At 57.3% G+C, this 56,993-nt stretch carries 52 protein-coding genes and 2 pseudogenes (1 of these 54 running past the window's edge); 13 read left to right on the top strand and 41 right to left on the bottom strand.

The window, feature by feature from the left end; all coding sequences use genetic code 11:
* Nucleotides 1-735, top strand: partial view of a chromate efflux transporter gene (gene chrA / locus GBC55_RS17645; protein ID WP_162438786.1) — the 3' portion only. Its footprint begins 627 nt before the window's first position; only the last 735 of its 1,362 coding nucleotides appear in the window; the start codon falls outside the window, past its left edge; its stop codon occupies nt 733-735.
* A 37-nt stretch (nt 736-772) separates the two neighbouring features.
* On the opposite strand, the pseudogene GBC55_RS17640 reads toward chrA, so the two are convergent.
* Nucleotides 773-862, bottom strand: a pseudogene (locus tag GBC55_RS17640) (cysteine hydrolase); the annotation flags it as partial.
* 81 nt (nt 863-943) lie between these two features.
* On the opposite strand from GBC55_RS17640, the gene GBC55_RS17635 reads away from it, so the two are divergent.
* A complete protein-coding gene (locus tag GBC55_RS17635; protein ID WP_162438787.1) occupies nt 944-2,158 on the top strand; it encodes an aldose 1-epimerase family protein in 1,215 nt (404 codons plus the stop codon).
* 15 nt (nt 2,159-2,173) lie between these two features.
* Here GBC55_RS17635 and GBC55_RS17630 read toward each other — a convergent pair.
* Nucleotides 2,174-2,287 (bottom strand): annotated as a pseudogene (locus tag GBC55_RS17630) (hypothetical protein); the annotation flags it as partial.
* A 313-nt stretch (nt 2,288-2,600) separates the two neighbouring features.
* Between GBC55_RS17630 and GBC55_RS17625 the strand changes: the two are divergent.
* Nucleotides 2,601-2,963 (top strand): DUF6463 family protein, encoded by a 363-nt coding sequence (locus GBC55_RS17625; RefSeq protein WP_162438788.1) that lies wholly within the window; start codon nt 2,601-2,603, stop codon nt 2,961-2,963.
* On the opposite strand, the gene GBC55_RS17620 is transcribed toward GBC55_RS17625, so the two are convergent.
* From GBC55_RS17620 to GBC55_RS17575, 10 genes are all read right to left on the bottom strand, one after another.
* Nucleotides 2,932-3,261: a hypothetical protein gene (locus GBC55_RS17620; RefSeq protein ID WP_162438769.1), complete on the bottom strand. Its 330-nt coding sequence runs from the start codon at nt 3,259-3,261 to the stop codon at nt 2,932-2,934. The two genes, GBC55_RS17625 and GBC55_RS17620, sit on opposite strands and share 32 nt — an antisense overlap.
* Nucleotides 3,262-3,494: 233 nt before the next feature.
* A complete protein-coding gene (locus GBC55_RS17615) occupies nt 3,495-4,745 on the bottom strand; it encodes an MFS transporter (RefSeq protein WP_162438789.1) in 1,251 nt (416 codons plus the stop codon).
* Complete coding sequence (locus GBC55_RS17610) at nt 4,738-5,964, bottom strand: ATP-grasp domain-containing protein (RefSeq protein WP_162438790.1); 1,227 nt, start codon at nt 5,962-5,964, stop codon at nt 4,738-4,740. The genes GBC55_RS17615 and GBC55_RS17610 overlap by 8 nt, the downstream gene beginning before the upstream one ends.
* A gap of 68 nt (nt 5,965-6,032) precedes the next feature.
* The gene (locus GBC55_RS17605) at nt 6,033-9,017 is read right to left on the bottom strand and encodes an amino acid adenylation domain-containing protein (RefSeq protein WP_162438791.1); all 2,985 of its coding nucleotides are present in this window, start codon (nt 9,015-9,017) and stop codon (nt 6,033-6,035) included.
* Between the two features lie 140 nt (nt 9,018-9,157).
* Nucleotides 9,158-10,429: an ATP-grasp domain-containing protein gene (locus GBC55_RS17600; RefSeq protein ID WP_162438792.1), complete on the bottom strand. Its 1,272-nt coding sequence runs from the start codon at nt 10,427-10,429 to the stop codon at nt 9,158-9,160.
* A 45-nt stretch (nt 10,430-10,474) separates the two neighbouring features.
* The gene (lysA, locus tag GBC55_RS17595; protein ID WP_162438793.1) at nt 10,475-11,797 is read right to left on the bottom strand and encodes a diaminopimelate decarboxylase; all 1,323 of its coding nucleotides are present in this window, start codon (nt 11,795-11,797) and stop codon (nt 10,475-10,477) included.
* A 23-nt stretch (nt 11,798-11,820) separates the two neighbouring features.
* Entirely contained in the window at nt 11,821-12,483 is a 663-nt protein-coding gene (gene cysC / locus GBC55_RS17590; RefSeq protein ID WP_162438794.1) for an adenylyl-sulfate kinase, read from the bottom strand.
* Between the two features lie 8 nt (nt 12,484-12,491).
* Nucleotides 12,492-13,229: a hypothetical protein gene (locus GBC55_RS17585; protein ID WP_162438795.1), complete on the bottom strand. Its 738-nt coding sequence runs from the start codon at nt 13,227-13,229 to the stop codon at nt 12,492-12,494.
* A gap of 79 nt (nt 13,230-13,308) precedes the next feature.
* Entirely contained in the window at nt 13,309-14,472 is a 1,164-nt protein-coding gene (locus GBC55_RS17580) for an argininosuccinate synthase domain-containing protein (protein WP_162438796.1), read from the bottom strand.
* Nucleotides 14,473-14,523: 51 nt separating this feature from the next.
* Entirely contained in the window at nt 14,524-15,507 is a 984-nt protein-coding gene (locus GBC55_RS17575) for an aldo/keto reductase (protein ID WP_162438797.1), read from the bottom strand.
* Between the two features lie 192 nt (nt 15,508-15,699).
* Between GBC55_RS17575 and GBC55_RS17570 the strand changes: the two genes are divergently transcribed.
* The gene (locus GBC55_RS17570; protein WP_162438798.1) at nt 15,700-16,623 is read left to right on the top strand and encodes a LysR family transcriptional regulator; all 924 of its coding nucleotides are present in this window, start codon (nt 15,700-15,702) and stop codon (nt 16,621-16,623) included.
* 411 nt (nt 16,624-17,034) lie between these two features.
* Here the strand turns inward: GBC55_RS17570 and GBC55_RS17565 are convergent, their stop codons facing one another.
* Nucleotides 17,035-17,370, bottom strand: a complete 336-nt coding sequence (locus GBC55_RS17565; protein ID WP_247266938.1) for a hypothetical protein — start codon at nt 17,368-17,370, stop codon at nt 17,035-17,037.
* A gap of 642 nt (nt 17,371-18,012) precedes the next feature.
* On the opposite strand from GBC55_RS17565, the gene GBC55_RS17560 reads away from it, so the two are divergent.
* The 3 genes from GBC55_RS17560 (at nt 18,013) to GBC55_RS17550 (ending at nt 20,828) form a co-directional block, all read left to right on the top strand.
* Nucleotides 18,013-18,930, top strand: a complete 918-nt coding sequence (locus GBC55_RS17560) for a hypothetical protein (protein WP_162438800.1) — start codon at nt 18,013-18,015, stop codon at nt 18,928-18,930.
* Nucleotides 18,931-19,611: 681 nt separating this feature from the next.
* The gene (locus GBC55_RS17555) at nt 19,612-20,061 is read left to right on the top strand and encodes a GNAT family N-acetyltransferase (RefSeq protein ID WP_162438801.1); all 450 of its coding nucleotides are present in this window, start codon (nt 19,612-19,614) and stop codon (nt 20,059-20,061) included.
* A 410-nt stretch (nt 20,062-20,471) separates the two neighbouring features.
* Nucleotides 20,472-20,828, top strand: coding sequence for a DUF6124 family protein (locus GBC55_RS17550; protein ID WP_162438802.1), 357 nt, complete (start codon nt 20,472-20,474; stop codon nt 20,826-20,828).
* 50 nt (nt 20,829-20,878) lie between these two features.
* Here the strand turns inward: GBC55_RS17550 and GBC55_RS17545 are convergent, their stop codons facing one another.
* From GBC55_RS17545 to GBC55_RS17525, 5 genes are all read right to left on the bottom strand, one after another.
* Nucleotides 20,879-21,988, bottom strand: a complete 1,110-nt coding sequence (locus GBC55_RS17545) for a GlxA family transcriptional regulator (RefSeq protein WP_162438803.1) — start codon at nt 21,986-21,988, stop codon at nt 20,879-20,881.
* Between the two features lie 102 nt (nt 21,989-22,090).
* Complete coding sequence (gene gabP, locus GBC55_RS17540) at nt 22,091-23,491, bottom strand: GABA permease (protein WP_162438804.1); 1,401 nt, start codon at nt 23,489-23,491, stop codon at nt 22,091-22,093.
* 314 nt (nt 23,492-23,805) lie between these two features.
* A complete protein-coding gene (gene arsH / locus GBC55_RS17535; RefSeq protein WP_162438805.1) occupies nt 23,806-24,507 on the bottom strand; it encodes an arsenical resistance protein ArsH in 702 nt (233 codons plus the stop codon).
* A gap of 15 nt (nt 24,508-24,522) precedes the next feature.
* A complete protein-coding gene (locus GBC55_RS17530) occupies nt 24,523-24,993 on the bottom strand; it encodes an arsenate reductase ArsC (RefSeq protein ID WP_162438806.1) in 471 nt (156 codons plus the stop codon).
* 45 nt (nt 24,994-25,038) lie between these two features.
* On the bottom strand, nt 25,039-25,386 hold the full coding sequence (locus tag GBC55_RS17525; protein WP_162438807.1) for a metalloregulator ArsR/SmtB family transcription factor: 348 nt from the start codon (nt 25,384-25,386) through the stop codon (nt 25,039-25,041).
* A gap of 226 nt (nt 25,387-25,612) precedes the next feature.
* Here GBC55_RS17525 and GBC55_RS17520 point away from each other — a divergent pair, with 226 nt between their 5' ends.
* Nucleotides 25,613-26,044, top strand: coding sequence for a GFA family protein (locus GBC55_RS17520; protein ID WP_162438808.1), 432 nt, complete (start codon nt 25,613-25,615; stop codon nt 26,042-26,044).
* Between the two features lie 92 nt (nt 26,045-26,136).
* On the opposite strand, the gene GBC55_RS17515 is transcribed toward GBC55_RS17520, so the two are convergent.
* The 3 genes from GBC55_RS17515 to GBC55_RS17505 form a co-directional block, all read right to left on the bottom strand.
* Nucleotides 26,137-27,402, bottom strand: a complete 1,266-nt coding sequence (locus tag GBC55_RS17515) for an MFS transporter (protein WP_162438809.1) — start codon at nt 27,400-27,402, stop codon at nt 26,137-26,139.
* Between the two features lie 33 nt (nt 27,403-27,435).
* A complete protein-coding gene (locus GBC55_RS17510) occupies nt 27,436-28,506 on the bottom strand; it encodes a TIM barrel protein (RefSeq protein WP_162438810.1) in 1,071 nt (356 codons plus the stop codon).
* A gap of 113 nt (nt 28,507-28,619) precedes the next feature.
* Complete coding sequence (locus GBC55_RS17505; protein ID WP_162438811.1) at nt 28,620-30,125, bottom strand: PLP-dependent aminotransferase family protein; 1,506 nt, start codon at nt 30,123-30,125, stop codon at nt 28,620-28,622.
* Nucleotides 30,126-30,426: 301 nt separating this feature from the next.
* Between GBC55_RS17505 and GBC55_RS17500 the strand changes: the two genes are divergently transcribed.
* Together GBC55_RS17500 and GBC55_RS17495 are read left to right on the top strand one after the other, a co-directional pair.
* On the top strand, nt 30,427-30,759 hold the full coding sequence (locus GBC55_RS17500) for a type II toxin-antitoxin system HigB family toxin (protein ID WP_162438812.1): 333 nt from the start codon (nt 30,427-30,429) through the stop codon (nt 30,757-30,759).
* Nucleotides 30,756-31,394 (top strand): XRE family transcriptional regulator, encoded by a 639-nt coding sequence (locus GBC55_RS17495; protein ID WP_162438813.1) that lies wholly within the window; start codon nt 30,756-30,758, stop codon nt 31,392-31,394. Before GBC55_RS17500 ends, GBC55_RS17495 begins: the two co-directional genes overlap by 4 nt.
* Before the next feature lie 129 nt (nt 31,395-31,523).
* On the opposite strand, the gene GBC55_RS17490 is transcribed toward GBC55_RS17495, so the two are convergent.
* From GBC55_RS17490 to GBC55_RS17475, 4 genes are all read right to left on the bottom strand, one after another.
* A complete protein-coding gene (locus GBC55_RS17490; protein WP_162438814.1) occupies nt 31,524-32,195 on the bottom strand; it encodes a DUF3313 domain-containing protein in 672 nt (223 codons plus the stop codon).
* 200 nt (nt 32,196-32,395) lie between these two features.
* On the bottom strand, nt 32,396-33,199 hold the full coding sequence (locus GBC55_RS17485; protein WP_162438815.1) for a glycosyltransferase: 804 nt from the start codon (nt 33,197-33,199) through the stop codon (nt 32,396-32,398).
* A 210-nt stretch (nt 33,200-33,409) separates the two neighbouring features.
* A complete protein-coding gene (locus GBC55_RS17480; protein WP_162438816.1) occupies nt 33,410-37,261 on the bottom strand; it encodes a bifunctional nitrate reductase/sulfite reductase flavoprotein subunit alpha in 3,852 nt (1,283 codons plus the stop codon).
* Between the two features lie 418 nt (nt 37,262-37,679).
* Nucleotides 37,680-38,240, bottom strand: coding sequence for a lipid-binding SYLF domain-containing protein (locus tag GBC55_RS17475; protein WP_162438817.1), 561 nt, complete (start codon nt 38,238-38,240; stop codon nt 37,680-37,682).
* A gap of 291 nt (nt 38,241-38,531) precedes the next feature.
* On the opposite strand from GBC55_RS17475, the gene GBC55_RS17470 reads away from it, so the two are divergent.
* The gene (locus GBC55_RS17470) at nt 38,532-38,945 is read left to right on the top strand and encodes a MerR family transcriptional regulator (protein WP_162438818.1); all 414 of its coding nucleotides are present in this window, start codon (nt 38,532-38,534) and stop codon (nt 38,943-38,945) included.
* Here the strand turns inward: GBC55_RS17470 and GBC55_RS17465 are convergent.
* From GBC55_RS17465 to GBC55_RS17455, 3 genes are all read right to left on the bottom strand, one after another.
* Complete coding sequence (locus GBC55_RS17465) at nt 38,931-39,911, bottom strand: NAD-dependent epimerase/dehydratase family protein (RefSeq protein ID WP_247266937.1); 981 nt, start codon at nt 39,909-39,911, stop codon at nt 38,931-38,933. The genes GBC55_RS17470 and GBC55_RS17465 overlap by 15 nt on opposite strands.
* Nucleotides 39,912-40,019: 108 nt before the next feature.
* Nucleotides 40,020-40,556, bottom strand: coding sequence for an AAA family ATPase (locus tag GBC55_RS17460; protein WP_162438819.1), 537 nt, complete (start codon nt 40,554-40,556; stop codon nt 40,020-40,022).
* Between the two features lie 273 nt (nt 40,557-40,829).
* Nucleotides 40,830-42,281: an L-lactate permease gene (locus GBC55_RS17455; RefSeq protein WP_162438820.1), complete on the bottom strand. Its 1,452-nt coding sequence runs from the start codon at nt 42,279-42,281 to the stop codon at nt 40,830-40,832.
* A 132-nt stretch (nt 42,282-42,413) separates the two neighbouring features.
* Here GBC55_RS17455 and GBC55_RS17450 point away from each other — a divergent pair, with 132 nt between their 5' ends.
* The gene (locus GBC55_RS17450; protein ID WP_162438821.1) at nt 42,414-42,902 is read left to right on the top strand and encodes an Lrp/AsnC family transcriptional regulator; all 489 of its coding nucleotides are present in this window, start codon (nt 42,414-42,416) and stop codon (nt 42,900-42,902) included.
* Nucleotides 42,903-42,930: 28 nt separating this feature from the next.
* Here the strand turns inward: GBC55_RS17450 and aac(6') are convergent, their stop codons facing one another.
* The 3 genes from aac(6') to GBC55_RS17435 all read right to left on the bottom strand — a co-directional run bounded on the left by aac(6') (nt 42,931) and on the right by GBC55_RS17435 (nt 47,444).
* The gene (gene aac(6'), locus GBC55_RS17445) at nt 42,931-43,383 is read right to left on the bottom strand and encodes an aminoglycoside 6'-N-acetyltransferase (RefSeq protein ID WP_162438822.1); all 453 of its coding nucleotides are present in this window, start codon (nt 43,381-43,383) and stop codon (nt 42,931-42,933) included.
* Nucleotides 43,384-43,510: 127 nt separating this feature from the next.
* Complete coding sequence (locus tag GBC55_RS17440) at nt 43,511-45,766, bottom strand: TonB-dependent siderophore receptor (RefSeq protein ID WP_162438823.1); 2,256 nt, start codon at nt 45,764-45,766, stop codon at nt 43,511-43,513.
* An 88-nt stretch (nt 45,767-45,854) separates the two neighbouring features.
* Nucleotides 45,855-47,444 (bottom strand): sensor domain-containing diguanylate cyclase, encoded by a 1,590-nt coding sequence (locus GBC55_RS17435; protein WP_162438824.1) that lies wholly within the window; start codon nt 47,442-47,444, stop codon nt 45,855-45,857.
* A 276-nt stretch (nt 47,445-47,720) separates the two neighbouring features.
* Between GBC55_RS17435 and GBC55_RS17430 the strand changes: the two genes are divergently transcribed.
* Complete coding sequence (locus GBC55_RS17430) at nt 47,721-48,086, top strand: histone-like nucleoid-structuring protein, MvaT/MvaU family (RefSeq protein ID WP_162438825.1); 366 nt, start codon at nt 47,721-47,723, stop codon at nt 48,084-48,086.
* A 272-nt stretch (nt 48,087-48,358) separates the two neighbouring features.
* Here the strand turns inward: GBC55_RS17430 and GBC55_RS17425 are convergent, their stop codons facing one another.
* From GBC55_RS17425 to GBC55_RS17380, 10 genes are all read right to left on the bottom strand, one after another.
* Nucleotides 48,359-49,588: a hypothetical protein gene (locus GBC55_RS17425; protein ID WP_162438826.1), complete on the bottom strand. Its 1,230-nt coding sequence runs from the start codon at nt 49,586-49,588 to the stop codon at nt 48,359-48,361.
* 369 nt (nt 49,589-49,957) lie between these two features.
* Nucleotides 49,958-50,917 carry a PDR/VanB family oxidoreductase gene (locus GBC55_RS17420; protein ID WP_162438827.1) on the bottom strand — a complete coding sequence of 320 codons (960 nt, stop codon included), beginning with the start codon at nt 50,915-50,917 and terminating at the stop codon, nt 49,958-49,960.
* Nucleotides 50,918-50,920: 3 nt separating this feature from the next.
* Complete coding sequence (locus GBC55_RS17415) at nt 50,921-51,358, bottom strand: Rid family hydrolase (protein WP_162438828.1); 438 nt, start codon at nt 51,356-51,358, stop codon at nt 50,921-50,923.
* The gene (locus GBC55_RS17410; RefSeq protein WP_162438829.1) at nt 51,355-52,389 is read right to left on the bottom strand and encodes an aromatic ring-hydroxylating dioxygenase subunit alpha; all 1,035 of its coding nucleotides are present in this window, start codon (nt 52,387-52,389) and stop codon (nt 51,355-51,357) included. Before GBC55_RS17410 ends, GBC55_RS17415 begins: the two co-directional genes overlap by 4 nt.
* A 21-nt stretch (nt 52,390-52,410) precedes the next feature.
* The gene (locus GBC55_RS17405) at nt 52,411-52,638 is read right to left on the bottom strand and encodes a recombinase-like helix-turn-helix domain-containing protein (RefSeq protein ID WP_162438830.1); all 228 of its coding nucleotides are present in this window, start codon (nt 52,636-52,638) and stop codon (nt 52,411-52,413) included.
* A gap of 1 nt (nt 52,639) precedes the next feature.
* Nucleotides 52,640-52,957: a hypothetical protein gene (locus tag GBC55_RS17400; protein WP_162438831.1), complete on the bottom strand. Its 318-nt coding sequence runs from the start codon at nt 52,955-52,957 to the stop codon at nt 52,640-52,642.
* Nucleotides 52,958-52,959: 2 nt separating this feature from the next.
* Complete coding sequence (locus GBC55_RS17395; protein WP_162438832.1) at nt 52,960-54,102, bottom strand: FAD-dependent monooxygenase; 1,143 nt, start codon at nt 54,100-54,102, stop codon at nt 52,960-52,962.
* Nucleotides 54,103-54,115: 13 nt separating this feature from the next.
* Nucleotides 54,116-55,081, bottom strand: a complete 966-nt coding sequence (locus GBC55_RS17390; RefSeq protein ID WP_162438833.1) for a VOC family protein — start codon at nt 55,079-55,081, stop codon at nt 54,116-54,118.
* Nucleotides 55,078-56,574, bottom strand: coding sequence for an aldehyde dehydrogenase (locus tag GBC55_RS17385; protein WP_162438834.1), 1,497 nt, complete (start codon nt 56,572-56,574; stop codon nt 55,078-55,080). The genes GBC55_RS17390 and GBC55_RS17385 overlap by 4 nt, the downstream gene beginning before the upstream one ends.
* Before the next feature lie 9 nt (nt 56,575-56,583).
* Nucleotides 56,584-56,993: aspartate dehydrogenase (locus GBC55_RS17380; protein ID WP_162438835.1), on the bottom strand; the 410-nt coding region annotated here is incomplete at its 5' end.

Raw genomic sequence — 56,993 nt, 5'->3', positions numbered from 1 at the left:
GGTCCGGCCTTGATCGATGACGACACACCGCCACCGGAGCATGCCCGGTTCAGCGGGTCGAAAACGGCATCACTCGCCTTGATTGGCGCCGCACTCTGGGCATTGCCGATGGGGATTCTGACGGCACTCTTTGGCTGGGACGGGACCTTGACCCAAATGAGCTGGTTCTTTACCAAGGCCGCGCTGCTGACCTTCGGCGGAGCCTACGCGGTGCTCCCGTATGTCTACCAAGGCGCGGTGGGTCACTACGGCTGGTTGACGCCGACACAGATGATCGACGGGCTGGCGCTGGGGGAAACCACGCCAGGGCCGCTGATCATGGTGGTGGCTTTCGTCGGGTTTATCGGGGCCTATGTTTCGCAGGTGTTCGGCGCCGATCAACTGTTTCTGGCGGGGGCGGTCGCCGCCTCCCTGGTGACGTGGTTCACCTTTCTGCCCTCGTTCCTGTTCATCCTCGCGGGAGGCCCGCTGGTGGAGTCGACCCACAACGAACTCAGGTTCACGGCACCGCTGACGGCCATTACAGCGGCAGTGGTGGGCGTGATCCTCAATCTGGCCTGTTTCTTCGGTTATCACGTGCTTTGGCCGAACGGCTTGAGCGGTAGCCTGGACTGGCCCTCTGCACTGATCGCCATCGCGGCAGCTGTTGCCTTGTTTCGCTTCAAGCGGGGCGTTATTCAGGTGTTGATCGCCTGCGCAATCGTCGGCCTGGGCGTGCACCTGTGGCGGGGGTGATCATAACGGTGCTCGAACTTGAACAATGGCGCAGCGCGTCCTCAGCCTGAACGACTCGGCAGAATGGCCACCCAAAGGTTGCATTGTGGTGGGCAACGATGGCCTCTGTTGTGAGCGTTGGTGTATCGGCATGGGGTCGCTTTTTTAGCTTGCTGAAACGTTTCATCGAGTTTATAAAAATGGCACAACTCCAAGAAAGGCTGCCGCCATGACCCCGCTCAAACTCTTTGTAGCCCTCAGCGCACTGTCCGCTGCCTCCCACGCCATGGCCTGGGATTACGTTCTGCTCGACACCGACAAAGCCGCCCAGAACTGGCAGATCACCAGCCAGCAACTCGGAATAACAACCGACAAACCCTTCAGCGTTACCCTGCGCACCTTGCACGGCGGTCGGCAGGAGGGCGTCAGCATCGTCGACATCGATAACGGCACGATGAAACTCTCGGTAGTGCCGACTCGCGGAATGAACGTCTTGCAGGCCTCGGTCGGCAATGTGCGCATGGGCTGGGATTCGCCGGTCAAGGAAGTGGTCAATCCGTCCTTCATCGAACTCAATGGCCGCGGTGGTCTGGGCTGGTTGGAAGGTTTCAATGAGCTGGTCACCCGCTGCGGATACGAATGGGTCGGCCACCCCGGCGTCGACAACGGCGAACTGCTGACCCTGCACGGTCGGGCCGCCAACATTCCTGCGAACAAAGTCACCCTGCATATCGATGAAAAACCACCGTACGCCATCACCCTGCGCGGCGAACTGAAAGAGCAGGCATTCAAGAAGGTCGACTTCTCGGTCGCGACCGAACTGGTCACCGAACCCGGCAGCGTAGAGTTCGCCCTAAACGATACCCTGACCAACAACGGCGACTATCCGAAGGAATACCAGGCGCTGTATCACAGCAACTTCAGCACCCCGTTCCTGGAGCAGGGCGCTCGTTTCGCTGCGCCGGTAAAACAGGTGTCGCCGTTCAACGACAAGGCCAAGGGCGATCTGCCCGACTGGCAAACCTACCGCGCACCGACCAAGGACTACGACGAAACGGTTTACAACGTGGTGCCGTATGCCGATGCCAAGGGCGATACGTTGACCGTGTTGCATAACAAGGCCGGCAGCCTGGGCATTTCGGTCGGCTTCAATACCCAGACACTGCCCGTGTTTTCCCTGTGGAAAAACACCGATACCCAAGGCCAGGGCTATGTCACGGGGCTGGAACCGGGGACAAGTTTTTCCTACAACCGCCGTTATCAGCGGCCACTGAACCTGGTACCGACAATCGGGCCCAAGGAACACAAGCAGTTCCGCATCAGCTACAGCTTGTTGGCGGATAAGGCGGCGGTGGATAAGGCCTTGAAGCAGGTGAGCGAGATTCAGGATGGGCGGGAGACTGAAGTGCGGCAGACGCCGTTGGTTGATCTGACCAAGGGGTGACACCGGCTGGAGCATTGTTGGCCGATAGTGCAGCCCCTCGGCCAAATGCTCGCGTCTGATCCCGTCGGCTTGTTTAAGGTCCGCCAGCGAGGGTGCGACCTTGAGCAGTCGATGGGTTGCTCGCAGCGATTCGGTACTGTCCGTTTTTGGCCGGCTGCGGCCCTTCGCGACAGTCAGAAAACGGCCAAAAGTGGACGGTAGACACGGAGATGGCAAATAGGTAGCTTCAGGGGGCAGCAGTCCTGCCGTCACCCATGTTGCGTTTCTCCTTGAACAATGTCGTATTTACCGTGATCACTTCTAAGCCAGACAACGACTTACGGGATGACAAGGAATGTTATTCGACACGCCATCGCGACAAGAAACCCAAACCGCTCGCTTCGCACTCTGGGACCGCGTGCCGCGCTCTCTTAATCAAATGCCGATACGGAGCATATAAGGCATGTCAAACATCGTCGCATGGACCCTGTTCGCCCTGGGCGTTCTCCATATTCCATTCGGTATTGTCAAGTTCAAAACAGCATTCGCCGCCGCTGTAGATTCTGGCTTCGTTGACCAATTTAAAGCGCACGAAGATCGGCGCACAGCCCTCTGGTTTACCATGCTGGGGCCGCTTTTTATGCTCGCAGGGCAGACTGCGATTCACGCCGTAGCTGTTGGCGATCTCGCGTTACTAAAAATTGTTGGCATCTATGTGCTTATGATTTCGATCATTTGCGTCATTGCTGTTCCAAAGTCGGGATTCTGGGCAACGTTGCTGGTTTCTCCGCTGATCATCGCGGCAGGGTATGGCTTATACGCCTGACAAACTGTTCAAGGTGTTCGCTACGCTCACTCGTCCCTCGTGAGGGCTTCAACGTCTGATCGGGATCGATTTCAGTCGGTTGTGACAGGCAGAAATCGGCCAAAAGCAGACGTTGGTGAGCGACCGTATCCAGATAGATGCGCCTTTCGCAAAAGGCCGCTAAATCGGCCAGAAGCGGTCGTTCAATTTCGAGTTGCTCGCGCTCGACACGGATTTTCGTAGTGGACGCAAGATCGAATACGCGAAAGCGCAGGTGCGGGCGAAGGTTGAGCATCCGTTTCGCGTGATCAAGCGCCAAGTAACGGCCATCCCTACCGCAACCAAAGGAAAGAACCGTGGAATAAGGAAAAAAGAAAGGTCTGATTTTCGCCGATGTATGATTTTTTGAGCCTCAAGTAGTGAGGGCATCAAAAATCGGTGGGTACTTCAGACCGTCCTTAGGCGTTTGCAGCGGAATCAAATTAACGGAGTGCAAGTGTCCGATTTGATAGCGGCCAGTCCAGAAACTAAATGTTTGGTTTTTTAGACGGTTTAATTAGCGCTGTCGATTTTATCTATCAATAACAAATGCCTGTCTTTTAATATGTTTTTCCATATCATTCCCAGCGCGGAGCATAGAATAACTACGCTCAATATGGAATAAATCCAACGAACAGACATTATATCTCCCAGGTAACCCACCCCGGCGTAAGCAATCAGGCTCACATAAGAGATGAACATCGAAATGGCTGCTTTGACTTTTCCAAACTGCGAGGGCTCTACGCCTGTAGCAATAAGGGTGTCTGAATTGACCCGAATCATGACGACACATGCGCCTAACAGGAAATAAGCAGCCGCCGCTTGAGGGACACTGTTTGCCGTCAGGAAAATAAACAGCAAAAAGGAAATCGCACCTAGGCCGACCACGCCAAACCACTCAGCGTGTATTTTTTTCACAATACAGGTCAGTGAAAAGCCGCCACAGATGGCACCCACTCCCCACACGGCATCAATTAACCCAAACCCTTGGGCGCCCGCTGAAAGCTCTCTATCAACGAAAATCGGCAGAAGTGTATTGCACACAGAAAGCGTTACATAAATAAACATCTGCTGGACCGCCAGCCCAATAACAAAGCGTGTGCCAATCGCATAGCGAATCGCGTCATAAAACTCTCTCATGGCGCCGGGCGTGACTAACCTTTCGACTGCATGTTTGATCGCGGGCGTGTGCTTTATCCATAGGGTAAGGACACCAGAGATGGAAAAGGAAATGACATTAATGACTACCACATATTGCGTGCCGAACATCGCAACTAAAAAGCCGCCAATACTTGCGCCAATGAGCAAGCCGATTTGCATGCTCATACTGCTCGAAACATTGGCCTCAAGCAGGCGCTCCTTCGGGACAATATCGCGTATCAACGCCCCCACGGCCGGTTGGAAGAAGTGCTCACACAGCGCGATCAGAAAGGTCGCCAGGTAAATTGCTGTGAGCCCCAATACCCCGTAGTACATCGAAACCGCAACGAACAGCAAAATCAGCGCGCGCGCAAAATCGGTCACTATGCAAATGGATCGAACGTTCCACCGGTCAACCAACACCCCAATCCACGGTGAAAACAACAAACCCGGCAATGAAGAAACGATCAACACCCAACCGACTGCCATTGCGGAGCCAGAGGTTGTGTAGATGTACCAAGAAATGGCAACGAAATACATGCCGCTGCCAATGGCGGTTAATATAGACGCGGCTATGTATTTCCTGAATTCCCGGCCGGCAATGAGCGAGAGCAAGCTAGGCATCAAGGCGCTCCACTTCAACCGTGACCTTGGCTAAGGCTCGCATCACATTGTCAATGGCCTGCGGTCCACTGTCCCCGTTCGCAAGAATGTAGCCAGCCCTTTCATCTGAGTTCTGAGGGCGTTTGCAGATGTCCCCCGCCTTAACCGTGATATCGCACCTGACGACGCCAGGCGATTGGTGAACGGTATCCAGCCCTGCAATGCTCGCCACCCGGCCAGTCGGCAACGACAGATACCGAATAGCGGCCCCGTTGGTTTTAGTCATTTGAATGTCTGGGAATGCCCCAGACAAGCCTTGAAGCGTAGCGGTAAACATGTCGACGCCACACGCTAACTCGGTCATTTCAAAAATGCGGTCGCCGCCCGTGCGTGTATGAGACTCGACGATGACGGGCCCCGTTTCTGAAAAGATGATTTCCGTATGAGAGGGACCATACATGTGACCAATGGAGGTCAGGAAAGAGGTGGTCAGGCGTTTGATGGCATCAATTTTTTCAGGGGCAAGTGCCGAGGGCATACTGTGCCCGGTCTCTACAAAACCAGGATAGCCGGTTGTGATTTTGTCGGTGACGCCTAGTATCGTGTGATGACCGTCCCAGGAAATGGCCTCGACGCTGACTTCTGGCCCTTCGATAAACTTTTCGGCGATGATCCCGATGTCAGGAAAGTCGTATTTAATTAAATCGGTGGTCAAAAAATCCTGTTTGATCGCGTTATAGGCTGGCACGACTTCATCTTCTGAAAACAGTTTGTGCACTTGTAGACTCCCCGCACCGTTCACCGGCTTGATGATGATGGGCCATCCGCACTGCTGTGCAAAAGCGATCACCTCTTCAGGGCTGTTAACGGTTGCGAATGGAATCGATGGTATGCCGTTTGCCTTCATGTGCGCGCGCATATGCCCTTTGTCGCGCGTTAATAAAACCGGGCCAATAGGGTTTCCCAAGATGCCCAGCCGTTCCTGGATCAGCGCTGCGTTCAAGAGGCCAAACTCTTGAAAGGAAACGACCGCGTGATAGGGTTCCCGCCCGTGCAGCGTCTCAACCAGGTCGATCACTACTTTTTCGCCCATGGGAGAAGAAATAATTTGATCCGTGATAAGAAAGTCTTCGAATGTAATATCTTCTTTTTGCTGTACGACGGTCAGATGGAAGCCACACGCCTTAGCCTTTACATAAATCTCTGTCCAGCCACCGATCATAATTAAGCGACGTATCACAGGTCTCTCCTGGAAAATACATATAAATAGTTAAACGCGTGTGAATATTAAAGCCTACGCTTCGCGCGTTAGCTCAGCACACAACGTTGGTTGTTTGAACGCTCGTCCAGTTCGGCTTTGAACAGGTGAATGAAAGCATCAAAACTATTCAGGTCCGCTGTAAGTAGATGGGCTTGAGGGATATCTGCTAGCAGGCAACGGGGCGCTTTGGTGAATGCCACTTTGTCAGCATTCACGGGCGGTAATATTTGGTGTATCAGCGTCGCTTCGCTTTGACCCGCGTGCGTTAGCATCGACAAAAATTCTGTATAGGAGGCGCAGGCTATATCACGACCCGTTCTCTGCGCGGTATAGCGCACAATGTCGTCAAATTCGACATAGTGTTGGCCAACAACATCAATCAGAGAGGCTCCGCTCTGGAACCGTTCCTGGCTACCCACAAACGTGCACAACCACTCGGCCAACGCATCCGCTGACAATAGGCCAAGGCTGCCGCAGCCCGCAGGCGCCACGCCCATCTGAACGCATTGCTTAAGCAATAAATGAAAAAGAGACTGGCCATTTGAGTAGCCGGTACTCATCGACGGCAGCACATCATCGACACGATAAATCCTGGCATGCAGCCCTTGCCGCTGTGCGGCAACGACGAGGTTGTCTGCCAGGTATTTGGTATACCCGTACCCGGTCACACCCAATGCTGCTGCCTCGATGGCCGAGACAATGCCTTCCGGATCTCGGCCAGACACGGCTGGCAGCTTGGCTGCCAACGATGAAATGTGGTGCAACCTCTTTGCCTTACCTTCATTACAGAATCGGATGAGTTCCTGGGTTCCACCCACATTCGCTGAGAACAATTGAGAGGCATGGAACAGGAAATTGACCGCCGCGCCACAATGAATCACCTCATCAATAGAAGCACATTGATGTTGCCATTCATCTGGATCCAAGCCCCAACATGGCAAGGCCAAATCACCTAGCAAGACATTAATACGTTGGCGTTGTAATACGCTTGCAGGGAACGCGTTCAGGAACACTTGCTCCAAGCGGCATAGAGCGCTTTCTCTGTTGCTGCCACGTAGCAGGACGGTCACGTGCAGGTGGGTGGTGGCTAATAAGTGCGCAAGAATATGAATGCCTACAAAACCACTCGAGCCGGTCAATAAGAGCGTCGAGCTCATTGTCGCTGTCGGCTGGTGATTATTGAATGCGACCCTCGCCAAGCTGTCGCTTGGCGTGGCTTCGACCATTTGCTCACAGCCGCTCATAAAGTCGGCCAGTTGCGACGGCGTTGCGAACTGATAAATGGCGGTCATCGGAACAGCGGTTGCAATATGCTTGCCCAATGCCAGTGATAGATTAGCGGCTGCCAACGAATCTCCACCGCATTCGAAAAAGTCGTCTTCACTCCCTATCTGATTGTTCAGCAGTACGGTGCGATAACACGCAATAATTTTTTCCAGCAGGGTACTGTTGTTACAGGGTTGTAGCGTATCGGAATGTTGGTTTTTCAAGTCATTGATTATACGTTTACGGTCTACCTTCCCATTGGGTGAAATAGGCAGGGTCTTCAAGTGATGCACTAACTGTGGCATGTGTGTCGCTGGCAGATGCCGCGCCAGTTCGCGTCGTACGTGCTGTAAATCCAATGCGTGTGGCGCCACGTAGACCAGCGCCAAACTCGCATCGCCCCGCTGAGTGGGCAAGACAAATGCCAGTGCGTCGTTTACGGCGTCGAACCCGGCCTTGATTGCCGACACTATTTCGTTGAGCTCGATACGCACCCCGCGCACCTTGACTTGGTCGTCAGCTCTGCCGCCATATTCAAGGCAACCATCGGGCCGTATACGGCCAATGTCCCCAGTCAAGTAAACCTTGTCGCCAGGCAGGTCTGAAAAGGGATTACGTATAAAGGATCGTGCGCTCAGTTCCGGGGCATTCAGGTAGCCACCTCCGACGCAAATACCGGCAACAACGATTTCCCCAAAGACGCCATCCGTCACGGGCCTCAACTGGTCGTCGACAATTTTGACATACGTATTATCGATAGGCTGGCCGAGTGGAATCTTGTCATTGTCGTGATCGCACACCTCATGAAATACCATCCCGATTGATGCCTCGGTGTGACCATAGGTATTGATGACCGTACAACGTGGGAAAAAGCGCCTAAATGTGTGCACGGATGCAGCGTCAATCTCTTCTCCGCCGATCAAGACATGCCGCAAGCTGTCCAAGCGTTTTGCGGCAAGGGTCCCATTCTCCAGTGCACGAATTAATAATTTGAAGAGGGTGGGTACGAAATCAGTCATCGTGATGTGATGACGTTCAATCTCTTCTACCAGCGACTCGACATTCCAGTGATCGCGCTGTTTAGGCAATACCGCCACGCCGCCATTGGTGAGCGGCCACAGCATTTGCCAAATTGACGAGTCGAACAACGGCGCGCTGTTCTGATAGACAGTGTGCCCGCCACCAAAGCGCTTGGTCATATAGGTAAAGCGATTCACAAGCCCGGCATGATAATTCAAGGCGCATTTCGGGCGGCCGGTTGATCCCGATGTAAAGAAACCATAGAGCAGGTCGTCTGAGAAACACTGGGCGTACGTTTCAGCATTTAAGTCTGTCGTGCCGTCGAGTCTTATTTCAAACAGGTTCAGGCCGGCACTTCTTAAGGCCGGCTGTTCTCCATTCGTGATAACCCATGCTGCCTGGCTGGCCTCCACGACTGCGTGTATTCTATTTTTCGGCCATTTGGCATCCACCGGAATAATAATGGCGTTGGTCATCATCACAGACAACCACGCGATGGGTAACTCGACACCGGTCGGTAACGCACAGAGCACAACATCTTTGTTGCTCACACCGCAGGCGTGCAAACGCTTTGCGTTGGCGCGTGCAGCGGCTATTAGTTCATTATAAGTAAGGGATTGATCACCGCAGGTGACTGCTGTTTTGCTTCCCTGCCTGTGTGCAGCCGTATACACCATCGCCAGTACACTTAGCCTGTCTGGCTGACAGTCACTCAGGGGTGAGTGCTCGCGTTGACCAATAATCATCTAATACTCCTGTAAATAGAAATGTATAAACAATCTAAGCGCTATGTGCGTTCGTCAGAGAATGCTGTAAATGGTCAACCGGCACGCGAGAAAAGGCTGTGGTACTCGCTCAACTCAGGTAGGGCCGAGTGAACCCGGTTTTATACAGGCACGTTCTCATTCACAGAAAACACTTGGTGTGCGCTCTCAAGCCGACGGATCGTTGCGTAATCAGCCTGTAAAACGGCGAGTTCTTCATGGCTCAGGTAAACAACGCCCGGAATCGTAAATAAGTCGATGGTGCGTGTAATCGTGTCGCCCTTTTCGGGCAGGTGAAAATGGCAGGCATAGGAAGAAAGCGAGCGAATGTTCTCGAAGCCGGTTGTATCAACAATGACGCCTTCCTGGTCGGAGATCATCGCTACGCATAGGACATGTTTTGATAAAACGTACTGCTGGTCCAAACGCCGTTTGAACAGGTGAGGGTGGCAATAACGTTCGATCGTCAGCGTGATTTGGCTCTCGCCAAGCGCCTCGATAACCGCTTCTTCGAGCATTGCGCCCTGCAGGCGGGCGCCGGTTTCAATCAACACCGGCCCCTCAGCAGTCATCATGATTTCGGAGTGAGCGGGCCCATTGCGCACACCCAGCGCATCAAGCGCTTTTTTCATATAGCTGACTAAAGCCTCCTGCCCCTCACCCTCATAGGCCAGAAGTTCTTCGCAATCATAAATATTTGAGGCGCCGGCAATCACCTTGCGGCGATCGATCCACATATCAGAAATATAATGCTGCGCGTCGATTGAAACACTATTAATGACGTACTGCGTACCCTTCAAATGGGTCTGTGCCAGCACATGGTTATTGTGCCCACCAAAGCGGTTGGCTTTGTTATAGATGGAGTGAAAAGCACTTTCCAGTTCGGTTCGGTCATTGCAGAAAAACACACTGTCATTACCGGCACTGGCTAAGGGCTTCAGCACAATTGGCCAGCAGTGGCCTGAGGCCCATTCAGTCAACGTGTTTAAATTGTCTGTGCGCAGAAAATAAGGTGTGGCTAACCCCGCCTCTTTGAGCGCGCAGGCCATTGCGTATTTATCTCGCCGAACACGCGACGTCTCCGTGGAGTTTCCCTCCACGCCGAGTTCGGCGGCTAGCAGATCCGCAAGTTCAATACCCGTTTCGGCGCCGGCCAAAACACAAATAGGCTTGATGCCGTTCAACCACCGATTCATTTCGACCAGGCATTCGGCCAAATCGTTAAATACCACGTTGGCGATAAAGTCGCCGGGCCTGAAATCGTTGATATAAAAATCAATGATGGGCGAGGCACTCTGGACGTGCAGGACCGCTACGCCCTCTGAATGAAACTTAGCGGCCAGTTTCGCGCCAGTGGAATACGCATCGACGATTACTGCAATGTTGTGAGTCATGGTCACATTCCAATCTATTTAGAGAGCCGCCGCAGTGCGTCAGCGTCAAGCGTTGTCCAAGCCACATAATTCGTGAGCCACTAAATCTTCGTGAGTCTCACGAGCCCGTATTAACTTGGCATCGATTCCCTCAACCAGAACTTCGGGTGGGCGCCCACGGGAGTTGTATTGGCTGGCCATACTCATGCCATACGCACCACATGAAAAAATCGCCAATACACTGCCGTTGTCGAACGCCGGTAATGCTCGACCTAATGCAAAGTGATCGCCGGTCTCACAAATAGGCCCAACAATATCGGTCTCCTCCAGGTGAGTGACGTCGGACTGCTGAGCGCTCTGGGTTAATGCAGTCCAATGGCCAGAAAAATTGTCAAAATGTGTTGGCCAAATAACATGGTTGGCACCATACAGGGTGGGCCGCAGCAGTACGTTCATGCCCGCATCGACAATAGCGATCTTTCGATCCCAGCCTTGTTTAATGTATTCGACGGTGGTCAGCAAAATACCGGCATTTGCACTGATCGAACGACCCGGTTCAATGATGAAGCGGATACCGCGCTGTTTCAGCCCTTGCAGACGCTGACAAATAAGTGCTCCCGTTTCAGTTAATGAGCCAACGGGATTGCTTTCGGTCCCGTACTGCGCTGGAAAACCTCCGCCAATGTTGACAAATTCGATCGCGCAATCAGCCGCCTTAAGTCGGTTGATCATGTCCTCGATCTTATCGATGGCAGACAAATAGGTCTGAGCCGATGGAATCGGCGATCCAAGATGAATATGGATCCCAACGACATCGACGCTTGAGTAACGCTTCGGCTCGAAGAGTTCATCGGCGCGTTCCATCGGTATGCCAAATTTTGTCTGGCGGCCGCCTGTTGAGGTTTTCTCAGGCGTGCCAGCATCCGCCACATCCGGATTGATACGAATGGCTACTTTTATACGCTTACCGGCCGTCGTGGCGACCTCATCCAGCCGCAGCAGCTCGCCTTCAGACTCAACATTAAAAAGGAAAACGCCAGCTTCAACCGCGTAGCGAATTTCTTCACGCGACTTGCCGACCCCGGCAAACACAATCTTGTCCGCCGTCACTCCTGCCATCAGTGCCCGGTAGAGCTCACCGCCACTGACCACATCCAGCCCCGATCCTTGATCGACCAAGAGCTTAAGAATGCTGAGATTGCTGCAGCTTTTAACTGAGAAACAAATCAACGGCGAGAGGGCGGAAAAAGCATCTTTGAGCACGGTGTAGTGATTTTTCAGGGTGTGTGCTGAATAGACATACACAGGGCTTCCATGCTGTTCGACTATCTGACGAACATCGAGGTGCTCCACATGTAAATGACCGTCGACAAAGTTAAAATGGTCCATCTTACTTCCTCCAATTGATGAGCTTAACTGCGTGCACGGACACGCTCGCGCAGTAAGCAGTCATCCGTTGAATCCAATAACAGCCGACCCGTGCTGTACAAATAGTTGACTATCTTTTCAGCGCAAGCAATTGCGGTTTGAGTGTCAGTATTGATGATGAGCTCGGGATGTACGGGTGGTTCATACGGAGAGTCAATGCCGGTAAACTCGGCGACCTGTTTCTCCCTGGCCTTTTTATAGAGTCCTTTTGGATCGCGTGCCTCGCACACATCAAAAGAGGCATTGATAAAGATTTCCACGTAATCACTGTCGCCAATCAGCGCTCTTACCAGGGCACGATCATGTCGAAAAGGAGAAATAAACGCGGTCAATACAATTAAGCCCGCGTCAACGAGCAACTTGCTGACTTCACTCACCCGTCGAATGTTTTCACTTCGCCCTTGGTGGGTGAAGTCCAGGTCACGGCATAGCCCATGACGTACGTTATCCCCGTCCAACACGTAAGTCAGGTAACCTTTCTGAAATAACAGCGATTCTACAAGACCGGCCACGGTGCTCTTTCCAGCCCCACTCAAGCCCGTAAACCAAAGCACACAAGGTTTTTGTTTCAATCTAGCGCTGCGCATAGATTGTTCCACGGGAAATAATTGCCAGGTCAGGTCACAGGACACATCAGTTATATGCATTTCGTTCGTTACCCTAGGTCGCCAAGGTGCTTTTTTAGTACAGCCTCCCTTTCACGCTTCAAATACTCATAATGCGGCATATTTTCTAAGTAGAATTCATGCAGTACCGGGTGGTTGTCGACACGCGTGCTGTACTGCTTTTCGATCGGCGCAATGCTTGTGCTGTTTGCTGCATCCAAGTGCCAATGCTGGGTTCGCTCCCACACATCCAAGTGTCCGCTCTGCCACTGGAGAGCAGAGGGCAGGTGCTGCAAGTTAGCATCCCTGCAAAAGTTCGAAATGGCACGCTCAGGGTCCAGGATCATGTCGTCCGCATCAACGAACAAGGGCGAATGTAACGACTCCGCCTTTACGGCATCATAGAGTTCAGCCAAGTGTTGGTAGCCCACCTCGCTGCAGGTAAGGTCTGGGTTAATATAGTAGTGTGAGTTAATAACTTTTTCCGGATTGCGCAACATGAACACATGTTGCGCTTCGCGCATATAAAACGTTCCCGTCAGTCGATGACGATAGTCAAACTCACAGGTGTCCTTGATGAACACAGCACGTTGCGCGCGCACTGCCTGTACATAATTGAACAGCTCCGTTGAGTTTTTCAACGTCTGAGTTGAATGATCCGTCTGCGGATGGCTGTATATACCACGCGCCGACAGATCGCACAGAGGCTCATGCAAGATAGTGAAGTCACCACGCGCGGCGATCACACGTACAAATGCGGTGGAAAGCGAGCGTGGAGGGGCCCACATAACAATTAGTCTGTGCTGCATAGTTAACCTTTATTTCAAGAATACGTGCAGGATGCCAGGACAGTCAGCCCCTCATGGCTTAAACGGATTCAGTGATCCACTTTTGCCCGCCATGAGCGAAACGGAATTGCTGTGCGGTGAAGCGCGACTTGGAGTATTCGTGTACGCGGTCAACCATGTAGTTGCCTTTATAAGCGATCACATCGACGGTGCCATTCGCCTGTTCAGTCAATACAGCTACGTTGGCCAATGCGGCCTGCGTGGCGGGGTCATACAAACGACCTGCATACGATTGACGTGCGATAAAGGGTGACAAAAACCGCAGGACCTCCCATGAGTCCTTGTCGACCGTTGCTTGCAGTAGATGTTTCGCTGCGATGCCGAGCATGTCCAGCCCCGGAGATTCGTATAAGCCACGGCCTTTAGTGCCGTTCATTCGGTTTTCCAACACGTTCTTCAAGACCACCCCATTGCGGCCCGCGATCCTGTTGGCTTCAGCGAGTGCCTGGTAGTAACTCACTGACTGACCATTAATCTCAACGGGAATACCTTGCTTAAAGGTAATACTGCAAGTCTCTGGCACGTCGGGTGCATCCATGACCTTGACGCCCATGATCGGGCTGATCATGTCGGGTGAATTTGAGAGCACCTCAACTTCGCGATTCTCATGCGACACACCGCCGACGTTGGCATCAACGGAGTGATGGGCTTTCGTACGCATCATGGTTTCGTCGGCGTCGGCAACAAAGTCGCCCATGTCTGCGCGGGTTCGAAAACGATCTGACGTGGTTGGGTCTTCCCAGGGAGAAAAGGGCGTGATCTCTGGCGCAAACATCTTCAGATAGTAATTGAAGCGGAATTCATCGTTGCCGCCATGAACAGCGCCGTGGGCCAATATACTGCACTGACGATCGCGCAATGCATTAACCAGGCCTTTAACAGTTACGGCTCTGGCTATGCCAGTTGTATTCCAGTAGCCACCGTCATACTGCGCTTGGGCACGGACAGCGTGGAGAAAGCTGAGCGCAATGTCTTCCTTCAAATCAATGACATTAACGGCCTGCATCAATTCGATGTTGTCTGCACAAAACTCGTGTGCTTCATCGCCCGGTTGACCAATGTCGACAATGAACTGTTCGACGTCAACGTGCTCCTCTTTCAAACGCTGCGCGATGAATAAGCTGACCAGGCCACCGGAGGCACAGATGCCAACTTTCTTACCTTTCAAGTCCGAGAATTTCACGCGGTAGTCCTTTAGAGAGTTGTTGTTATTAACAGTTTCGCTTCACGCCTGTTACTGCGACCACGCGGTAGGTTCACGGTCCCATCGGTGCTGTCGTAGTAGCGTCATTAACGCAAGCTCTATCCTGCCCTTGTCAGAACACGCCAAGTTCGCTTCGACATGCGGAATAGAGCGCATGCCGGGAATAGTCGTTGCGACGTTATCGTTGGAAAGAATGAACCTCAGCGCGACTTCCGATAGCTGAGTATTGGGGGGAAGAGCCCGTCTCAAAGACTCGACCCGCGCCACCGTCGCTGCCAGGTTTTCTGGCACGAAATAGCTGCTTCTCCAATCACCGGCAGGCCACGTGGAATCAATCGTTAAATTCCCCGTCAGAGAGCCTTCGTCGAAGGGCACCCTGGCGATGACGGCAATGTCCAGTTCGCCGCATAACGGAAGTAATTCATCGTCAGGCGCTTGATCAAAGACGTTATAAATCACCTGTACCGTGTCGATCATTCCTGTTTTCAGTGTGTCGAGTACGTTGGTGGGTTCCCAGCGATTGACACTGATGCCGATGCCGCGAATCAGGCTTTGCCGTTTGAGGTCATCCACCACGCGCAGCCAGGATTCATCATGAGCCCACGCATCTTCCCAGACATGAAATTGCAGTAAATCCAGAGACGCCAAGCCGAGTGACTGCAAACTTTTCTCGACATATTCTTCAATATGGTCGGGCGGAAAAATTTGGTCTAAACGGTCACCCCGGTGAGAGGGCCACTCGCGGTTCTTGGGGGGAACTTTAGTGGCTACATATAAGGTTTTGCCTGGGTGGTTTCGTACTGCTTCACCAAGCATTTTTTCGCTGTGGCCACGACCATAAATCCACGCCGTATCGAAAAAGTTGCAGCCTAGTTGAATCGAATGTTCTAACGCCGCCATGCCGCTGACATCGGATGAGCCGGTCCAACCCCCTTCACCTCCCGCGACCCCCCACATTCCATATCCAACTTCAGAAACATTCCATTCCAGTCGTCCAAATCGCCGGTATTTCATCGCCCGCTCGCTATAGAGTTGTTTTATTCAGGACGCGATAAGCGCACTCATGTAGCGATCACCCTGATCACTAAAGTCTCGAGTACCTGGAAAGTATGCTCAGCAAAAAAACAAAGTAAAAATATCAATTTAGTGGCTGGCTATTCATTTCTGATATGGTATGGCTTGTTCGATTCATCACGGGGTTGGCTCATGAATTTCAGTTTTCGCCATGTGGAAGTATTTTGGGCGGTAATGACGACAGGGAGCGCGACGGCTGCCGCTGAACTTCTGCATACCTCGCAGCCCACCATCAGCCGAGAGCTCAGCCGGTTCGAAGCGCTGACTCAGTTGACGTTGTTCAAGCGCGCGGGTGCAAAGTTGATTCCGACTGAGCATGGGCTGATGTTGTTCGATGAAGTTCAACGCAGCTATGTGGGGTTAGCCCGTGTGAAAACTGCCGTCGAGGCCATCAGGCATTTTCGGCAAGGGCAAATTTCGTTGACGTGCATACCGGCTTTCTCGAATGCCTTGTTGCCGCAGGTCTGCCAGGATTTCTGCAGTAAATTTCCTGGCGTCAGCATCAATATCACGCCCCAGGAATCGCCCGCCCTCGAGGAGTCGCTGACTGCTCAGCGTTATCACCTGGGGTTGACTGAAACCCTGGAAACACCCCCGGGCACCTACATCGAAACACTCTTGAACCTCGACGTGGTGTGTGTTTTACCGTCTGATCACGAATTAAATGCGAAAACCGTCCTCACGCCACAAGACTTCGAGGGGCAAAATTTTGTTTACCTTGCGGCTGATGATCCCTACAGAAGAAAAACGGACGCTATCTTCCACCAGTCAGGCATTGAAAGACGGCTGGTGGTAGAGACACATAACGCGAGCGCCGTGTGTGCGACGGTTAACCTGGGGGTGGGCGTTGCCATTGTGAATCCGATCACAGCCCTCGACTATGTCGGGCGAGGTTTGCAGATTCGTCGCTTTTCACATTCAATTTCTTACTGTGTAAGTGTCGTACGGCCGTTGCATCGACCCGAATCGTCTACCGTGGAACATTTTGTTGATTCCCTTCGGAATAATTGTCAGCAGATAAGTGCTCGGTTAGAGGGGTTAGACAAAATCAAGTGAGCCGGCGAGCAAGCATGTGAGCCTCGGCCAGCCGTTTACGTAGTGACCGAGGCAGACGGTGTAAATTTGTACCGTCAGATCCTCTCAGGTGACGACTGGCACCAACTTGAAGGTAAAGGTTGCGTCACACATTTACCGACCAGATTTTGGCCGGTGCCGAAACTCACGCGGTTCTGTTACGGCTGCGCGCTCATGGACATTCGACCGCCGCGTCTAGTTGAGGGAAAAGAATCTCCGACACCCCGCAACAAGTGCGAAAGAGGACGTACAGGGGCGTCCTGCGTATCCGAAACCGGTGACTGAAACTCCCCTGTTTCGTAAGGGATGCGGGGTGACCGCTTTTGGCCGATCGCTGCCGGATGCCAAGGACAAAAAAGCCCGCTCAATGGCGGGCTTCGTAAACGGCTTTTCCTATGGCGCGAGGCTCAAACTCTTGCGGAGTTCGTCCTCCAGCTTTCGACAAACGTCCGCGATAATGTTTTTCCCGGCCGCCGGGCCTGTATAGCTGTTGACTTCCTCCTGGCATCGTTCGACGGCCTCTCGGGCCTGCGTGTTTTCCTTGCTTTGTGATGTGTTGCTGACATAGAAGCCGTAAGCCAGGCACAGGGTGATGGCGATAAAGATGCCTGCGACGATCTTGCCACCCAGGCCCATCCTCTTTTCTGACGGCAGTGGCCGCCGAGGCGGGTTTGGTATTTTTTGCCTGAGATCAGATCGGCAGTGTTTGCATAAGATGGCTTCAGCCATGATGACTTCGGCGCAATAGGGGCAACTCTTTTTTCCAGCCTCCACAGATGAAACTCCTTTTTCAAAACAGGATTCTATCATTGGGGCTGAGGGGCGAGGGCTACCTTGATACCTACACTAGATGGTTTTCTGATGTCGGCACGCCCACCCGAACGGTACGCAGGCAGCGCGCCAAGCGCTGGCCACTAATTGAATCAACCACCCACGATCAACTACGAAATGACAGCGCCAGAATCTCGGTGGTCAGCGATGTTTGCTGCTCATGGATCCCGATCAATTCCAGTGACCAACATGAACGCTACTTGTTAGCGTTGTGCAGTTACTAGAATGCCAGCGTAGGGATTTCAGCAGCTATCGGTCTACAGTCCGCTTTTGGCCGATTTCAGCCTATCGCGACCGGCTGAAAACGACCCAAAGCTGCCCTCAGGTACGCCTGCAACTAACCAATAACTGCCTGGGAGGGCTGGCTATGAATAGTCAGAAATCCGGTTCTCTCGCATTGAATGGTCGGATTGCCTGCAACGCCCAGGCGCTATCCGTAGGATCGCCGGCGAGAAACTCAAGTGTCCTACGGTGCGGCCGATAGATATCGGTTGAAGTCGCGCACCAACGCTCCCGGCACTCAGGAACTCGGAATACTCAATGGAAATGATCCTTAAGTCACTGGCCATTCCAGGCGGCATACTTTTCTTCTATCTCATCTTCCACCTCATGTACGTCAAGGGATTGATACGCAAGCTGGACGATCAAGGCTGGAAAAAAGTGGATTACTGGTGGATCGGCATTGGCACATTTGCGCTGTTTATACAGTTTTTCCAGGTCAACATCAGCCTAGACACTGCTAGCCTGTCGATGGAGCAAAGCAATGCTCGGGCGATCAATCAGAACCTCAATATAGCCGCAGCCGACCTCAGCGGCCCTGCCATCTGCTTGCCCGCTACGTCCGCTGTTCGCAAGGAGCGCTCCCCAGAACAGATCAAGGAACTCGACGACGCCTGCACCTATTTCGCCACCATTAGACCAGCACTACGCTTTTCCGTCATCGCTGACAGCCGAGTGGTGGATTACCTTTCAAAACAAAGCGTCCCAAAGTTCACGAGCGAGGTAATACAACGGAAGGCAGAGCAGCTTTCGATCAGGTACCAGGCCTACGTGGAACAGGATTGCAAGGTCAAAAAGATTGATGGCGCCCTCAAAGAGAACAAGGTCATTGCCGAGATCGCTAAATACCTAGCGTTTATATCGCTGATCGTTGCGGTGGCCTTGAGGCTTATCAAAGTCACGGGAGAGATCAGCGTCAAGAAAGAGTCTTCAGAGGCAGCGAAAATTACAGCCCGGGAATTGGACGACTCGATAAGGGATCTAAGAGAAGCTATTTACAGTTTGCAACGTGCGTCCGACAAAAAGGATCATGCAGCAGACCCCAAAAGCGCTCAACTGGACGCAGTCAAGAAAAAGGTCGATGCCTTAGAAGCATCATTCGCCAACGGTCGCTCCGTGCTCATACTGGTCATCATTACGACGGCCATCGCAGCAGCGGTGTTGGCTCGGGTTCTGTAGCCCTCCTTCAAGCCACTGGCATTCGCGAGTGGCTTGGCCGTCGGGCGATCACTGGGCAGACAGGCTCACCTGATCGCAATCCAACTCATGTCCCCGCAATAACAAGTCCTGCCGCTTGTCGACCACAGCCTACATCGGTCCCTGCTTATTCGGCCGGGCCCGCCGCATACGCAACCTTAAAGCCGGTCTCGACTAAGTCTCCGCGCAGTACGGCAGGATGGACAACTTTTCAAGTAAAGCCTCGGCCTTTCGCAGTAAACCATTTACGTACTGCGCGGCAAGATGGCCTGGTACAACAACCTGCCCGATATGCGCGGCCTGATCGAAAACGCTGACGTCCACAGCGTCGCTGTTGCAGCAGTTGCAGAACGCCGAAACTCTTCTGTCAGCGCCAGCTTTGTGGCAATAAGGGCTGCACCGAAAACAGAGCTATGAGCGGCGTTTGTTTTAGGGACGAGAGCGGACCTAGTCGAAAGTCCTCTTTTGGCCGATATCAGACATCGGCGAGCGTCGGTCTTTAGCTGATGGTGATATGTCACGGGCGATTCCCAATGGGATCTCAGTTTGTAAAAATGCTCCCTAGCGCTAATCTTCCAGGTTTGGCGTAGTGTTCCCCGCGCGTACAAGTGAGGTTTTACACGGGCTCCAAAGTCAACAAGGAAACATGGATAGGTCACATCAATGGACGAACTGGCAATACGACAACTCTCAGCGCTGCCTCCCGACATCCTGATACTTGAAGCGGAGGCCATTGCGGGCGGTTTCAGGTTTCTGACGCGCTTGGTTGCCGATTGGGAAAACGGTTCCAATCGATTTGATCAGCCGGGTGAATGCCTTTTGGGAGCGTTCTGCAACGGACAACTGATTGCCATCGGTGGTCTTTCATATGATCCCTATGCCGGACCGGACATCGGCAGGCTGCGCAGGGTTTACGTCGCGCGCGCATCAAGGGGGAAGAGTGTGGGCAGGGCGCTGGTGCAGCAGCTCCTTGAATATGCGGCTCAGCGATTCCGTGTCGTGCGCCTGACCACGGATACACCAGAGGGCGCCGCGTTTTACCTTCGCTGCGGGTTCCTGCCGGTACAAGATGATTTTGCGACCCATGAGAAGGCATTGGTCGATGCCATGTGATCCGAGCGCTTCAACGACCATCCAAGCGTTACCCCTCCCGAGCGTAACTGATCGTTAAACATGCCCTTAGAGCGCTTGTTTAACGGCTCCTACAGTTACCAGATGAAAGCTACGAAACCTTGCGCCGTTGCCTACGGTTACGCCAGAATCCGCCGGCTTGTGCGCTTGGGGACCCATCGGTAACTTGATTCGCGTCACTGCTCATCAGTGATCGGGTTTAGCAGCCCTCGGTAACCTAAGTCGTACGACGCTTCCATCAGTCAGGTATTGCACCTGCATCTTGATGGTGGCTGTACGCAGGGCGCCCTTGGGCGCGCCGGTTTCTTAGGTTCCCCGGTCTGCTAACCTGCGTGCAGCTGCCTCCCTCTCGTTTAGCAGCAAGAGGAAGGCACACCATAGGAACCTTAGATATGTTCAAAGTCACACCCAATCCCCCCGAAACCGATTCGGCATCCCCATCCGAACCCGCCTCTAACAACGTCGACGAATCCCCCAAACACACCCTCAACACCGACCACGTCTCACCCGCCGACATCAAAGCCACCCCGCGCGCACCCAGCACCCTGTTTACCGTAAACCCGCAAACCTCCACCGAAACCTTAATGGTCTACCTCGTCGAAACCTTGGCCTCGGTCGATGTGATGGTTCATCAACTGGTCGATCATCTGGAAGGCGGCGACCGCAACGCGCTGCTGGGCATTTCCAACAGCATCATGTTGGCGGAGATCACGGCGAATCGGGTCCTGGATCAGATTGATCCGCCCTGAGAAATTATTCCAAGGACTCGTAAGCGTGGGTTCGCGAAAAACGGTTCCGCTTACAGTCCTCGGCGATCAATCGTCCGCACACTGGCAAACGTCGACTCGTTGCGTGCCTGGTCGAGTGCCGTCAGCGGCTCGGTCGAGGACTGCTGCAGCGTCGCCAGCGTTACCGGCTTGCGATTTATTTCTTCGCCGGAACGCTCCTCACTCGGCGGCACACCAAAGTACTCGCGATAGCATTTGGAAAAGTGTGGTGTCGACACGAAACCGCAGACAAACGCCAACTCAACCATCGACATGGATGTTTGCTTGAGTAGTTGTCGCGCTCGAACCAGCCGCAACCGCAGGTAGTAGCGTGACGGCGTGCAGTGCAGGTATTTGCGAAAGAGCCGCTCCAGCTGTCGGCGTGACAGATCGACGTATTCTGCAAGTTTATCCAGGTCGATCGGTTCTTCGAGATTGGCCTCCATCAGCGCGACGATCTCTTGCAGCTTGGGCTGATGAGTGCCGAGCACATGCTTGAGCGGAACGCGCTGATGGTCCTGTTCGTTGCGGATGCGCTCGTAGACAAACATCTCGGAGATGGCGGCGGACAGTTCACGGCCATGATCGCGGCCAATCAGGTGCAACATCATATCCAGCGGCGCGGTTCCCCCGGAGCTGGTGAAGCGGTTTCGGTCGAGGGTGAACAGGCTTGCGCTGATGCTGACGCGGGGGAAAGCTTCCTGCATGGCCGCCATGAATTCCCAATGCACGCTGCACTCGTAGCCATCGAGCAATCCGGCTTTTGCGAGCGCCCAGCTGCCGGTACACACACCGCCCAATCGTTTGGATTGACGCGCCAGGGATTGCAGCCAGGTGATGTGCTCGCGGGTAATCACGCTCTGGATGCCAACGCCGCCGCACACGATGACCGTGTCCGCCACCGATGGATTGTTCCACGAGGCATCCGGCGTGATCCGCACGCCGTCACTGGCCCAGACAGTCTCTCCATCGGGGCTGAACGTGTACCAGCGATACAGCGCCCGTCCCGATAATTGATTGGCCATGCGCAGCGGTTCTACGGCGGACGCCAGGGAGATCAGTGTGAATTTATCCAGCAACAGAAAACCAACGGATTGAGTCGTACCGTCGCGCACGGTGGAGTTCGATGACATCGGGGTCATGTCCTCACAAAAAGCGGTGACTGCCTGAGTCGCAGCAGCTAGTCATTCGCCCGCACCGTGGCGCAGGGCGAATCAGGGTTGGCGCTGATACCTCCGTGGTTTTTACCCCACTGACGTCACGCTCGCAGCCTGCGCAGGGTGACGCGACGTCACGAGGCCAATAAAGGAAATCACCAGGGCCAGTCCGATGGTGGTGCTCACTTCGGTGCGGTGCTCAGGGGTGATCATCATGACCGCCAGCGCTGCGCAGATGAACACGATCACCAGCCACGTCAGCCATGGAAACAGCCACATGCGAAAGGTCAGCTCGATGTTCTGCCGGCGAAATATCCGGCGCATGCGCAGTTGCGACACCGCGATGGCCAGGTACACGAGCAAGGCAATCGCACCGGAACTGGCCAGCAGGAACTCAAAGAGCCCGGCGGGCATGAAGTAGCTCCATACGGTGATCGCCGCACCCAGCACGGTGCTGGCGATGACGGCCGCCCGCGGCACACCTTCCGAGGACGTTACCTTCAGCGCTTTCGGCGCATCGCCACGCCGGCCCAGCGAGTACAGCATGCGCGAGGCAATGTAGATCGAGGAATTCATGCAACTGGCCACGGCAATCAGGACGACGACGTCGACCATGAACTTGGCATGGGGAATGTTCATGATTTCCAGGGCGCGCTGATAGGAGCCTACCGAGGCCAGCAACGGATCGTTCCAGGGCACCACGGAGATGACCACGAAAATCGACAGCAGGTAAAACACCCCGATGCGCCAGATCACCGAACGCGTGGCCTTGGCGATGTTCTGCGCCGGGTTATTGGATTCGGCGGCGGCGATGGTGACCGCTTCGGTCCCGATAAAGCTGAACATGATGGTGATGAAGGCGCCGACTACCGCTGACAGACCGTTGGGTGCAAACCCGCCGTGCTCGGCCATCAGGCCGCTCAGTCCGCTGACTTCACGGTCGGGCACCCAACCCATCAGCACGGCAAACCCCACACCGATGAAACCGATGATCGCCACGACCTTGGCCATGGCGAACCAGAACTCGAACTCGCCATATTTGGACACGCTGAAGAGGTTGGTCACCACCAGGGCGACAATCGACACCAATGCGAACAGCCAGGCATCGATTTGCGGAAACCATTGGTTGAGCACATGGCCGGCCGCCAGCGCTTCGATCGGAATCACCAACACCCAGAACCACCAGTAGAGCCAACCAATGGTAAAGCCGGCCCAGCGCCCGATGGCCTGATCGGCATAGGTGGAGAACGAGCCCGTGTCCGGATGCGCGACCGCCATTTCACCGAGCATGCGCATGACCAGAACGACGAGCAAACCTGAGAACAGATAGGCCAGCAGAACCGCTGGGCCCGCCGCCGCAATGGCATGCCCTGAGCCCACGAACAGACCGGCGCCGATAATCCCGGCGATTGACAGCATGGTGACGTGACGAGGCTTGAAGCCCTGCGCCAATTGGCCACTCGAATCCTTGGAGCTCGGGCTAATCATTGGTTTTATTCTCTGCTGATCGACAGTTAAGCGGATTGATCGGGGCAACAGACCCTCATTGCCACCTGCCAGGCTTCCTCAACGAAGCACCGATCAAACGCTGCAGTTCTTATAAAACCCATCATCGCGAAAGGGGGCGTTTCGATGAAAAGGTGCGCCACCTTACCCGGCTTGTCCGATGAATCAGTAGCCTGATCACGCCACCACCGTGTCTGATATCGACACAGGATTACATTCTGTTTACATCGAAAACCGGGCAGTCACCGAGTGGCCAAAGGTGATTGTCTGGCTCGTTGTTGGGGGGATGCTGGGCCTCAAATTGAGCGCTGATTGACCCGATCCATCAGTTGCTCGGCGGTTTCCTTACGCTCGGAATAGCGATCCGTCAGAAACCCCTGGCGGTCGCGCAGCAGTACCGTGAACTTCACCAGTTCTTCCATCACGTCGACGACGCGGTCGTAAAACGGCGACGGTTTCATCCGTCCGGCTTCATCGAACTCCAGGTAGGCTTTTGGCACCGAGGATTGATTGGGGATGGTGAACATGCGCATCCAGCGTCCCAGCACGCGCAGTTGATTGACCACGTTGAACGACTGGGAACCGCCGCAAACCTGCATCACCGCCAGCGTTTTACCTTGCGTGGGGCGAACCGCACCCAGTTCCAGAGGAATCCAGTCGATCTGCGCCTTGAACACGGCCGACATCGCACCATGGCGTTCCGGCGAACACCAGACCTGACCTTCTGACCACACCACCAGATCACGCAGTTCCTGCACCTTGGGGTGATCCACCGGTACCTCGTCGGGCAGTGGCAGTCCGCAAGGATTGAAGACGCGGGTTTCTGCGCCGAAATGCTCCAGCAGACGCGCGGCTTCTTCGACCAGCAGGCGACTGAACGAGCGTTCGCGGGTCGACCCGTAGAGCAAGAAGATGCGCGGCTTGTGACCGTCCGCGCGCACTGCGGTCTGTGTGTTATCGAACAGGGAGAGATCAAGGTGGGGCAGTTGCTCTGACATCGTATTTTTTCCTGCTCAAAGAGTGCCGATGCGATCCAGCTCGTGCTTGAGCTGATCGCGGCTGAGGCTGTTAAAGGGGAGGGCGAGTAACGCCCTGCAGCGTTGCTCGATGTGCGCCAGCGTGGCGCGGAACGCGGCGTCAACCGCGGCTTCGTCGCCCATCACGTCGGAGGGATCTTCCAGTCCCCAATGGGCTTTCAGTGCCGGACCGAAGTACACCGGGCAGGTTTCGCCAGCCGCCTTGTCGCACACGGTAATGACGATGTCCGGCAGGTTGTCCTCGAACGCGTCATTGCCTTTGCTGCTCAAACCCTCGATGGAAATGCCGGCTTGTTGCAGTGTGGTCAGGCTACGCGGCAGCACGTGCCCTTTGGGGAAGCTGCCGGAACTCACTGCTTCGAATCCCGGCGGTGCCAGGTGATTGAACATGGCTTCTGAAAGGATGCTGCGGCAGCTATTGGCCGTGCACATGAACAGGACTCGCATGGGGTGCTCCTTCGCTTTTGCGCCGAGAGGGGGGTGAACAGAAAATCAGCAGCAGGCCTCTTCGCGAACAGGCCGTGCGTCCATGGACTGCAGACGTGCAGCGTTGTGTTGCAGCCAGTCGGCGTTGGCCAGCAACGTCACCTGCAGGATGTCGTGAACCCAGGCGGGCAATTGTGGATTGAGCCGGTAATAGACCCACTGTCCCTGCCGGCGGTCCAGCAGCAGCCCACTGCTGCGCAACTGGGCAAGGTGGCGGCTGATCTTCGGTTGGCTGTCGTCGAGGGCACACATCAATTCGCAGACGCACAGCTCTCCCTGGTGGGCGATCAGCAAGGTGGCGCGGGCGCGGGTCTCGTCAGCCAGGCATTTGAAGACTTCTGGAGGGGTGAACATGCCGGGTACCTATTGCATATGGATAGTCGAATATACGGATGTCCATATATTTAAAGCAAGATTTTTCCGACCAGAGTCCTGTTGGGCTGACTGACATTTCGCCTTCGCAAAACAGGTCTGGGCGATGTGGTTATTCAGACAATCCGCGGTATCGTTGACGTCCATCGCGGGCAAGCCCGCTCCCGCAGGGGAGGGTTAATGTCGGTGAACATTCAAGGAGAGATTCATGGCATCAGGGCAATGTCTTTGTGGCGCTGTACGTTTTTCGCTGAAGATGGAACCGCGATATTTCTATCGCTGCCATTGCTCCCTGTGCCGCAAGCAAACGGGTGTCGGCCACAATCTCGCCACGCTGGTCAGCGCGAGCGCTTTTCAATGGGACGCAGGGCAGGGTGTGATCAGCAGTTGGCAAAAACCCAGCGGCTACCGCAATGACTTCTGCTCGCAATGCGGCTCGACCGTGCCGAATGTGCTTCGCCAGTCGCCGTATTTCTGGATACCGCTCGGGTTGCTCGATGACGCGTTGAGCATGGAATGCATCGGCGATTTTTGCACCGTTGATGCGATGCCCTGGGATGCGCTTCGTACGCAAAAAAGTTACTGCACCGCCGTGGAGTCACTCGAATTTTTGCTGCATGAGCTGCAAGTCGACCCTTAACAGACACAGGGTTATTCCGAAGACGGCATGAAAAAACAAAAGAGGAATCGGCGTGTTGCGCGATTCCTCTTTTGTTTAGGCCATGACGATGATCAGGCTTGCGCCGCGCTCATTCCGGCAGTGGCCGTGGACCTTTTACGCACCGCTTGATACAGCAGGCTGGACACCATGAACCCCACCATGGCCAGCAGGCTCATCAGGGTGAAGACATAGTTGTAACCCTGCTCACCGGGGAAGTGGTCGAGGATCGAGCCATAGATGACGTAGGCAAACATGCCCGGTGCATAGCCGATCAGGCAACCGATGCCGAAGGCCGAACCGGTGATGTGCTGGGGAATACCGACTTCACCCATGGGTGCCCAGAACACGCCGCGCATGGAGAACACGATCAGCGCGAAAGACAGGGTGGCAGCCATGCCGGCATAGATGAATCCCGGGCTTTTCGGGATCAACATGATGATGCCCATCAGCGGCAGCAGCGCCAGGAAGGCCCACTTCAGGTAGCGGCTGGTGCTCTTGAACTGCTTGTCGGCTATGAAACCGCCGGCAGGCCCGCCGAGGATTTTCAGGAAGTACTGGTTGATGATGCCGTAGGCACCCACCAATGCCACGGGCAACCCGTACATTTCCTTGAGGTAGGGGATGAAATAGGTCAGGCCGCAATAGACGATGTAGACCATGAAGACGTTGAGGCTGACCAGCCAGATGCCCGGCACCTTGATCGCTTCCATCAGGTTTGCCAGCCCGTTCTTTGGCTTGCTCACCGACTGTGCGTTGCCGCCCTTGAGCAGGAACCAGGTCAGGGTGCCGGCCGAAATATCGATGACCGAGTAGAACAGGATTGCCGACTTCAGGCCGGCTTCGCCAGAGCCCATGGCGACGAACACGCCCAGGGCGGAAAAGGCCACCAGGGTATCCACCACGCCACGCCCGCCTTCGAGCAGACCGAACAAGCGGCCTTGCTCCTGATCGTCACCCAGGTTGCGGATGGCTTTGAGCAGCGATGGCCAGAACAGGCAATCGGCACACACGGCCAGCAGACCGAACACGATCAGCAGGTTGCTGAAGGGTGGAAAGGTGGCCAGGTACAAGCCCAGGCCGCCGGTGCCGATCAGGCCGAGCGGGATCATTTTGCGCGTGTCATAGCGGTCAGCGAGCATCCCGCCCAGTACAAACAACGCGGTGGCGATGATCGCGTTGGCACTGAGCAGCACGCCGATTTCCGTATGGCTCAGGCCCATGAATTCCTGCATGGGCACATAGAACGCGTCCTTGAGGTTCGCCAGTTTGTAGATGGTGCCGCCACCGAGGATGAGGATCAGGAATCTGAACCATTTGGCCTTGTCTTGGGTTGTCATTATTGTTCTCCGGGCGTAATCGGGTCGTCGGGATCAAGCGTTGGATGAGCTGGCCAGGGTCAGTTCGGCCAAGGTGCGCAACTCGGCCAGAACACCGCGGACGTAGGCGACCTGGTTGTTCGCCCAACGGTGTTCATCGGCCAGCATTCGCTCAAGCGAGAAGCCTTCCGGCAGCGGTGTATCGCTCATTTCCCGGTAGGCAATAAAGGGATCGGCTGCCTCCTGGCTTTGACGGAAGGCCGGGGCCACGTAGTGGTTTTCCTGCTCGAGAATGAAGGCGATGACCTGTGGCGTGGACTCGCCCAGCATCAGCAATTCGAACAGCAGGCGGGCGCCGGGAAGGTCGTCTTCGTCGCTGCCCTGCAACACACCGTAATGGCCGAAACCGTTTTGCTCCGGGACGATGCGTACGCCTTTGAGGTGCGTCTGGCGGATGTGCGGGGCCATGTTGCGCAGCGCTTGCAGGGGCTGTTCGCAGGCGTTGATCATGTTGCCGAAGTCGAACAGGGCGTGCAGGCGTGGGTGATTCACGCGGTTGAGCAGCTGCGCGATTTCGCCGCTCTTGAGTTCTTCATGCTGCTCGAAGTCGAAGTACAGATCGTGCTTGTCGGCTTGTTGCGCGAGGTAGTGCAGGTCGGTCTCGATCACGTCCATCACCTGCGACAGCGTGCCCTCGTAACGGGAGTAGACACGGATGTTGTGCACCCCCAGGGTCAAGGCAATGGCGACGACCTGATCGACATCCTTTTTCAGCGTGCTGCTGATTTCCAGGTGCACATCCAGCTCCAGCGCCCGGGCCTTGGCGGCAAAGACTTGCAGCTGGGCGGTCGACATCTGGCTGAGGCTGTTTTCCTCGCCATCGAGCAAGTGCAGGCTCAGGCCTTGCAGTTCGTGGCGGTAGGCGAAGTCCAGCAGGTCGGCCGGGGTGACACGACCGTGGGTGAGGTTGGTCAGTAGCGGGTAGGCGTGGGCAAACAGGCGCAATTGCCCCAGACGCTCCAGCAGCCGCCGGGCCAGTGCGTCAGTCAGCACGGGAACGTCCCCGTGTTCGACGACGTTATGGCTTAGCAAAGCGTTGAATCGTTCCTGGATCTTATTGTTCATTAGAGTCGTTCCTGGTTCAGACACCGGGTCTACCGGCGCACTCTTTATCGCGCCAGTCAGGAACTCTCGATAGATCCATTATCAGTTAATTGTTATGACCACTTTGCCTCGCATCAGGAGGTCGTTGGCAGATAACCCAGGGTGTCCAGGGCCGATGCCAGCGCTTCGACACGCTCTTTGGCCTGGTTTTCAGGCGTGCCGGCAAAGCCGATCAGCAGGGCCGGCGGCAGGGCGTGCTTGATGCGGTAATCGCTCAAGGCGTAAGTGTGGATGTGGTGCAAGGACAATTGCCGGGCGAGGTCAGCGTCATTAATTTCTGGAGGCAGCCAGGCGATCAGGTGCATGCCGGCTTCCGTTTGGGTTATCCGGAAGAAGTGGCCAAGCTGCTTTTCAAACTGCTCGATCAAGGCGTGCTGGCGTGCCTTGTACAGCGCCCGCATGCGGCGGATGTGTCCCAGAAAATGGCCTTCTTCCATGAAGTCCGCCGTGGTCGCTTGCAGCAATGTCGGCGGACTGCGATCCATGACCGCGCGCAACGTGCAGAAGGGTTCGACCAGGGCTTGCGGCAGAATCACGTAGCCCAGTCTCAATGACGGGAAGAGCACTTTGCTGAACGTGCCGACGTAGATCACCCGGGCCATCTGGTCCATGGCATAGAGCGCCGGGAGGAGGCGGCCCGCGTAGCGAAATTCACTGTCGCAATCGTCCTCGATGATCCAGCTCTGATGCTGCGCGGCCCAGTCGATGAGGGCCTGGCGCCGCGCAGAACTGAGGGTAACACCCAACGGATGCTGGCGGGACGGCGTACAAAACACCAGGCGCGCATCAGGGCATTCGGTGAGCCCTTGCTGGACATCGATACCTTGTTCATCAATACGCAACGGCACAATCCGAGCGCCCTGGGCCTGCAGGGCGATGCGCGCGGCAATGTGCCCCGGGTCTTCCATCCAGGCGCTGTCCTGCGGATTGAGCAACAGCATCGCCAGCAGGTTGAACGCCTGTTGCGCGCCGGAAACGATCACCACTTGCCCGGCACTGCATTCGATACCACGGGCATCGAAGACGTATTCGGCAATCGCCGAACGAAACGCCTGCAAGCCCTGCAACTCGCCATAGCCCAGGATGGTCTTGGTGGGCTTGAGCAGATGCCGGTTCATCAGGCGCCGCCAGATCGCTTGCGGGAAGGCGTCATAGGAGCAGTGACTGGGCAGAAAGGAGGTCGGGGTGGAGGGGTCCCAGTCGGCATAGGACACGCCCCGGAAATGATCGCTGCGCAATGACAGCATCGACTGGCTCAGGTCGGACAGGCGCGGTGGCGGACACTGTTGTTCGCTCTCGGTGCCCCGACTTTCCCAGTCCGTGCCGACGTAGGTTCCTGCGCCCGTGCGCGAGGCCAGGAAACCCTCGGCTATCAGCTGATCGAACGCATTGAGAATGGTGATCCGCGACAACCCCAACTCGTTGCTCAAGGTTCGGGTCGAGGGCAGGCGTACACCGCCCTGGATTCTGCCGTTGAGTATCTGTTTGCGAATCTGCAGATACAGTTGGCGATACAAGGGGATGGCGCTGGCACGATCCAGCTCGATGGCCGACAGCAACAAACCTGCGGGGGATTTCATGACATGCTCGTCTGGGTGAAGTGGGCGACGGGAGGAGGTCAGGGTATCGGGCTGGACCTGGCAAGTCATCTGGCCTGACTACCGCCTGCATGAAATCTCCGCTCCGCCAGGAGCATTAGAGTCCATCGCTTGCAAATCGAGCGCCGACTGATTTTCCCCGAAGGTGGAACGTATGTGCGGCTGTTGCCAGCCGCCATCCGCGCCTTGATGCTCACCTATGATCTTCAAACGATGCTACCGACAAACAGGGGTTGTCAAAAAACACAACTAGAGTAGCATCGGCCCATAGACAAGGAAGCCCATGGACATACTCACGCCATCGCGTTTTGACGACGCGGCGATCTTATACCCGAACGAAAGGGCTGGCCTTGAACGTTGCCGGCGATTGTTGAAGATGGCCCGCCCGACATCGTTCCCGGACTTGCAAAAGCTGTTCGGCTTGCACGGTATTGACTTGTTCAAGCCGAGAGCTGCGGCCAATTGGGTGGTGATCGACGTAGGCGGCAATAATTTGCGGGTGATAGGTGGCGTCAACTATTTCCGGCAGAAGTTCTACGTCAAACACATTTACACGCACGCCGATTACGACGCCGCCAACGTTTGGTATGCAAGCAATAAAGGGATGAAACGATGAGCGCAGGCCGCCCTGATATACAAACAATGATTGCCACGCTTGGCGAGTTGACCGCGGTGCTGGAGCGCCTGCGCGGTGAGTTCGTGCACGGCATCAAGACCCCCGCCGACTTTGAGCGCGCGACCGACCTGCTCGATGAACTCAACGACGGGCGCGAACTGAGCAAGGTGGAGGAGAAAATCCTCGTGGAGCTCGAGGACGAAATGCTCGCCTATCAGCGCGACTCCGAACAGTTTCGCGAATCGAGTGCTGCGTTTGAATCGACGTGTACGCCGGTGCAACTGATCAGGGATCTGATGGAGACACTTGGGCTCACCGGTTCTGACCTCCCTGAAATCGGGGATAAAACAGCGGTATCCAAGGTGCTGAACGGCGATCGGCCCATCAGTCACAAGATGGCTTATGCCCTGGCCCAACGATTTGCGATGGAGCCGGGCGCTTTCGTGTCCCCGGCGCCGACCGAGGCGGCTCACATGCAAACCGCTCGCTCCTCAGTCAAGAAGACCCCTGCCAGTTATCGCGTTCGCAGCAGCCCTGCGCTCGCAAGCTCAGCGAAAGAGACCGGTACCGATGAATACCAGGAGGTCGTTGCAAAGGGGCGTAAAAAGACCGTTAAGACCCGGTCCAAGGGATAGGGTTGGCGCTCGCTTGTCTGGAAGGCGTCGAGGCCGCGCGCAGTGCGATTGATGACGTTGCTCCCGTGGGGAGAAGGACGTTTACACAGCGCGCGCGATCTCGAATATTTCACCTTACCTTTAGGCGTACTACTTGATGAACGCCCTCAAATCACTGGTCAGCTTACCGATCGCTACCTTGAAGTCATTGGCGGTGATTTTCTGGCTGTCGTTTTCCAAGGTGGTGCCGAAGACTTTGCGTACCACTTTTGCCACCGTCTGGTTGTTGCTTGCATCGATGAGCTCGGCCTCAATGAACAGCGTGGTGTCCTGATCACGATGTCCCGTAATGGCGGTCACACCGCCCACCACGGCCGCCACCGGAACCACTTCATACCACTTCATGCCCTCGTTCTCGGCGTTTACCCCGGTAATCGCTGCTCGCAGAATCAAGGTCTTCGACGCGGTGGCGGAGGCAGGATTCGTCACCACGCGATACTTCTGCCCGAGCACGCCCTTGGCCTGACTGGTCATGTAATTCTGCAAATCATCCAGCGTCTGACGGTTGACGCGCTCATTCGGCTGCGGCGCCGGGTACAGTTCCAGCTTGTTGAAAACCACCGTGTCATACGCGTTCGGATTCCACGAAGGGCTCACCCAGCGCATGGCTTTTTCGCCGCTGGTGGTGGTCACTTCTTCAAGGTTGTTGTAGTTGGGCAGGAAGCCGGAGTACTGCTGACGCTCCGTGACTTTCGAGGTGCAACCGCTGAGCAGGAGGCTGGTCAGGGCGACGCCGATGAACAGTTTTCGTGACAAGGTCATGGTGTTTGCTCCAAGGGTTTAAGCCGTCATTTCGTTCGGGACAGGCCCAGCCCCGGACCACCGGTGAACTAGAGTCCCCCGCAAAAGAGCGTAGGTATGAACGGCGGAAAATCCAGTGATTGCCTGCAGAAAAAATGCAGAAATCGCTTGGAGCATCGCAGGCGCCGCCGCTGCTATCGGTCAAGCCAATAGCAGGACGTTCATTGTGCAAAGCCGGTTTTGCCGATGCGCTTGAGCATGTCGTTGTACATCTTGCTGCGGCGGTGGGTGGTGTTGTAGCCACCGGCGGCAGCGACTGTGCCGGCCTGGATGTGGTCCAGGTACTTGAATATCGTTCCGGGCGAGAGGAATTCGACGCCGTATCCCATCTCGACCATGCGGTCTTGCAGCGTGTAACCGGGCACACGATCATCCAGCTGGAAATGCAGTTCATGCTGCTTCATCAGCCCGCTGTTCCACAGGGTGCAAAAACTCTTCAGGTGGACTTCACGCCAGGGCTTCGGGTCTTTGGAGCGCAGCCCCAAGGTTTGTTTCAGGCGTCGGAAATGGTGCTTGAACAGCCGCGAGGCATAACGCCAGGAAGACCTGATCATCCCGCGATCCAGTTGCTCGACACAGCCTACGGCCGCTACCTGCGGATCGTTGATGCATTTGCTCAACATCATGTCGAACACCGATTCATCGTAGATGAAGGTGTCGGTGTGCAGCAGGAACAGGTAGTCGGTCGAGACGCGCGCCAGCGCCATGTCGAGCGCTCTGCCGTGCGCCATGTGACCCGCTTCCTTGCCGGCTGGCTTGCGTTCGATCAGGTTGATCCAGTCCAGCGAGCGCAGGTATTCAACGCTCTCATCCGCAGAGTCGTTATCAACGACCCAGACCGGGATGTTTCTGTGACCGACGTGTTTGTGTAAAAGCTCAAGGCAGGCTTTGGTGATGTCGAGTGTTTTGTAATTGACCAGAACAATGCTGAAAGGTGGATTCGTATTGTTTGAAAGGTGGTTCATAACCTGAATGCCCAGTTGTTTGCACGTGTTTGTGCAGCGATGTGCCTGGGCGCGAGAGTAGGGAGACGACCTTAAACGAAACTTAATATCGCCAGGTTCGGGGAGATTCGAAGCGTTTAACGCAGCGGTAATATGTAACCGAATATCGCAATCGACCGCGTCAGACGGGGCAGAAGTCGCTGCGCCCGCCTGGGCTGATGCTGTGTCTAGTCAGTAAACGTCTCGCAGATAGCGCTTCTGCTCGCTCAGGTGACGCCAGTATTCAGTGGCGCCCTGCGGGTCAAGTCCACCCTGGCGTTGCGCGACCTCGCGCAGGGCCAGGTCGACATCCTTGGCCATGCGACTGGCATCCCCGCAGATGTACAGTTGTGCCCCATCCTGTAGCCACCGCCAAAGCTCGGCGCCGTGTTCGCGGATGCGATCCTGCACGTAGATTTTCTCTGACTGATCACGGGAAAACGCCAGGCTGAGTCGAGTCAGCAGACCATCACGCTGCATACCTTCCAGTTCTTCTCGATAGTAGAAATCGGTCGCGGCGTGCTGCTCGCCAAAGAACAGCCAGTTGCGACCTTCGTCACCCCGCGCACGTCGTTCTTGCAGGAACCCTCGAAACGGTGCCACGCCCGTGCCAGGACCAATCATGATGATCGGCAGGTCGCCATCGACCGGTGGGCGAAAGTGCTTCGACGGTTGAACGAATACCGGGACCTCACCGCGTTCTGCGCGATCGGCGAGGAAGGTCGAGCAGGTGCCTTTACGCTTGCCATAACGGACGGCTGCCACGGTGAGATGGACTTCGTGGGGATGTGCCTTGGCGCTCGAGGCGATTGAATACAGTCGCGGTTGCAGGCGCTTGAGCGTGCCCAACAATTCGCTGGCCGAGCAGTCGATCGGGAACTCCTGCAACACGTCCGCCAGTTGCCGACCCCACAGCCAGTCTTTCAGTTGCGCCTTGCGCTCACTGCCCAGCAGTTGTTTCAGCGCCGGGTTGGGGCTGCGCTCGGCGATGAATGCGAGGGTGTCGCTGTTCGGCCGGGCGATTTCGAAATGCTCGGTCAGGGCCTGGTGCAACGGGATATCACCCAGCTTATCGACGTTGACGGTGGTGTCAGTGCCCAGTCGGGTTCGTTCGAGCAACTCGCCGACCAGTTCCGGGCAGTTGCGCGGCCAGACACCCAAGGCATCGCCGGCCTCATAGGTGAGCCCGGAGTCATTCAGGGCCAGTGAAAACATTCGGGTTTCCTTGTTTTCACTCTGGTGGTTCAGGTGCCGATTGACCAACAACCTTGACGAGTAGGGATTGGCCTTGCTGGGCGTCTCGATGGCGTGAACCACCACGTTTTGTGTGGGCGCGACCCTCACCGACTGCGCGGGCATCAACGTGTTGTGCAACTGCGCCAGCCAGGTGTCTGCGCGAGCCTCGAACTCGGTATCGCAATCGACGCGTTCCATCAGCCGTGTCGCGCCCAGTTCCTGCAGACGCTGATCGAGTCTTTTGCCGTGCTGGCAGAACTGGTCGTAATTGGGGTCACCCAACGCCAGTACCGCAAAACGCAGCGATTCCAGACGTGTCTCGGCAGTGTTCAAGGTGTGCCAGAAACCTTCGCCGTTGTCAGGAGGATCGCCGTCACCGAAGGTGCTGCTGATCAACGCCAGTGTCTGGGTGCTGGCCAGTTTGCTCGCCGGAAAGTCGGCCATTGCACTCAGCTCCACCGCCAGGCCGGCGTCGCGCAATCGCGAGGAAAAACGCTCGGCCAGGGCTTCGGCGTTACCTGTTTGCGACGCCCACAGCAGCGTCACCGAGGGGGTGTTGTCCGTTGTGGAAGAGGGCGCGGTCGCATGGTTGCTGCTCACGGATGGCGTGCTTGAATCGATACGGCTCGGGATGTCCAGGAACGCATGCTCGATCAGCTCGATCCGTTGCAAAGCGACCGCGCAGAATTTGAATTCGGGCTGCAGGGAAATCGGATCGACCGCGTCATGGGTCACTGCGTTGATCGCCAGGTTTTCGCCAAACACATCGTTCCAGTGGAAGGGCGCAAAGCAATTGCCTGGCCGCACGCGGTCGGTGACCACGGCGGGTAACACCGCCCGGCCCCGTAGCGAACGGACTTCGACCGGGTCCTTGTCCTTAATGCCCAGGCAGGCGGCGTCTTGCGGGTGTATCTCGACGAAGGGCCCGGGATTGAGCTTGTTCAGCGTCGCGACTTTGCCGGTCTTGGTCATCGTGTGCCACTGATGCTGCAGGCGACCGGTGTTGAGCACGAAGGGGAAATCCTGCCCCGGCATTTCCGCCGGTGACAGGTGCGGACGCGCCAGGAACGTCGCCTTGCCGTTGTCAGTGGGAAACACGATGGCGGGTTGGCTGCCATCGGCTTCGACCTTGAGCGTCTGGCTGGCGCCGTTGTTGAGGTAGCGAATCGGATTTCGCTCCGGCGTGTCATCCGATGCGCAGGGCCATTGCAGCGGTTTTTCGCGCAGGCGCGCATAACTCGCGCCCCGAATGTCATAGCCGGTCTTGGGGTTCCAGGCGCGTTTTATCTCATCGAACACCTCGGAAGCAGAGGCGTAGGTGAAGGCCTGGGCGAAGCCCATTTCGCAGGCGACCCGGGCGATGATCTGCCAGTCCGGCAGTGTCTCGCCGGGTGGCTCCACGGCTTTTTGCATCAGCGTCAGGTTGCGCTCGGAGTTGATCATCACGCCTTCGGCCTCGGCCCACAGCGCGCCGGGCAGCAGGATGTCGGCGTAGCGGTTGGTCTCGGTGTCGAGAAAGGCGTCCTGGGTGATGACCAGTTCGGCAGTCTGCAAGCCTTCGATGACGGTCTGCCGGTTGGGGGCGGAGGCGACGGGGTTGGTGCAGATGATCCAGCAAGCTTTGATGTGCCCTGAGCGCATCTGCTCGAACATCGCCACGGTGCCGCCGCCAACAGTTCGGGGCAGGCTATCTTGCGCAATGTCCCACAGGTCTTCGATGAACGCCCGGTCCGCCTCGACGAGCACCGAGCGCTGGCCAGGCAGACCGGGTCCCATGTAACCCATCTCTCGACCGCCCATGGCGTTCGGTTGCCCGGTCAGGGAAAACGGTCCGCTGCCCGGCCGGCAAATGGCTCCGGTGGCCAGGTGCAGGTTGCACAGGGCGTTGGTGTTCCAGGTGCCATGGGTGCTTTGATTCAGGCCCATCGTCCAGCAGCTCATCCACTCGGCGGCCTGGCCGATCCACTCGGCCGTCTGGCGAATGTCCGCCTCGGGAATCCCGGTGATTGCGGCGACAGTATCGGGAGCGTAGTCCTCCAGGAACCCGGGCATGACGTCCCACCCTTCGGTGAAGGAGGCGATGAAGTCCGGGTCGGTGTGGCCGTTTTTCACCAGCAGGTGCAGTAAGCCATTGAGCAGGGCGAGGTCGGTGCCGGGTTTTATTTGCAGAAACAGGCTGGCCTTGTCCGCCGTGGCACTGCGGCGAGGGTCGACCACGATCAGCTTGGCGCCTGCCTTGACCCGATCCATCATGCGCAGGAATAAAATCGGGTGACAGTCAGCCATGTTGGCGCCGATGACGAAGAACAGGTCGGCGTGATCGAAATCCTCATAGGATCCGGGTGGTCCGTCCGACCCCAGGGAGAGCTTGTAACCGCTGCTGGCGCTGGCCATGCACAGGCGTGAGTTGGACTCGATGTTGGGGGTGCGGACAAAGCCTTTGGCCAACTTGTTGACCAGGTACTGGGCTTCCAGCGACATCTGCCCGGAGACATAAAACGACAGCGCGTCGGGGCCATGCGCATCAAGGATCTCGCGCAACCGCCTGGCCGTTTCACTGATCGCCGTGTCCATCGCGAGACGCACCGGGTCTCGATTGCGTTCCTGGCGCAGGTAGGCGTTTTCCATCCGGCCCGACTGTTCGATCGCCTGGCCACAGGTATTGCCTTTGGTGCAGAGTCGCCCGAAGTTGGTCGGGTGGGTCTTGTCTCCCACAACCTTGACCACCGAATTCGCTTCGACCTGCATGACGATGCCGCAGCCCACTCCGCAATAGGGACACACGCTGCGTACGGTTTTGCTAGCCATCCTCGCCCCTCGACACTCTGCCAACACCTGCCCGCCGGAAACAAAAAAGGCGCCATGTAGCCCCTCCGTCAAAACGGGGACCTACACGGCGCCTTTGTCGTATGTATGTGCAATCAGCGTTGACTGCGAGACAGGTGATTGCAAATGGCGAGCCAGAACATTACCGGCCCGGCTGGATGGGGTTTGCAGGGGATGAGAGGGGATGGGGTGCACGGTTAGGTGCACTTTTTTATAGCGGTTGGTAGTCTCGTGCACCACGGGGATGCCCATTCACTGCGCGCAGTGATTGTCTTGCGCCAGACAAACTGTGGCGAGGGAGTTTACTCCCGCTGGGCTGCGTAGCGGCCCCAAAGATGGGCCTGCTGCGCAGTCCAGCGGGAGTGAACTCCCTCGCCACAGGTATTTGTCCTACCTGACCTTAACGCTTGATCAAAGAAATCTTCGTCCCTTCGATACTGACCCCGGCCATTAAGCCTTGCTGGTCGAAAATAAACGCATACGCGTCGTCTTTGAGCGTCGAGCTGGACAGGTTTTTCGCAGCCCCCTCATCGACCACTACAACGGTTGGGCCGACACCAATTTCCCAGCCCTTGGTTTCACTCACGTATTTCACCGCTTTGTCGGTCATCAGAAACACTGCATACCCATACGACTGGGCACCTGCCTGCAGCCCCCATGACCCGGTAACGGAGTTGTAGTAATTCTCGACTTTCGTGCCCTTCATCAAGGTGCCTTCGCCATAGCTCCCGCCGAACACCAGGCCGGCCTTGATGATTTTTGGGAAGACGAGCACGGCTTTGGCTTTGTGCGCGATGGTTTCTGCAAAGGGCGTGGCTTTGTAGAGCGTTTGCAACGCTTGTCGAGAGTCGGCATTGAGGTCCTCGGCGGTGGCGGCCCCTGCCGTGTTGAGGAAGCTCGCCGAGGCTAATGAGGCGGTTGCGAGGAAGATCGAAAGGAAGAAGCGCATCGAATGAGTCATGTCCGTACTCCGATAAGGGAGCATGGGATGGCAGCAGTGGCATTCGACGTCTGCGTGAGGCAGGAGCGAGGCGACTGAAGGTTATCCGGTGCACCCTGAAGTGTGTGAATCGCAAGCGTCGCACTTGAATGAAACGGGCGTGAGGCCTTAGCTCAAGGGCGATGCCATCACAGGGTTTGACCACTGCGTAATCGCCGGGTTCGTTGTCCTGGGCTTTCTGTTAACTTTTGCGAATAAGATCAAATACACAAAATCCAGCGGATTGACGGTGGATCAGAAAGAGGGCGATGCATGTACATCGGTGAACTGGCCAGGTTGTCGGGTAGCACGCCCAAAGCCATTCGTTTGTATGAACAACTGGGCCTGCTGACGCCGCAGCGCAGCGGCAGCTATCGGCTGTACACGGCTCATCACCTGACGCTGGTGCAGATGATTCGCAGTGCCCAGTCCGTGGGGTTCAAGCTCGGGGAGATGAGCGAGTTACTGGCCGCCAAGCAGCATCAGGCGCCGTTTCCCCTGGCGCTGGCCAACCAGGGCATCGAGCTCAAGCGACTGGAGTTGCAAGCGCAGATCCTGGCTTTGCAGAGTCGGGAGCAGCGCCTGACGCAGTTGCAGCAACAGATCAATCTGCAATTCGCCTCAGTGGCTGGCGCGGCATTCATTCCATGCTCAGAAGATGTTGCACCTGCATCAGCGCGCCAATAGGTATTCAAACGCTTGCCTTAGGGCGTGCTGCGGCGAGCGTGGCTGGTAGCCCAGCTCATTGATGGCTTTGTCGATGCAGTAGACCTGGCGTACCCCATAAAACATTCGCACCTGACTCCTCAGCAATTCGGCGGGCTGACCGGTGTACCGGGCCCGTAGTTCTTGCAGACAGGCGATCAGCAGTAGCAAGGTTCTTGGTGCGCGGCGTGGCAAACGATAATCGGGGCACAGGGTGTTGAGTGCCTCGATTACGTCAGCCAGTGATGACGAGTGCTGATTGGCGAGTAGATAACGGTGGCCGGGGCGACCTTTTTCAGCCGCGCTGATCAGGCCATCGGCGACGTCGCGCACATCGACAAAGTTGAAATGAAAGTTCGGGTCCAGCGGCAGTTTGCGCGCCAGCACGGCCGCGAGAAATCCCATGGTGTCGGTCAGCCGCGTGGCATGAGGGCCGATGATTGCCGAGGGCAATACGGCGATCATTGGCAGGTCACAGGCTTGGGCGGTGTCCCAGGCGACGCGTTCAGAAAGGATCTTCGAGCGGTAGTACGGGTTGCTCTGATCAGTGTTCCAGCTGCTTTCATCCAGGCGCTGGCCGTCGTGTCCCACCGCCGCGACGGAGCTGACATAGACCACCCGCCGGACCCCGGCCTCGGCGGCGGCGCGTAGTATGTTGCGGGTGCCTTGCACATTGACGTCGACGATCTCGGTGTCTGGATTGCTTGCCCAGTGTTTAAACACTGCTGCTACCTGGTACAGCACGTCCACCCCTTGCAGGGCTTGGCGCAGCGAGTCAGGGTCTTGCAGTTCGGCGCGAACAATCTGGCAATCAAGCCCACTCAGCGCGGTGCTTTGCTGCGGGTCCCGGACACCTGCGCGCACAGCTTGCCCCCGGGCGAGCAGCGCCCGGACCAAGGTGTTGCCAAGATGCCCGTTGGCACCGGTGACCATCGATAGCGTATTCATGAATTGCCTTATCCGCTGACGGCGGAACCTGAACGGAAAAGGCAGGGTGTGGGTTGTCCCTAAGGACAGAGTCAAGTGCTGGCGTGAGGCCTCGTACGCCTGTCTCTTTTATTCAAGGCAACCTTCAGAAGTCGCGGGCAGACTATCGAGAAACGCGGCAATTTGCCGGGTGCCACGCAGGTGCAGGGTTGGAACATGCGGGCCAACGGCCAGGCGCACTGACTCGATACCTGGACGGTAGCCTCGGTCGAACGTCCACACGAAGTTCAAAAAGGTCAGGAACGCCCGGTCGATCTTCTCTGTACAGCCGGCTGGAAGGTCTGGGCGAGGGTGGTTCATGACGCTGCGCAGGATCACCCGGGTCAAGCAGGTGAGGCGCGGCGTGTCGAGCCAGATGATCAGGTCGGTTCGAGGCAGGCGCAGTTCGAAGGTGCGACGCGCATAGTTGCCTTCACAAATCCACGCGTCCGGTTCAATGGCTTCGCGGACCCGTGCGCGGAATTGCTCGGCGTCGGGTTCGACCCAGCCGGGTTCCCAGAATAGCTTGTCCAGGTGCACCACGGGGATACCCAGGCGCTCGCCAAGTGCGCGGGCGAGGGTGGATTTGCCGCTACCGGCATTGCCCAGAATGACGACGCGTTGCATGGTGACTTCCTGTCGCGAAAAAAGCCGACAATTGTGCCTAACTCTGATCGCTTTGACGATCTACAGACGAGCAGAATTCTGTGGTGAGGGGATTTATCCCCGTTGGGCTGCGCAGCAGCCCCAAAACCATCACTATCGGTGAACCTGATACACCTAGGTTGCAGGGTTGGGGGCTGCTGCGCAGCCCAACGGGGATAAATCCCCTCACCACAAGGTTTTGGGTCTGCGGCGGCATTTCGATGAATCCCCTTGCCACAGGATGCTGCTCGAATGTTATTCAAACCATCCAGTGAGCAACGCCGCACCCAACGCAACCAACACCGTGTTGAGACAGACCAGCGCAAAACCAAACCTGACCAGATCGCTTTCTTCTTGCGCCTGGGTTTTAGCCAGTCCCAGGATCAGCATGACGATCGACAGCGATCCCAGTGCGGCATGACCCGCAGCGCTGTTCTGCACGGCGGCCAGCAACAGGCGGGAGCCTTCGGGCAACATGGCGATAGCCGGCATGAAGATCGCGTTGCCACCGACGTTCGACCCGGTCATGTAGCCAGACAGCGCGCCAAGCATCGCCACCAGTGACGTCGCGGCGGTCGGCGACAGGCCTGCGAGCAATTGCATCAAGCCCGCCAGAAAGCCGGCTTTCACCATCATTTGCGACATCGCGAGAAAGAAGAAAATCGTCAACAGTGGCCGCTTTGCCCGAGCGACCAACGCAGCCGGCAGGCTGACGTCAGACCCTGGCTGGCGTTGTGTAGTGCGCGTGTGAAACCAGAGCCCGATCAGCACCAGAATCAACGCCACGCCAGGCGAGGCGAGGGGTTTCCAGCTGACCTGCGCGCCCTGTACGACCCAGTGATCCTGCCAGGCAGTGATCGCCCACACGGTCTTCAACGCAACAATCAGAACGATCAGCGCCAGATACGGCCATGCCTGACGCGGCCATTGCACCGCACCGCGCTCGCCATCACGGCGACGGAGCCCGGCGGACAGCACGGCGACTGACGTCACCAGACCTGCAGCAACGCCAGCCACCTCCGGCCCCAACCAACGACTGGCGCTGTACAGCACACCCACGAACAGCAGCCAGAAAACCCCCAGCGACCGCCATTCCCGCGACTCGCGAACACCGGCCAGGTACAGCGCCATCGCACTGAGGGCCAGGAACACCGGCGCGCTGGTCAACGCCGAAGTCGACGCCAGGGCAGGGGCGTCCAGATGAGCCAGCGAGGCACCAATGACCGACGCCAGGCCCAGCGTGCCCCACGGCATGATTGCCATGCCAGCCAGGGCAATTCGCAGCGCGACGCGACGTTCGAAGAGGCTGAGCAGCAGGGGGACGGTTGCGATCAACGACACGCCAAACCCTGTCATCGCCTCCAGCAGCGGTGCCAGCCCGAGGACGATGAACACCAGCTGATCGCCGCGCCCCAGACCCAACGAACGCACCCACTGACTGAATGCCTGGTTGACGCCCAGACGCTCGATAAAAATCACGAACGCCAGCCCCGGCACGATCACGAAGGCTGTGCTTGCAAACAGCACGGCGGTGTCCTGAGCGGCAGCTATCAGACTGCCCAGGTGCCAGGCATCGGCCGCGCCGGCGAGCCAAAGCACCACCACCAGTAGCGTGCCGGCGATGGCGGCGTGAACGGGGGGGCGGCGCAGCACCACGAGCATGGCGGTCACCAACAGGACGGGGGAGAGATGGAACAGTGCGAGCATGCCGATAATATCCTGTGTGAGTTCCCGAGCAGCGCTGCTCCTGCAGGCTGTCGGCAAGATAATATTTCTCGCGGCTAGATAAAGGGTCGCAGTTTTCTGCTAGTTTTCGAGAAAATTTCTCGCGGAACGACCATGGCCAAAACCGACGCTGCATCCGAATCCCTGGATAAATTCGACCGTGCCATCCTGGACCTCGTCCAGCGTGACAACACCACACCGCTGCGGCTGATGGCCGAACAGGTCAACCTCTCCACGGCCGCAGTCCAGCGCCGTATCAAACGGATGCAAGAGCGGGGCGTCATCACGGGCAATGTCGCCATCGTCGACCCCACCGCCGTAGGACGGCCGATCACGATCATCGTCGAAGTCATGGCCGAGCGCACCAGTATCGAGGCACTGGAAGCGATGAAGGCACACTTTGCCGTGCCCGAAGTCCAGCAGTGTTACTACGTCACGGGCGAAGTGGATTTCGTTCTGGTGCTGACCGTTGCCAGCATGCAGGAATACCAGGCATTGGCGCGGCGGTTGTTTGCCGAAAACGCCAACGTGACCTGGTTCAAGACCATCGTGGCGCTGGACCGCGTGAAGGTCGGGCTTGAGGTGCCAAGCGTGCCTGGGTGAGCCTGGACTGAACGGTCTTGCGTCGCCCCTACGCCTTGAAAGTCCCCAAAGGCTTCAAAAAGTAAACCACCCGCTCGGTCTCCGCGAAGCCCAATGACTCATGCATGGCATGGCTTGCCTGGTTATCCAGCAGTGCATCCGAAGCCAGTTCGGTGCAGCCGGTTTCTTCGGCCCACTGTTGGATGCCCGCCACGAGTTGCCGCGCTATGCCTTGGCGGCGACTGTCGGGCTGGACGTACAGGCCTTCGAGAAAGGCCACCGGCGAGGAGTGAGTACCGTTGACGTAGTCCGACCGGATCGATGCCTCGGCAAATCCTTGCGCGGTGCCGTTCTCACTGACGAAGATCAGCACCAGATAACGCTCCGGCGCGCTCAGCATCGTCTGTTTGTCATCGTCATTGTTTGCGGCGGAATCAGGCCACAGGGCAACACGCAGCGGCAGCCAGCCGTCGTGGTCGAGCAACGTGCAACGTTTGATCATGGGGGGAACACTCGAAGGAATGGCCGCCGATCATAGATCATTCCCGGTGATATCGGCCGGACGGATTTGCTGCGGTCGCAAGCGCGTCCGATCAGCACCGGCCCAACGCCGGTGCCGAGTGCTTGCCTTAGAATCGATACTTCGCCGAAGCCGTGAAGCTGCGCGGTGCACCGTATGTCAGGGCGCCGTAGGCGTCGAAGATGTCGAAGTACTTTTCGTCGGTGATGTTGTCGGCATTCACCTGCGCCGAGAGGTTTTCGGTGATCTCGTAGCGCGCCATCAGGTTGACCAGTGCATAGGCATCCTGCTGGATTTTTTCGGAGTTGCCTGCCGGGTTGATGGCATAGGTGTAGATCGAGTCCTGCCAGTTGACCCCGCCGCCAATGGTCAGCTTGTTGAAAGCACCGGGCAGACGGTAGGTGGTAAAGGTGCGCAGCAATTTGGTCGGGTACAGCGTGTTGACGTCGTCGCCGTTGGCATCGTCAGCCTTGAACTGGGTGTAGCCCACCGAGGCATTCCAGTCGGTTGCCAGCTCGCCGGAAACTTCCAGCTCGAAACCCTTGCTGGTCGCGCCTTCACTGGCCTCGTAGGCGAAGCCGCCGACAGGGTTCGCAGGGTCGATCAGCGCGCCGGTGTTCTGGCCCAGATTGTCCTGCTTGATCTGGAAAATCGCGGCGGAGGCGTTCAGGCGGCCATCGAAGTACTCACCCTTGAGTCCCAGCTCGGTGCTTTCACCAACGATCGGTTCCAGCGTCTGGCCATTGCGGTCGCGGACCGACTGCGGCAGGAAGATTTCCGTGTAGCTGGCATAGGCCGAGAGGTTGTCGTTGAGGTCGTAGACAACGCCTGCATAAGGGGTCAGCTCATGATCGACATCGGTCTTGCTCACTTCGGAAAAGACGTCATCACTGGTCTGCTCGTACCAGCTCTCACGCGCGCCCAGAATCACTTTGAAATCGTCGGTCACGTTCAAGCGCGTGGCGGCGTAGAGCCCTTTTTGTCGGGTCTCGCTGTAGCCGTAGTCTGTCTTCGGGCCCCACACCGGCTCGGGGAACTTACCGTTGTAGGCATCGAAGTCGGCTACCCCGCCGAACCCCGTCTGCGCGTCGAGTGAATCGGCGTCGAACTTCTGTTTACTGTCCACATAACCAAAGGCCAGTTCGTGCTCACGACCCAGCATCGAGAACGGGCCGTTGAAGCGGATGCCGTAGTCATCCTGGGTGGTTTCGGTCTTGTAGGTCGCCGGGAACGAAGCCATGCCGGCGCTGCCGTTCTGCCCCGGATTGCCGGAAAGGTAGAGCAGGGAAGAGTCACTGGTTCGCTCGCCACGGTTGTAGCTGAGGTTGACTGTCCAGTCGTTGGCAAAGGTGTGATCAAGGTTGACGAAGTAGGTCTTGTAGGTGGTGTCCCACTTGCTCCAGTCGGCAGAAGTCGTCTTGGAGCGGCTCCAGTGGGTGCGGCTGCCGTCGGCGTACCAGACGGGCAGACCGCCCCACATCGGCGAGTCGGCGTTGCTTTCCTGATGGCTCAAACCGAACCAGAGCGTGGTGTCGGGCGTCAGGTCGATGTCCATCGTGCCGTAGAGGGTCTGGCGCTTGTTCGAGTTCATATCGATCCACGTGTCGCCCTCGTTGGTCTCCCCGACCAGTCGTGCGCGGATCGTGCCTTCCGAATTCAACGCAGTGGCCACATCGGCCTCGACGCCATAGGTGTCCCATGTTCCGCCGCTCAATTCGACCGAACCTTTCAGGTCCGTACTGCTGGCGCGCTTGCGCACCATATTGATGGACGCGGAAGGGTCGCCGGCACCGGTCATCAAACCGTTGGCGCCACGCACTATTTCAACGCGGTCATACATGGCCAGGCTGCTGAAAATCTCCCCCGAACTCCATGGCTGCTCATAGATGGTGGGCACGCCATCGATCATCAGCGAGTTGAGCTCAAAGCCGCGAGCGTTGAACTGTGCCCGGCTGGTCTCGTAGCGGTTGACCGACACACCGGTGGCGTTATTGACCACGTCGAGGATCGTCTTCAGGTCCTGGTCCTGTATGCGCTGTTGGGTCACGACGCTGACCGACTGCGGCGTCTCGCGCAGCGACATGCTCAGCGGCGTGGCCGTGCGTGCAGCCTCGGTCGTGTACGAATGGGTGTCTTCGGTCACGGCGCTGGGCTTGCGATTGTCAGTTTCCGTGATAGCGATCGGTGCCAAGGTCACAGAGCTTCCCGTCTCTGTCTGCTCAGTGTGTTCCGCCGCCTGCACCGAGGGCGCCGCGAAGGCGATACCGGCCGCAAGCATGTGCACGGCCAGAGCCAGAGGGCGCAGTGCCAAAGGCGCGCGCGGCGTAACGGTATGTGGTGAACACAGGGCGATGGGAGAGGGCATGCGAGCTCACGTATGATTTTGATGTTATTGGGAATCAATATCATACGCAGTTACGAAATATTGCCAAACACTTATTTGCGAATGTTTCTCATAACGGCGGAATAATCGCTTGCTGAGTGGGCCCGTCGGCGCAGCACCAGCGATTGCGCCCTTGTTGTTTTGCCAGGTAGAGCTGCGCGTCTGCCAGCTTCAGCAGGGCAGCCGGCGTGACGTCTTCGATGCTCGGCCGGCTTACCGCTATCCCGGCGCTTGCGGTCACTTTGCCCAGCGCAGACTCGGCGTGTTCGATGTTCAGGGCTCGTATGGCGTCCAGGATGTCCTCGACAACCTGTTTGGCGCCTGCGGTGTTCGTGTTGGGAAGCAGCACGGTAAATTCTTCTCCACCGTACCTGACGGCCAGGTCACCAGGTCTTTTGACCGCCCGCTGAATCGCGCCGCCCACGGCGCTCAGGCAGTCATCGCCTGCGGCATGGCCATACCGGTCGTTGTAGCGTTTGAAGTAGTCGACATCGAGCATGACCACGGCGAGCGATGAGCCTTGGCGTCTGGCCAGGCGTATTTCATCGACCAGCGCTGTATCCAGACGCCGACGGTTGCCCAGCCCGGTCAGGCTGTCCGTCAGCGCCATGTCCCGCATCGCCTGGTGCACGCGACGCAGTTGCCGTTCCATCACCATTCTTTGGCGCAACTGACTCAAGACGATCAGGCCGAAGACCGCGAGTACGGCGATCAAAAAAATCAGCACGAAGCCGGTTTTCAGAAGATCACGGCGCCAGGGTGCCGTGATGGACTCGCGCGAAAGCCCGGCTTCCACGACAAGGGGGTAGGTCGTCAATGCTCTGTAACCGTACAGGCGATCAGTGTCGTCGATGACCGCTTTCACTTCTGCGACGCCTTCGTTGGCGTGTGGCAAGTAGCGCTGGAAGATCTCGCTATTGGCCAGGCTTTTACCGACGACGGATGCCATGAAAGGGCGTCGAACCAGGATGGTTCCGTTGCGCAAGGCCAGCACCAGAGCGCCTTTGTCATCGATTTTGAAATCGCCGTAATAGTCCATGAAGTAACTGACCTTGAGGGTTCCCAGCAGTACACCGGCGAAAGAGCCATCCTTGTTGTTCAAGCGGCGTGAGATGGGAATGATCAGATCATCGGTGGATCTGCTTTTGACGACGTCGCCGATACGCACGTTTCGATCTTCGTGAGTACGGTGGTATTTGAAGTAATCGCGGTCGGCATTGTTCGCGGTATCGGGGGTTATTTCCTTGTCCGTGACAATCCAATGCCCGTCGGCGCCATAAATAAACAACCCATGCAGCTGGGGCATTATTTTGGATTGCTCTATCAGCAATTTATGAATGCGCGGGACGTCGATGTTCTCTAATCCGTCGCCTTCCACCCGTTCGCTGAGCGCGGTGGTCAGCACGTCGACTTGCCGGATGGCATCTTCCGCATGCTGAGCCGTTGCGCGCGCCAGATTCGTTACCGAATCGTGGGCCGATGCAAACGCGGCGCGATAGTCACGCCATTCCCGCCAGCCTTCAACCGCCATGAATGCAAAGACGACCAGCAGCATGAAGCTCACGGTGAGTCGGAAGATGGTTCGCGCACGCACCGCTTTTGCAGCGGCAGCCTCGGGGGCGCTTTCTACCTTGAATCCTGGCTCTTCACTGGGGAGCATTGCACGTCCTTTACGACTGATCTGTGCATTCAACTATCAATGCAGGCAGGTTAGTCCATTGGTTTCATCTCTGAAAAACCATAGTGCGCCTTCGTGCGGTGTCCAGGCTGACGTTACCTCTGAGTGCTCGGAAGGGCCTTGATCTACTGCCCTGACAAGACCATGCGACTGCTACTTGATTCAATCTATTAGCCAAATGAGTCACATAAAAACAATCTTTCTAGCGAACGCTTATTTTTGGTGTAACGTTAGAAAACAAATCAGATAGAGGTTTCCATGTCCAAACTTGCAGAGTTCCGCCAACTTGAAAAACACCTCGCCGAGCAGCTCAAAGCGCTTGAAACCTTAAAAGGGGATGCAGGCCTCAAACAGGAAATTGAATTCGAAACCAAACTTCGCGCGTTGCTTGCCAAGTACGGCTACAGCCTGAAAGACATCGTCAACCTGCTCGATCCAAAAGCAGGTAGCCGCACGCCCGCAGCCCAGCCGAAGTCAGGCACTCGCAAAGCGCGCCAAGTGAAGGTTTATAAAAACCCGAAAACGGGCGAAGTCGTAGAAACCAAAGGCGGTAATCACAAAACGCTTAAAGAGTGGAAGGCCGAACATGGCTCCGACACCGTTGAGTCGTGGCGTAGCGCGTAATAATTTCAGTGCAAAAAAAGGCCCTTCAGGGGCCTTTTGTTTGAATGGACTTCAATACCTGTAGCAGCTGGCGAAGCCTGTGCTGAAACCTGTGGCGAGGGAGTTTACTCCCGCTGGGTCGCGCAGCGGCCCTAAGCTTTTACCTTTAATGCGGGCGGACTGCTGCGCAGCCCAGCGGGAGTAAACTCCCTCGCCACACGTATAGCGTCGCGCTTAACGCAGGCTTCGCCAGCTGCTACAGAACATCGTGTTTGCCTGTGATTTCACTGGTGTTAGAAGTAATACCCGATATTGATATTCGTCCGGTAATACCACTCATTACTCCCCGCCGACTGGGTGTTGGTAAAGCCCGTTCCATTCTCCGCGCCGCCGTACGGGTTGGCGTTCCTTGCCCAGGTCAGGTCGAGCCACGCGATGATCGGCATGGCCAGGAATTGCGCGCCGACGGTATACATCTGGGAGTCGTCCCAACCGCTTTTGTCTTTCATCATGCGGCTGTAGTCGTTGTAGAGCTTGATCTTCTTCAATTGCCCGAGTTTCGGCGTTGGAATGTCGTAACCGACGTTCAGTGAAACCAAAGTAGCTTTAGAGGCGATCAAGTAGGCGGGCGTGAGGCCGTTGCCACCCATCAGCACGGAATCGTCGCTGACGCCTGCCGGGTTTTTCGGGTCGTATTCATAGCGAATACCTTGGGTGGTAACGGTCCACGGGCCTTTGTTGATGATGGCGTGGATGCCACCGGCCCAATAGTCGCCGTCATCCTTGGTGGTGTCGTTGTACAGCTGGGCGGCGGCGACCGATGCGCCGATCTCGGTTTTCCAGCCATCGTTGGTAAAGGTCCGCGCGACGCGGGCGTTGATCTGGTTGTGTTTCTCGTTGTCCTTGCGTGACTGGGTGAACGGGATCGCATTGTCTTTAAGATCAGCGTAGCGCCCGACTTCCGGCGAATAGCGAATGTCCGACGGCAACATGCGCGGGAAGAAGCCCAGTTGCACATCCCACTCCTTATCCTTGTAACTGTATTTCAAACCCGTGCCGGCGCTGACGCCATAACCCATGAAGAAGGGCAGGTGATAACTCCAGCCGAACTGCGGATACGGTTCGAGACCGAATGGCTTGAAGGGTGCGCCCAGTTGCAGGTTCGAATTGCTGTTCAAGCGATAACCGACAAAACCGCGATCAATGGAGCGCTTTCCGTCATCTTGAAACCAATAGCCAACATCGCTGTAGAGGTTCTTGTAAGTGGCCTGTACGTCGATGCGGAAAGTGTCGAAGAGAAACCGACCATTGTTTTCAGTGGTGTCCCAATGTTCGTCGCGGTAGTTGGTGCGCAACGCACCACCGATGTCCAGGCTGCTCTCGCCATCGTCACTGCGCCAGGCGATATGCGGGAAAGGCTTTTTGCCGGTCGTTGATGCTTCGGGCGCAGCAGGGCCGGGCTCGCCCGCGAAACTGACGCAACTGCACAACATCAATCCCAGGCATAGAACGTTATTCTTCATGTTGACCTCCCCTGTAGTGTTAAGTGACTGGCAACACTTTTCCGCCGCCTTGAAAAAGGCAGGGATGAATAACCAGAAAGTGTTGCTCTTATCAGTTGCGTGTCGGTATTGACTGTTTCACAGGTAATACGGCGTCTGGCCTATGAACTTGATGTGAATAGAGCAGAAACTATGCCAACTCTACCGGGTTGCCTTTTGTCTAGTAAAAACAATGGTTTATATGGGAAACGCATTTTCTTGTGTTGCCCGTGAAACAGGGCGCTGGCGGGGTAACGAAATTGCACGTTATCTGTGCGTCTTTACTTCACGCGCATAAAAAAAGGCCGACAACACTGTCGGCCTGTTTAACGGGTGAACTAACTAACAGCGTTATAGATCGAGCACCAAACGACGACTCTTGCACCCTGACACACACACCATCATGGATTTATTGGCCGCACGTTCGGCTTTGGTCAGCACGCCGTCACGGTGGTCGATATCACCCTCCAGCACCCGCGTCTCGCAGGACCCGCACACCCCTTCGCGACAGCTGTAGTCGATGTCGCAACCCGCCTCCAGCAACACGTCGAGCAAACTCAAACCCGGCTCGATCGACAGGGTTTTGCCGGATTTCTTCAGTTCGACGCTGTAACTGCTCTGCGCATCTTCGGAGGGCGGCAGTTCAGCCGCGACGAAGCGCTCGATGTGCGCATGGGGATAGCCGAGGCCTTCGCAGGTGCTTTCGAAGGCATCGAGCATGGGCGTCGGGCCGCAGCAGTAGAAATGCGTGTCGGCAGGTTGATTCGCCAGGTAAGCGCCCAGGTCCGGCGGCACGCCTTTTTCGTCGTTGAAGTGGTAGTGCACTTTCGCGCCCAGGCCGCTGAGCTCTTGCACCAGGGCCGCTTCCTGCCGCGAACGGGCGCAGTAGATCAGTTCGGCGGATTTTCCCAGTGCCAGCAGTTGGCGAAACATGCAGTAGATCGGCGTGATGCCGATACCGCCGGCAACTAAAACGCTGTGCTTGGCGCTAAGGTCGAGCTGGAAGTTATTGCGCGGCGACGAAATCGGCAGTTGCATGCCGACCCGCAGTTGTCCGTGCACATATTCCGAACCGCCACGGCTGTTGCGATCGCGCAGGATGCCGACCACATAGCGGCCTTGATCGCTCGGGGAGTTGAGCAGCGAGTAGCTGCGCACCAGGCCATTGGGCAAGTGCAGGTCGATGTGCGACCCGGCTTCGAACGGGGCGAATACCGTATCGCCATAGGGCCGCAACTCGACACTGATGATGCCGTCAGCTTCGTAGCGCAGGGTGTGCACGAGCGCGGTGAGGGGGGAGGAATGGGACATCGGTCACCTCTTTTCGACAGTTCGCAAATCGAGATCGAGACGCGCGCCGGCCTCGATCTCCACCCGCAGTTCGGGAAACACCAGCGCGCTTACTTCGACCAGCGTCGAGGTCGGGAACACCGCATGACCTGCAAAGAAATCACGCCGCGCGCGACCCACGTCCTCTTTGTCGGCGATGTCGGTCACATACACCGTCAGCCGGTAGAGGTTGCCGACATGGCCGCCTGCTGCTTCAACCAGCGCGCGGATTTTGTTCAACACAACCAGCGTCTGTGCGTAGGCGTCCAGCGGCGCGCCAGCCTTGAGGGCCTGGCGCGTGGCGGGATGCCCGGTCATGCCGGACATCACCACGTCGTTGCCGATCCGCAAGGCATTCGACCAGGTGCTGCCGGCCGGCTCGCTCAACGAGCCGGCTTGAACACGCTGCACGGCTGCACTCATGACAACTGCTTCGCGTCGATCAACTCCAGTTGAGCCTTCGCCGCGTTTTTCAGGTAGCGACGCAGACGCACCACACCGAGGTCATGCTGGTAGAGGTTTTCCCGCTGGTTGGCGTCCGGCTCCATGAACTCGAGCAACACCCGGTCCTGTTCCAGCACCGCCCAGTGCCGCGCTTCCAGTCGGTTCTTGTAGAGGAAGCGCCAGGTGTCGCGCTGCCAGCCGGTGAGTGGACGGCAACGCCAGTGGAACACCGCCGACAGCGAGCGGCTGCTTGGGGTGTAGCTGCCGATGATGGTGAAGTTTCCGCCGGGGCCGCCGGTTTTCGGGTAGGGAATTTCCAGACGCAGCCAGTGGCAGCTGTTGTCCATGAATTCGGTCCAGTCGAAGTTCACGCCACGCTGGCCTTCCTTCTCGAAGAAGAACCCGGTGTCGGTGTCACGGGTGACGAATTTGGCCGTGGCTTCGCCTTCACTCATGGAGTGCGACATCTTGTGCAGGTAGGTGCCGTGCATCGGGTCCATGACGTTGTCGATGACGTAACGGTAATCGCCTTTCCACTCGGCGTAGCAGATGAAGCTGCTCCACTCGGGGGAGGTCAGTTGCTCGGGCAGGACCAGTTCGGGCGGGGTGTCCACGTGCGGCTCGGCAGCGTTGTAGAGAAAGATCGCGCCTGCGGCTTCACGGGTGTGGAACATCCGCGTCGGGCGGCTGCCTTCGAGTTTGCAACCGGGGCTGCCGGGGACTTTGGTGACGGTGCCGTCGCAGCGCACTTCAACGCCGTGATACGGGCATTGCAGACGGTCGCCGAGAATCGGTCCCTGGGACAACGGCGCACCGCGATGCGGGCAATGATCTTCGAGGGCGTGCACGTGGCCGTCATTGTCGCGCCACAAGGCAATCTTGTAGCCCAGTCGACGGATCGACACTGGTTTCTCGCCCAGCTGGTCGGACGGCAAGACCGGGAACCAAAGGTTCTTCAGGCCGTTTGCCAAGTGGTTTTCTACAGGATCGACGGTTGTATTCATGTTCATTTCTTATTTACCTCCGGCGGGTCATTCGCCCAGCCGAGCCATCAGGGTTGTGTAGGCGTCCGGGGTCCACTCTCCGGTGGTGAGCGGGCAGGGCGGCCCGGCCCGGTTCAGGTGCGCGAGCAGGTCCGGCAGCTCGGTCACGCCATTGCCGAACGCGCGCTCGATGGAGTCGCCAAGCAACTCTTCGAACTGCGTGTTGGGCCGTTTGCGGGCCTGATGGGGCTCCAGGTAGGGTTCGGTATTGCTCATCTCATTGACCTCCATTGCGTACCCGTTCGCGGATCATTTCGCGCACGGGAATAAAGTCGTACGTCGGGAACACTTCAGTGCTGAACACCCCCCAGGCCGAGCGTTCGAGCTCGACGTTGAGGGTCGGCAGCAGGCTGGGCGGCAAGCGCAAGGTGACGATCTGGCCCAGGCCCATGGCCACGGTCCAGGACACCACCTCGACACCTTGCGGGGGAAACCGCTCCCACCAGTCCTGCTGCTTCATGTGCCGCTGAATGTCTTCCAGGTTCTTCGATTGGTCGTGCTTGAGCAGCACGGTCACCCGCAGCGATTCGCTCATGCTCAAGCCACGTTGGGCATGGGCACGGCCCAGGCGTCATAGCCATAGACCCAGTCGGCGTTCCCGCCATCCTTGAGCCATTGATTGCCGCGTGAACCGATCTGGATCTGACTGGTGCGCTGCAACCGCGACTGCTCGTAAGCCTGCAGGGCATCGGCGATCCCGGCCGTGCCGGTCAGGTCTTGCAGATGACGGGCGAGCACCACCGCGTCCTCGATGGCCTGGCCAGCGCCCTGCGCCATGAACGGCATCATCGGGTGGCAGGCGTCGCCCAGCAGCGTCATGGCACCTTTAGACCAGAAAGGCAGCGGATCGCGTTCGTACAGCGCCGTCTTGAGCACCTCGCTGCAAGCATCAAGCAGTGCCCGGGCGTCTCCGTGGAAATCCTGATAGTGGCTGCGCAATTCATCGGCATCGCCAGCGCTGGTCCAGGATTCTTCATGCCAGCTGTCCTGGGCGGTGGTGGCGAAGATGAAGATGTCCCGGCCCTGATTCAGCGGAAAAGTGACGATCTGGCTTTGCGGCGTCGGGCCCCACCATTTGGTGAATGCCTGGATGTTCGGCACGTGCGCCACGCGCTCGGTCGGCACCACCGCGCGGTAGGCGACCACGCCGGTAAAGCGCGGTTGCTCGTCGCCGAACAGCGCGTTGCGCACCACCGAGTGGATGCCGTCGGCGCCGATCAACAGATCGGTCACGTGGCGGCTGCCATCCTTGAAGCGCAGTTCGATACCGTCGGCGTTTTGCGTCACCTGTTCCGCGCGCTTGCCAAACTGCACCTGGGTTTGCGGAAACACGTCCGCCAACGCTGCCAGCAGGTCGGCGCGGTGAATGGTCAGTTGCGGCGCGCCGTATTTTTGTTCGGCGGCATCGGACATTTCCAGGCGCGAGGTTTCCTCGCCGCTGTCCCACATCCGGCTGATGCGATGGGTCGGGCGAGCAGCGGGAATGCGCACCGCAGCACCCACACCCAAACCGTCCAGGGCACGCACGGCGTTCGGGGTCAGGTTGATGTCGGCACCAACCCGCAGGAAGGCTTTCGACTGTTCGAACACGGTGACGTGATGGCCGGCACGGTGCAGGGCAATGGCGGCGGTCAGGCCACCGATGCCGGCGCCGGCAATGGCGATATTCAACGAAGACATGGACGACTCCTGCTCAGGGTTTTGGCTTGTCGGTGAGGAATTTGCCTTGGGGCGCTTCCACGTTGTGCTGGCGTCGCGTGTTGCCATCGATGCCGCCGGCAATCGCCCATTCGGCGAAAACCGTGGGGCCCGGTTCGAAGGTGCGTGGCTCCCATTCGCCGGTCAGTTGATCCTCATCGGCGTAGTACTCGACCAGTGCGCCGGCCGGGTTCTTGAAGTACCAGAAGAACGCCGACGACACCGGGTGGCGTCCCGGGCCGATTTCCGTGGCCCAGCCGCTGCGGGAGATGTGCATGCCGCCACCGAACACTTCGTGCACATCGCGCACGGTGAACGCGACGTGGTTGAGGCCGGCGCGAGGGGCGGGCAGTTGCAGCATGAACAGGTCGTGGTGACCGCCTTCTTCGGCAGTGCGCAAGAACGCGCCGCGGTCCGGATAACGGTCCGAGGCCTGGAAGCCGAAGCGCTCGTGATAGAAGGCTTCGCAGGCGTTGACGTCCTTGACGAAAAACACCACGTGGCCGACTTCGATCGGCGTCGCTCGGTCATAGATCGGTGCCGCTTTGTTGATCCGGCCTTTGGTCTGCCAGGTGTTGTGGCCGCTGCACTCGATGTTCAGCTCACGCTTGCGGGTGACTTGCAGGCGGATTGCCAGGCCATTGGGGTCGGTGCAACCGATGCGCCCGTTGGCTTCGATAAAGCCCGGATCGTTGGCGATGCGCTCGCTGTACAGCTTCAGGTCAGCCTCGCTGGCCACGCCCCAGACCACTTCGCGCACGGTCGAACCGGCTTCGATGGCGGGCGGCAAGCCGGCCTTGTTGATGTCGGCGAGCACCACGCGGCAGCCATTGAGGGTTTCGAAGATCACCTCGTCAGGTTGCTCGCTGACTTTGCTCAGGCCCCAGTCGCTGAAAAATCGTGCGCTGGTGTCGAGGTCTTCGACGCCGTAGGTGACTTCATCAATGCCTAAAACGCTCATAACCCTACCTCGCGTTGCACACCGGCCCAGGCCAGTGGCTGTTCATTCATGCCCCAATAAAGGCTCTTCTGTTCCATGTACTGCAGGATGCCGAGGCGACCTTTTTCCCGGCCCAGACCGCTGTCGCGCCAGCCACCGAACGGGGTGGAGATCGAGAACTGCTTGTAGGTGTTGATCCACACCGTACCGGCCTGGATTTTTCGTCCCAGCGCCCAGGCACGCTTGTAATCGCGGGTCCAGATGCCGGCGGCGAGGGCGTACAGGCTGTCGTTGGCCTGCTCAAGCAATTGCGCCTCGTCATCGAACGGCATGGCCACCAGCACCGGACCAAAGATTTCCTCCTGGCAGACTTGCTGGGTGTTGTTCAAGCCTTCGAGGATGGTCGGCGGGTAGTAGTAACCCTGGTCGTAGATTCCGCCTTTCGGACGCTGGCCGCCGAGCAGCAACCGACCGCCTTCGGCCAGTCCCAGCGCGACATAACGCTCGACCGATTCACGGTGACTGGCGCTGATCAGCGGCCCCATTTGCGTGCGCTCATCCGCCGGATCACCGACGCGCAGTTCGGCCGCCGCCGCCACCAGTCGCGCCATGAACGGCGCGTACAGAGCCCGTGCAATGAACAACCGCGAACCGGCGATACAGGCTTCGCCCGAGGAGCTGAAAATGCCATACAACACCCCGGCCACCGCATGATCAAGGTCGGCGTCCTCGAGCACGATGGTCGGCGATTTGCCGCCCAGTTCCAGGGATACCGGCATCATCTTGTCAGCGGCGATGTGGGCAATGTGCTTGCCGGTTCTGGTGCCGCCGGTGAACGACACACGCTTGATCAGCGGGTGACGCGTCAGAGCATCGCCGAGCAGCGAGCCTTTGCCCGGCAGCACGCTGAGCAGGCCTCTGGGCAACCCGGCGTCTTCGCAGATGCGCGCCAGTTGCAAGGCCATCAGCGGCGTGATTTCCGCTGGTTTGATCACCACGGCGTTGCCCGCCGCCAGTGCCGGCGCCACCTTCTGCGCTTCGCTGGCAATCGGTGAGTTCCACGGGGTGATCGCGGCGATCACGCCCATCGGCTCGTACACGCTCATGGTGACGAAATCACCACGGGACGGCGTGATGGTTTCTTCGAGGGTTTCGCACGCCGAGGCGAAGAACTGGAACGTGCCGGCAGCGCTGGCCACCAACGCCCGGGTTTCGTTGATCGGTTTGCCATTGTCCTGACGCTGCAGTTGCGCCAGTTCTTCGCTGCGCTCACGGATCAGCTCGGCAATGCGGTACAGCACGCTCGCCCGCTCATGGGGTTTGCGCTGCGCCCAGCCGCTGTGCAAAAACGCCTGATGCGCACCTTGCACGGCGTCTTCCACGTCTTCGACACTGGCGGCGTTCAGCCAGGCAACGGCCTCGCCGGTCGCCGGGTAGCACGTGGCGTAACGTTCGCCGCGCCCCAGTCGCCATTCGCCGGCGATGCAGATGGGTAACGTCTGTTCAAAAGTCATCGCTGTCCCCTAAATCGAAATCGCGTGAGCGTGGTTGCCCAAGGCGCGGACGACGCTGTAAACGGTCAAGGCCGAGGTCTTCGGATTGGCCAGCAGCGGCTTGCCACGCAGGCTCAATTCGAAACCGCCAAAGGCGCCGCGGGCTTCGAAGTGATGTACGTTTTCCTCGCTCTGCGGGTCGGCGATCAGCGTCACGTGGGTGCGGTCCAGGCCAAGCCCGGCCAGCGACAAGGTCGCGGCCACGTTGGCGTTCTTCGGGTAAAGGTGCGCCGCTTCCCGGGCGCTGCCCTGAAAAATCACCGTGGCTTCGGTGATGCTGTCCAGGTCGCACACTGTTTCCGCCGGTGTGTTTTTCCAGGCCCGGGCCGGTTTGCGGCCGGTGTAGTTGACCGCGTCCAGGCCGCCGACCTTGGCCGCCG

The organism is Pseudomonas sp. TNT3, assembly GCF_010095445.2.
Classification (GTDB): Bacteria; Pseudomonadota; Gammaproteobacteria; order Pseudomonadales; family Pseudomonadaceae; genus Aquipseudomonas.
Note: the sequence above shows the minus strand (reverse complement) of the source record. Positions and strands in the feature narration are given on the sequence as shown.

What these genes read in the sequence shown, in the direction of transcription:
- GBC55_RS17635 (WP_162438787.1), top strand. Translation starts at nt 944, where the DNA reads ATGACCCCGCTCAAACTCTTTGTAGCCCTCAGCGCACTGTCCGCTGCC.
- GBC55_RS17625 (WP_162438788.1), top strand. Translation starts at nt 2,601, where the DNA reads ATGTCAAACATCGTCGCATGGACCCTGTTCGCCCTGGGCGTTCTCCAT.
- GBC55_RS17615 (WP_162438789.1), bottom strand. Translation starts at nt 4,745, where the DNA reads ATGCCTAGCTTGCTCTCGCTCATTGCCGGCCGGGAATTCAGGAAATAC.
- GBC55_RS17605 (WP_162438791.1), bottom strand. Translation starts at nt 9,017, where the DNA reads ATGATTATTGGTCAACGCGAGCACTCACCCCTGAGTGACTGTCAGCCA.
- GBC55_RS17600 (WP_162438792.1), bottom strand. Translation starts at nt 10,429, where the DNA reads ATGACTCACAACATTGCAGTAATCGTCGATGCGTATTCCACTGGCGCG.
- lysA (WP_162438793.1), bottom strand. Translation starts at nt 11,797, where the DNA reads ATGGACCATTTTAACTTTGTCGACGGTCATTTACATGTGGAGCACCTC.
- cysC (WP_162438794.1), bottom strand. Translation starts at nt 12,483, where the DNA reads ATGCATATAACTGATGTGTCCTGTGACCTGACCTGGCAATTATTTCCC.
- GBC55_RS17585 (WP_162438795.1), bottom strand. Translation starts at nt 13,229, where the DNA reads ATGTGGGCCCCTCCACGCTCGCTTTCCACCGCATTTGTACGTGTGATC.
- GBC55_RS17575 (WP_162438797.1), bottom strand. Translation starts at nt 15,507, where the DNA reads ATGAAATACCGGCGATTTGGACGACTGGAATGGAATGTTTCTGAAGTT.
- GBC55_RS17570 (WP_162438798.1), top strand. Translation starts at nt 15,700, where the DNA reads ATGAATTTCAGTTTTCGCCATGTGGAAGTATTTTGGGCGGTAATGACG.
- GBC55_RS17565 (WP_247266938.1), bottom strand. Translation starts at nt 17,370, where the DNA reads ATGGCTGAAGCCATCTTATGCAAACACTGCCGATCTGATCTCAGGCAA.
- GBC55_RS17560 (WP_162438800.1), top strand. Translation starts at nt 18,013, where the DNA reads ATGGAAATGATCCTTAAGTCACTGGCCATTCCAGGCGGCATACTTTTC.
- GBC55_RS17555 (WP_162438801.1), top strand. Translation starts at nt 19,612, where the DNA reads ATGGACGAACTGGCAATACGACAACTCTCAGCGCTGCCTCCCGACATC.
- GBC55_RS17550 (WP_162438802.1), top strand. Translation starts at nt 20,472, where the DNA reads ATGTTCAAAGTCACACCCAATCCCCCCGAAACCGATTCGGCATCCCCA.
- GBC55_RS17545 (WP_162438803.1), bottom strand. Translation starts at nt 21,988, where the DNA reads ATGACCCCGATGTCATCGAACTCCACCGTGCGCGACGGTACGACTCAA.
- gabP (WP_162438804.1), bottom strand. Translation starts at nt 23,491, where the DNA reads ATGATTAGCCCGAGCTCCAAGGATTCGAGTGGCCAATTGGCGCAGGGC.
- arsH (WP_162438805.1), bottom strand. Translation starts at nt 24,507, where the DNA reads ATGTCAGAGCAACTGCCCCACCTTGATCTCTCCCTGTTCGATAACACA.
- GBC55_RS17530 (WP_162438806.1), bottom strand. Translation starts at nt 24,993, where the DNA reads ATGCGAGTCCTGTTCATGTGCACGGCCAATAGCTGCCGCAGCATCCTT.
- GBC55_RS17525 (WP_162438807.1), bottom strand. Translation starts at nt 25,386, where the DNA reads ATGTTCACCCCTCCAGAAGTCTTCAAATGCCTGGCTGACGAGACCCGC.
- GBC55_RS17520 (WP_162438808.1), top strand. Translation starts at nt 25,613, where the DNA reads ATGGCATCAGGGCAATGTCTTTGTGGCGCTGTACGTTTTTCGCTGAAG.
- GBC55_RS17515 (WP_162438809.1), bottom strand. Translation starts at nt 27,402, where the DNA reads ATGACAACCCAAGACAAGGCCAAATGGTTCAGATTCCTGATCCTCATC.
- GBC55_RS17510 (WP_162438810.1), bottom strand. Translation starts at nt 28,506, where the DNA reads ATGAACAATAAGATCCAGGAACGATTCAACGCTTTGCTAAGCCATAAC.
- GBC55_RS17505 (WP_162438811.1), bottom strand. Translation starts at nt 30,125, where the DNA reads ATGAAATCCCCCGCAGGTTTGTTGCTGTCGGCCATCGAGCTGGATCGT.
- GBC55_RS17500 (WP_162438812.1), top strand. Translation starts at nt 30,427, where the DNA reads ATGGACATACTCACGCCATCGCGTTTTGACGACGCGGCGATCTTATAC.
- GBC55_RS17495 (WP_162438813.1), top strand. Translation starts at nt 30,756, where the DNA reads ATGAGCGCAGGCCGCCCTGATATACAAACAATGATTGCCACGCTTGGC.
- GBC55_RS17490 (WP_162438814.1), bottom strand. Translation starts at nt 32,195, where the DNA reads ATGACCTTGTCACGAAAACTGTTCATCGGCGTCGCCCTGACCAGCCTC.
- GBC55_RS17485 (WP_162438815.1), bottom strand. Translation starts at nt 33,199, where the DNA reads ATGAACCACCTTTCAAACAATACGAATCCACCTTTCAGCATTGTTCTG.
- GBC55_RS17480 (WP_162438816.1), bottom strand. Translation starts at nt 37,261, where the DNA reads ATGGCTAGCAAAACCGTACGCAGCGTGTGTCCCTATTGCGGAGTGGGC.
- GBC55_RS17475 (WP_162438817.1), bottom strand. Translation starts at nt 38,240, where the DNA reads ATGACTCATTCGATGCGCTTCTTCCTTTCGATCTTCCTCGCAACCGCC.
- GBC55_RS17470 (WP_162438818.1), top strand. Translation starts at nt 38,532, where the DNA reads ATGTACATCGGTGAACTGGCCAGGTTGTCGGGTAGCACGCCCAAAGCC.
- GBC55_RS17465 (WP_247266937.1), bottom strand. Translation starts at nt 39,911, where the DNA reads ATGAATACGCTATCGATGGTCACCGGTGCCAACGGGCATCTTGGCAAC.
- GBC55_RS17460 (WP_162438819.1), bottom strand. Translation starts at nt 40,556, where the DNA reads ATGCAACGCGTCGTCATTCTGGGCAATGCCGGTAGCGGCAAATCCACC.
- GBC55_RS17455 (WP_162438820.1), bottom strand. Translation starts at nt 42,281, where the DNA reads ATGCTCGCACTGTTCCATCTCTCCCCCGTCCTGTTGGTGACCGCCATG.
- GBC55_RS17450 (WP_162438821.1), top strand. Translation starts at nt 42,414, where the DNA reads ATGGCCAAAACCGACGCTGCATCCGAATCCCTGGATAAATTCGACCGT.
- GBC55_RS17440 (WP_162438823.1), bottom strand. Translation starts at nt 45,766, where the DNA reads ATGCCCTCTCCCATCGCCCTGTGTTCACCACATACCGTTACGCCGCGC.
- GBC55_RS17435 (WP_162438824.1), bottom strand. Translation starts at nt 47,444, where the DNA reads ATGCTCCCCAGTGAAGAGCCAGGATTCAAGGTAGAAAGCGCCCCCGAG.
- GBC55_RS17430 (WP_162438825.1), top strand. Translation starts at nt 47,721, where the DNA reads ATGTCCAAACTTGCAGAGTTCCGCCAACTTGAAAAACACCTCGCCGAG.
- GBC55_RS17425 (WP_162438826.1), bottom strand. Translation starts at nt 49,588, where the DNA reads ATGAAGAATAACGTTCTATGCCTGGGATTGATGTTGTGCAGTTGCGTC.
- GBC55_RS17420 (WP_162438827.1), bottom strand. Translation starts at nt 50,917, where the DNA reads ATGTCCCATTCCTCCCCCCTCACCGCGCTCGTGCACACCCTGCGCTAC.
- GBC55_RS17415 (WP_162438828.1), bottom strand. Translation starts at nt 51,358, where the DNA reads ATGAGTGCAGCCGTGCAGCGTGTTCAAGCCGGCTCGTTGAGCGAGCCG.
- GBC55_RS17410 (WP_162438829.1), bottom strand. Translation starts at nt 52,389, where the DNA reads ATGAACATGAATACAACCGTCGATCCTGTAGAAAACCACTTGGCAAAC.
- GBC55_RS17405 (WP_162438830.1), bottom strand. Translation starts at nt 52,638, where the DNA reads ATGAGCAATACCGAACCCTACCTGGAGCCCCATCAGGCCCGCAAACGG.
- GBC55_RS17400 (WP_162438831.1), bottom strand. Translation starts at nt 52,957, where the DNA reads ATGAGCGAATCGCTGCGGGTGACCGTGCTGCTCAAGCACGACCAATCG.
- GBC55_RS17395 (WP_162438832.1), bottom strand. Translation starts at nt 54,102, where the DNA reads ATGTCTTCGTTGAATATCGCCATTGCCGGCGCCGGCATCGGTGGCCTG.
- GBC55_RS17390 (WP_162438833.1), bottom strand. Translation starts at nt 55,081, where the DNA reads ATGAGCGTTTTAGGCATTGATGAAGTCACCTACGGCGTCGAAGACCTC.
- GBC55_RS17385 (WP_162438834.1), bottom strand. Translation starts at nt 56,574, where the DNA reads ATGACTTTTGAACAGACGTTACCCATCTGCATCGCCGGCGAATGGCGA.